The organism is Pseudomonas sp. PNPG3 (genome assembly GCF_023093815.1).
Taxonomy (GTDB): domain Bacteria; phylum Pseudomonadota; class Gammaproteobacteria; order Pseudomonadales; family Pseudomonadaceae; genus Aquipseudomonas; species Aquipseudomonas asiatica.
Genome location: NZ_JALLKV010000032.1, coordinates 1 through 57,671, shown reverse-complemented (window position 1 = coordinate 57,671; position 57,671 = coordinate 1). Strand labels below are relative to the sequence as shown.

Below are 57,671 nucleotides of genomic sequence, written 5' to 3'. Positions count from 1 at the left end.
GCCTTGCGGACCACGCCATTACCAGGGTCGGCAACCACAGGAACAGCACCAGCCCTTGCTGATAGACCTTGTTGCTCGGTGCCAGGGCAATCGCAGCCAGGAACCAGAGCAGACCAAATCCCAACCAGGCTCGCGCCCAGCTTTTTTGATACAACATCCTTTCCCCCGATGAATCAAAGCACCATCCAATGGTGCTACAACATTATTTTCGGCATTATTGCCGGTCATTCTGTTCGCCCGACGACAAGGCTCTATTCATGCAATGCTCCCGGCTCCCCCAGGTCGACTTCGATCAGCTGACACAAGGCGCACAGGTGCTTGAGGCAGATAGCCATGGCGCCAAAGTCTACCTGCTCGCGGATGGTAATTTCCTCAAGGTTTTTCGTAGGAAGCGGCTGATTTCATCTGCACTGCTGCGCCCGTACTCGCAGCGCTTTGTCGACAACGCCGCGCGCCTTGCACAACTGGGCATCCCCACTCTGGAGGTGATCAGCCAGCATAAGCTCGAGCTACCGGGACGAACTGCCGTACTGTACCGCCCGCTGCCTGGGCGTACCTTGCTGCAGATGTCGCGCGATGAGGGTTTCAGCTGGGATACCTATCTGCCACGCCTGATCGAACTGATCCGCCAGCTGCACCGCAGCGGCGTGTATTTCCGCTCGTTGCACCTGGGTAATGTAGTGGTCACACCCGACCAGCAGTTGGGCCTGATCGACGTGGCCGACATGCGCTTCTTGCGCCCACCACTGTCGGCGCGCATGATTCGGCGCAATGTGCAGCATATGGTGCGCTATATCGAGCGGGAGAACCTGGGCGACCGCTTCCCCCTTGCCGCCTTCGAGGCAGCTTTGCTCGCGCGCTGAGCGTCAGCTGCGCAAAAGGCTCTGCGAGCCGTTGCAGAACGCCTGCCAGGCCTGCTCCGGGGCCAGCGCCTGGCGCTGCCGGGCTGCTACCGCCGGGGCACCGATAACCGAGCAACGCTCGATCGCCTCGGCCCAGGCATTTTCATCGGCAACGGGCAGGTAGCCACCGGTGTCCTGCAACTGCTCGCGGAACACCTGCAGGTCGCTGCATACCACCGGCACGTCGGCCATGACCGCCTCCTGCACCACCAGCCCAAGGCCTTCAGAACGTGAAGGCACCAATAGCCAGTCGAATGCCCGATACAGTCGCTGCAGGTCATCGCGGTGACCACTCAGGTGAACGCGCCCGGCCAGGCCCAGCGCGTCGATACGGGCTTGCAGCACCTCACGTAGAGGGCCTTCGCCGATGATTGCCAACTGCAGGTCCGACTGCCGCACACAGGCCTTGGCGAACGCCTCGATCAGCATCTCGAAACCTTTGCTTTCCACCAGTCGCCCGACCGCGCCCAGCATCACCCCTGTTACCTGTGGCAGCTGCAGGGCTTGCCTGGCCGCATCCCTGCTCAACAACGGTTCGGCGAAAGCCAGCGGGTCCAGGGCCATGCGCAAGGTCTGCACCGGCCTGCCCAGATCGTGTTCGAGTGACGTGGCAAGTGTCTGTGAAACGGCGGCAATACTCAGCCGCTCGACCGGAAACATACGCAGCAGGCGAACATCGCTGGCACTCAGACGCGTCTTGCCATGGAACAGCACCTTGGCACGTACTTGCGGAACTTGATGCATCAATGGCAACACCAACCGCGCCACACCGACACCGTCGATCAGCACGACTTCAGCCTGTGCCTCTTTCAGAGCCTTGCGCAAACGCATTCGCAACCATGGGCGCAACAGGCGCCAGAAGTGCCGCCCTTTCAGCGCCCGTGACGGCATATGCCACTCCCGGGTCGAACCAAGCCCACAGCAGAGTCCGCTACCCAGCAGCAGCCAATTACTGATCCGGGCATCGGCACCCGCATGTGACAGAATCTGCCGATGCACCTTGTGGATGGACATGTACGGCGATCCACCCGCCCACATCATATTGACGATGTTCATGGGCCCTCTCCCGCTCACGTAAGGTGGGACAGCGACTTCATTGAACAAAAATGGTGATTCCCATGCCAATCACGGCACCCGCCACCAGCGTCAATGCCAACTTTATCCGATCACGCTTACGACGTTTGGCCTTGCGTTCCACTTCGATGGGCAAGGTCACGTGATTACCAAATCCAGTGTGCAATACTGCATCACCCTCCAAGGTGACCGCTGTCAGATTTAACTCAGCATAGCGTCGGGAAAGTGCCTTCTCTCCAGCATAGGCGGCAAATGGCGCGCAACGCTGGTAATCGCTCAAACGGCGCAACCCGGGGTTGAGCGAAAATGCCTGCCACTCGGCCTTATCGGACAGCAGCGGGTAGCAAGGCACACCGGCGATCAACCGGCGATCCCCCAGGTGGATGTACGGGCTGTGGATGGCCAGGTCATGGGCATGGCTGCGCAGCCACACCTGCAAAAGGTCGGGGCTGGCCTCCAGGATGGCCCGAGAGTCCTCGACGAAGCCCTGGCGATAGAAGTGCCAGTCGTCCTCGCAGTGAAAGATGTAGGGCGTCCTGACATGGCTGTAGGCCAGGTCGATAGACGGCAACTGCCCCAACTTGGGCCGGTTTACGAACACCTTGCAGTGCGGTTTCCAGTGCTCAGGCACAGCGGCATGCACGGCATCGTCACCGGAATCTTCGGTGATGAACACTTCGCGAATGGGCGCGGTATTGTAGCGATCGAAACTCTCAAGGGTGTCTTTGAGCAGATCGAACCGCCCACAACTGGTCACGACGAGCGTGACGTCACTCTCATTTGAAAAGCGCACCGGACTCCCTCCGCATTGCGACTATCGACTTTCAACGCCCGCTCCGTAGGCGCGAAAGTTCTAATGTTAGATGCCCAGCTTCAGGCGCAGCCGCTGCCATGCAGACAACGGCGGATGGGGCCTGAGCGCCGGGCGCATGTGGTCGACGATGCTACGTCCAACTGCCCCGAAACTGAAACGGGAAACCGCCAGGTGGCGGCCATTTTCTGCAATCTGCCGGGCCAGCTCAGGGTCCGCACGCAAACGGCGGAGCTTCTCCTGAAGGGTCGGGATGCTGTCATAGAACACTACGTTGTGCATGTCCTGCAGGCCCAGCGCGCGGTTCTCTTCCTCGCCTTGGTCATACGCCAGCAACACGCAGCCGCAGGCCATGGCTTCGAAGTTCTTGATCATGTATTCGCCCATGCCAACGTCGGCACTGACGAAGAAGCGGATCCGGTTGAGCGTGTTGCAGTAATCTTCCCCCGACTTGGTACGGGTCACCACCAGGTTCTCGACCCGACCCAACTCGTCCAGCAATGCCTTGCGGCCGCTGTAGGCCACGCTGTTGGTGCTGCCGACGAAGGCCAGTTCGATGTCGCGCTCACGCCCCTGGTCGGCCAGCAATTGCTCGTCGTAGCCCTTGGGCACGAACACGGCGTCGAAACCTTCCTGACGCAGGCGCTCGCTGACCATGTAGCCTGAGCTGATCACTCGCGCCCAGGGCAACTTGCGGTAATGGGCGCTGAACTTGCCTGTGTACTTGCAAGGGATGTAGTTCTGGTAGGCATCGTGCTCGAGTATGACCAGGTTCGGCACGGTACGGATGAATGCCGCCTGACGGATTTCCTGCTTGAAACGCAGGAAGAAGACAATGCGGTCATAGCGCTCGACCTGCACTTCGCGCTTGAAATAGCGGCGCAGATTGCGCTGGTCTTCGCTGGTCAGCCAGCGCAAGTCGCACTCGCAGTTGGCCGCGACGCCATCGTACAGGCGGTCGAGAATCGCCCGCTGTTCCTTCTGCACCAGAAATAGGACTTTCATTGGGTTCCTTGGGCGCTCTGCGCCATCGCAGTCAACCATGGGGCGCGGCTACAGCTCACGCCGCCAGAACAGTTCATGTCGGCGCACGGCCTTGCGAAAGAATTCGTTCTCGCCGTAAGGCGACGGGTGCCGCCCGGCCAACCAGCGCTGCAACAAGCGGCGCAGGCGGCGCTTGAACGGTGCTGGCGGCTGCAGGTCGTGCATCATGCCCAGGGCCATGGCCTTGTCGCGCTGGGTCGCAAGGTCCAGTACCAGGCTGCAAGGAGCCCAGGCCTGGACAGCGTCCAGCTGTGGCGGCAGGGCCACGCCATCACCACTGTCGCCCATCGGCCAGCGGTCGTTGTCATGCAAGTGGTTGGCGTAGCACAGCAGGGTTTGCGGCTGCCAGGCCAGGCCTTGCAAGGCTTCCAGCACCGCAGCCTGGGCACAGATGTGGTCGGGATGCGGGTCGAGCTGCGGGTGCGGCATCACCAGCACCTCTGGCCTGGCCATTTCCAGCAAGGCCCGCAGGTCGGCGAGCAGGTTGTGCCAGGTCGGCGCGCCATCGCCATCGGCCGGCAGCGGGAACGGGTTGAATCGGCGGAATACGCGAATGTCGGCGAGGTCGGCCTCGCGAGAAGCGGCCGGCTGGTCTGGCGCAGCCTGCATGGCAGGCAGTTGCAGACAGAAGTAGCCCAGCTGCACGCAACGCGATTCCGCCACACCGGCCCAGCGTGGCACGGCGACACTATCCCAGGCCCTCAGGCGGCCCTTCAGGCGCGCGGCCTCGGCCTTTGCCAAGCCCATCTGCTGATAGTGCTCGGCCTCGATTTCACCAGCGGTCAGGGTCACTACCCAGGTTTCGTCGGCCTGGCTGTAAAGGCCGTAAGCGGCCAGCTCGGCATCATCGGCATGCGGCGCGATCACCATCACCCGGCGCCGTTGCAGCTCGACCGCCGGGGTTATCCACAAGCGCGGCTGGCCCGCCAGCCGGCAATGCCGGCCACGCAGGCGCAACGCGCCAGCCTGCAGAGGTGCGGCGAGGCCGGTGAGGTTGAGGAAGCGCACGCCATCGACGCCACGCTCGAAGGTTTGCCGGTCGGCATGCTCGCCAGCCACCAGCTCGACCTGCGGGTCCAGGAAGCGCCCCAGCCAGCTGCTTTTTACCCGCAGCTCGAGGACCAGGGTTTCGTTGCCCTGCAGCACGCACTCAGCCTTGAGCAAGCCGCCGCTCAGGCTGGCAGGAGCCTCCCGGGTCTGCTCGCCGAAGTCGTAGGCGTAGTCCTCGCCTGGCGCGTAGAACAGGTGGTCGGCAAACCAGGCCTCGTGAGCCGCCCATAACAGCGGCAACAGCAGCAGTGGCAACCACCACCAGCTGAACGCACCTATGGCCACCAGCGCGACCAGGCCCGCCAACAGGCCCAGGCGCTTGTTGCGCCGGTGGCGCTTGAGCAACTGCTGCTTGCGACTCACGCCTGATACACCGGTACGGGGTTGCACCAGCGGTCCTTGTACTCGCGGTCGGCACGGCCGAACGAGAACCGCAGCGGCTTGTTGCGTGCACGGGCGTCTTCCCAGGCGGCCTGGGTATTGAGGAAGCTCAGCACACTGCCGGGGCTGAAGGCCTTGGTTTCAGGGTCGACACCACCATTGATGTACTCGACGCTGATCCATTCCGGCGCTTCGACACGGTAAACCAGCTGGATGGCAATCGGCTTGCCGTCCAGCAGCAGCACCGAGCCGATCAGCAACTCGCGCAGGCGTTCCAGCACTTCGGCCATGCGCTCGGCGCCGGTGGCAGGGAAGCCCCAGCGGCGCTGGAACAGGTCGCAGTACATGCTGGCGATTTCCTGCGCGCTGAAGTCGCCGATCGGGCGCACCACACCGCCCGCCTCTTCCAGCAGGCGCAGTTCGCGGCGCTGGTTGTAGCGGAACTTCTTCGACAGGTCTTCATGGGCGCGGGCCATGGCCAGCTGTTCCTTCTGCGCCTTGAGGCCGCTGAAGCGGCCCTGGTTCAGTTCGGACAGGTAGCGCGCGGCATGGCGCAACGGTGCAGCGGCGTCGGCCGCCGCCGGCAGGATGATCTCGGCGTTGCCCAGATCGAACAGGGCCTTTTTGCCGGCACGCTTGAGCACGTCCTTGGACAGCGCAAGGTGGCGCCCCCAGGTAGGAATGGCGGCTTTCAGCTCGCCGGCCTGGTGCCAGCCCAGGTAACGCACAGGGATCTGCGCCAGGTCCGCCAGCTGCTCGACCACCAGAGGATGGGTGGCGACACTGCCACCAAACCGGGCCCATGCCTCGGCATAGGCCTTGGCGTCGATAACTTGCCAACCGCGTTCGCGGAAGGCCTGGATACGGTTGAGCATCAGGCCTGCCCCACCAACGCGCGGACTTGCGGAAGCTGCCAGAATGCTTCGCGCACCGCCTGGTCGGAAAAGCGTTCACGCAGGCGCTGCAGCATGTGCTCGGCACAGGCCTGGCGTTGCTGCCCATCGAGCACAGCCATGTGTTTCAGACCCTGGGCCAATTGCCCCGCATCGCCCAGCGGGAACAGCATGCCAACACCCTCGACCACTTCGCGGGCACCACCACAGGCCGTGGCCAGTACCGGTACACCGGCGACCATGGCTTCGAGCAGGACCATGCCGAACGGCTCATGGTCGGAGCTCAGGGCGAATACATCGAACGCCTGGAAGTAACGGCGCGCATCCGGCACCTGGCCAAGGAAGTCCACTTGCCCGGCAATGCCCAGCTCGGCGGCCAGTGCCTTGAGCCTGGCTTCCAGGCGGCCCTTGCCCAGGATTGCCAGGCGGGCGCCAGCCGGCAGCCCCGGTAGCGCTTCGGCAAAGCCACGCAGCAGGGTGGCCTGGTCCTTGTCCGGGTGCAGGCGCCCGACGTTACCGACAATCCACGCCTGTGCGTCCAGCCCCAAGGCCTGACGAGCCTCGGCGCGTGGAACCAGGGCTGCTTGCAGGGCGTCGATGTCGATGCGGTTATACAAGGTCTGGATACGTTCTGCCGGCCACTGCGGCAGACAGCGGCGCATGTCGTCACGCACTGCGTCCGACACGCCCAGCAAGCTCAGACGCTTGCTGAACAGGTTGGCGAAGATGCGTCGCCCCTTGCGCTCGTAGTCACCGAAAGCATGGTGCACGCCGATCACCGGCAAGCCGGTGCCCAGCAACGCCACGTAGATCGGTTTGAAGCGATGGGCAATGCAAAAGGCAAAATTGCGCTCGGCCGCGATCCGCCGGAATGCACGGATGGCGCCGAGTTTCAAGCCGCGCACGGCCTTGGAGCTGAACTCCAGGAACAGCACCTCGTCCGAGGCGCAGCCTGCCGCTACCAGCGCGTCGGCGGCGCCGGTGAGGAACACCGTGGTGACTTGGTAGCCACGCCCCTGGAACAGGCTGGCGTACTGACGGGCGCAGTCCAGGAACGGCCCGTCATAGCCATGGCAGAACTGCAGGATGCGCGGTTCAGAGCGGCTGGTCATACGGGGCCGCGCCGTCCTTCACAACCAGGATGTCTTCCATGATCAGGTACTGCAGGTCTGAGCCGAAGAACATGTTCAGGGCATCGGTCGGCGAGCAGATCATCGGTTCACCACGACGGTTCAGCGAAGTGTTCAGCGACACGCCGTTGCCTGTCAGGTCTTCCAGCGCCTTCATCATGTCGTAGTAGCGCGGGTTGTACTCGCGCTTGAGCACCTGGGCACGCGAAGTGCCGTCTTCGTGGACCACTTCCGGTACGCGGGTCTTCCACTCTTCAGCCACTTCGAAGGTGAAGGTCATGAACGGCGCCGGGTGGTCGACCTTGATCATTTGCGGGGCGACGGTGTCGAGCATCGACGGGCAGAAAGGTCTCCAGCGTTCGCGGAACTTGATCTGCTCGTTGATGCGGTCGGCTACGCCCGGCACGCTCGGGCAACCGATGATCGAACGGCCGCCCAGGGCACGAGGGCCGAATTCCATGCGGCCCTGGAACCAGGCCACCGGGTTGCCGTCGACCATGATTTTGGCGATGCGCTGCGGCATGTCGTCGAGCTTACGCCACTTCGGCGCGTTCGGGTGACGGGCACAGGCAGCGATCACATCTTCGTTGGAGTACGAAGGGCCGAGGTAGACGTGTTCCATCTTCTCGACCGGTACGCCACGGGCGTGGGAAACGTAGGCGGCAGCACCCACGGCGGTACCGGCGTCACCGGAAGCCGGCTGGACGAACAGCTCTTTCAGGTCTGGGCGGGCAATGATCTTCTGGTTGAGCTTGACGTTCAGCGCGCAACCGCCTGCAAAGGCCAGCTTGCCGGTTTCACGCAGCACGTCGCCCAGGTAGTGGTCGATCATCTGCAGGGCGATCTTTTCGAACAGCGCCTGCATGCTGGCCGCGTAATGGATGTACGGCTCGTCGGCGATGTCGCCTTCGCGCTTGGGGCCCAGCCACTCGATCAGCTTCGGCGAGAAGTAGAAGCCCTTGCCCTTCTCTTTATAGCGGCGCAGGCCAATGACGTTGGCGTATTCGGTGTTGATCACCAGTTCGCCGTTTTCGAAGCTGGCCAGACGCGAGAAGTCGTACTTGCTGGCGTCACCATACGGCGCCATGCCCATGACCTTGAACTCGCCATCGAGCATCTCGAAGCCGAGGAACTCGGTGATTGCGCCGTACAGGCCGCCCAGCGAGTCCGGGTCGAAGAATTCCTTGATCTTGTGGATCTTGCCGTTTTCGCCGTAGCCAAAGAAGGTGGTGGCGTATTCGCCCTTACCGTCGATGCCGAGGATTGCGGTTTTTTCCTTGAAGCCCGAGCAGTGGTAGGCACTGGAGGCATGGGCCAGGTGGTGCTCGACCGGCTCGATCTTGACCTTTTTCGGGTCGAAGCCCAGTTGTTCCAGGCACCAGACGATCTTCTTGCGGTAGCGCTTGTAGCGTCGGTTGCCCATCAGAATAGCGTCGAGGGCGCGATCCGGGGCGTACCAGTAGCGCTTGGCATAGTGCCAGCGCGCCTTGCCGAACAGGCTGATCGGGGCGAACGGGATGGCTACCACGTCGACGTCGGATGGCTTGATGCCAGCCTGTTCCAGGCAGAACTTCGCCGACTCGTAGGGCATGCGGTTCTTCGCATGCTTGTCACGCACGAAGCGCTCTTCTTCGGCGGCGGCAATCAGTTTGCCGTCAATGTACAAGGCCGCGGAAGGGTCATGGCTAAGGGCGCCGGACAGGCCAAGAATCGTCAATGCCAAGGGATTAGCCTCTTCATTCGGTAGAAATGCGCCAGCGGCCTCTTGGGCGGGTGGCGGCTAAAGGGCGGGATTATAACGCAAACATCAGGATAGGCACTGCATTAACCTGTGGGAGCGGGCGCGCCCGCGAACACCGGCAAAGCCGGTGCCATGCACCGCAGCGCCTGCTTCGCGGGCACGCCCGCCCCCACAGATACCCCAAGGCAAATGCTTATTCGGCGATCAGCCAGTCCATGCGGAAGCTGCCGGCGGTTTGTGCCAGCTCTTTGGCCAGCCATGGCAGCAGCTCCTTGAGCTCTTCTTCCAACCCCCACGGCGGGTTGGCGATGGCCAGACCGGAGCCGTTGAGCCCCTGCGGGCTGTCCTGGTGGTGCACATACAACTCGACCCGCAGCAGTTTCGGTGCGCCGGTGCTGGTCAGGTCCTGGTAGAAGCGGGTCAGCGAGCGCTGGTCCTTGATCGGGTACCAGATGGCGGCGACAGTCTGGCGCATGCGGCCGATCGCCTCTTTCATGGCGGTAGTGCAGCGCTTTAGCTCGTCAGCCTGTTCGAACGGCGGATCGATCAACATGATCGCGCGCTTTTCCTGCACCGGCAGCAAGGCCCGCGGCACATGCCAGCCTTCACCCAGGTGCACGAACACGCGCGGGTCTTTCTTCATGTTCTCTTTGAGCAGCGGCCCGTCTTCGGGATGCTTCTCGTTGAGCAGGGCGCGGTCCTGCTGGCGCATCAGACGGCGAGCCAGCTCGGGCGAACCGGGGTAGTAGCGCAGCTCGCCATCGGCATTCAGACGCTTGATGATTCGCAAATAGTCGTCAGCCATGGCCGGCAGGTCATCGCGATTCCACAGGCGGGCGACACCTTCCAGGTACTCGCCGGTGCGGGTTGCCTGGTCGCCCTGCAGGTCGTAAAGGCCGAGCCCTGCATGGGTATCGATATAGGCGAACGGCTGCTCCTTGCGCGACATCAGGGCGATGAGGCGGGTCAGCACGATATGTTTGAGGACGTCGGCGTGGTTGCCGGCGTGGAAGGCGTGACGATAGTTCATGGCAACTCCTGCGGGGGTGGCAAGTTTACCTTGCCTTGCAGGCGGAGTCAGGCCTGGCTGCTGATCGGCGGTGACCTCTTCGCGGGTAAACCCGCTCCCACAGGCACCTCACAGAATTTGAGTTCTGTGCAATCCCTGTAGGAGCGGGTTCACCCGCGAAGCAGGCGCCGCCGACTCAACGGGTATTACTTGTCAGCGTGATACGCCGCATCAGCAGTCTCGAAGCGCTTGACCATTGCCTGCGACGGGCTGCCCAGCTTGCTCACCACGACGATGGCGATACTGGCGAACAGGAAGCCCGGAATGATTTCGTACAGCCCGAGGGTGTCGAAGTTCTTCCACAGGATCACGGTCAGTGCGCCCACCACGATACCGGCCAGTGCGCCGTTACGGGTCATGCCTTTCCACAGTACCGAAATCAGCACCACCGGACCAAAGGCAGCACCGAAGCCGGCCCACGCATAAGCTACCAGGCCCAGCACGCGGTTTTCCGGATTGGCGGCCATGGCGATGGCGATCAGGGCGACGGCCAGCACCATCAGGCGGCCGACCCACACCAGTTCGACCTGCGAAGCGTTCTTGCGCAGGAACGCCTTGTAGAAGTCTTCGGTCAGGGCGCTGGAGCACACCAGCAGCTGGCAGCTCAGGGTACTCATCACCGCCGCCAGGATGGCCGACAGCAGCACACCGGCGACCCATGGGTTGAACAGGATCTTGGCCAGCTCGATGAATACACGCTCGTGGTTCTCGGTGACCGGGCCTGCCAGCTCAGGATGTGCCGAGAAGTAGGCGATGCCGAAGAAGCCTACGGCGCAGGTACCGACCAGGCACAGGATCATCCAGGTCATGGAGATGCGGCGGGCTTGGGCGATCGACTTCACCGAGTCGGCAGCCATGAAACGCGCCAGGATGTGCGGCTGACCGAAGTAGCCCAGCCCCCAGCCCATCAGCGAGATGATGCCGATGAAGGTGGCGCCCTTGAACATGTCGAAGTGGGCCGGGTTGACCGCATCGATGGCAGCGAAGGTGTTATCGAAGCCGCCAGTGGAGATCAGCACGATCACCGGAGTGAGGATCAGCGCAAAGATCATCAGCGAAGCCTGCACGGTATCGGTCCAGCTCACCGCCAGGAAACCACCGATGAAGGTGTAGGCGATGGTCGCAGCAGCACCGGCCCACAGGGCGGTTTCGTACGACATGCCGAAGGTGCTCTCGAACAGACGGGCACCGGCAACGATGCCGGAGGCGCAGTAGATGGTGAAGAACACCAGGATCACGATGGCCGAGATGATCCGCAGCAGGCCGCTGTTGTCTTCGAAGCGGCTGGAGAAGTAGTCCGGCAGGGTCAGTGCATCGCCGTTGTGCTCGGTCTGCACGCGCAGGCGGCCAGCAACGAACAACCAGTTCAGGTAGGCGCCGACGGTCAGGCCGATGGCAATCCAGGCTTCGGACAACCCGGAGAAGTAGATGGCGCCCGGCAGGCCCATCAGCAGCCAGCCACTCATGTCGGAAGCGCCGGCGGAAAGCGCGGTGACCACGCTACCCAGGCTGCGACCGCCGAGGATGTAGTCGGAAAGGTTATTGGTGGAGCGATAGGCGGCGAAGCCGATCAGCACCATTGCGGCGATATAGACCACGAAAGTGATCGTTAGTGGATTGCCCATGCGTGTGCCCTGGCGTTTGTTTTTATGTCATGCACAACCGCGGCAATGGCGGTTGCACCCAGGCGGCGAATCGTATGCAACAACGCAAAGCGGGTGCAACCATTTTTCCTTTGCAAGTTGCACCTCCCCGTGCATTTTCCGAAAAATCTGATTTTTTGCTCCCTTTTGGAGCAAAAAACCCGTTTTTCAGAATAAAACACACCGAAAACCACCCTTTTCAGGACATGGAAATGGCTGTCGGACGAGTTGCACCTTTTCCGCAAAAAATTAGGGTTGCACCTGGTTGCACCTGAATTGTCCTACAGCTACTCTTGGCGTCAGCTTAGGCCACAACCGTGGCAATAACGAGGATAAGAAATGGCGACGACCACCCTTGGGGTCAAACTCGATGACCCGACCCGTGAGCGACTCAAGGCAGCTGCGCAGTCGATTGACCGCACCCCGCACTGGTTGATCAAGCAAGCGATCTTCAACTACCTGGAGAAGCTCGAGGGTGGTGCCACCCTGACCGAACTCAACGGCCATGCCAGCAACCTGGCCGACGACGCCGGTGAGGTCCAACCTGACCACAGCCATCAGTGCTTCCTTGAGTTCGCCGAGAGTATCCTGCCGCAGTCGGTATTGCGCTCGGCGATCACCGCCGCCTACCGCCGCCCCGAACAGGAAGTGGTACCGATGCTGCTGGAGCAGGCGCGCCTGAGCGCCCCGCTGGCCGAAGCGACCAACAAGATGGCCGCCGGCATCGCCGAAAAACTGCGTAACCAGAAGAGCGCTGGCGGCCGTGCCGGCATCGTTCAGGGCCTGCTGCAGGAATTCTCGCTGTCGTCCCAGGAAGGCGTGGCACTGATGTGCCTGGCCGAAGCCCTGCTGCGCATCCCCGACAAGGGCACCCGTGATGCGCTGATCCGCGACAAGATCAGCACCGGCAACTGGCAACCGCACCTGGGCAACAGCCCGTCGCTGTTCGTCAACGCCGCCACCTGGGGCCTGCTGCTGACCGGCAAGCTGGTATCTACCCACAATGAATCCGGCCTCACCTCCTCGCTCACCCGCATCATCGGCAAGAGCGGCGAGCCGATGATTCGCAAGGGCGTCGACATGGCCATGCGCCTGATGGGCGAGCAGTTCGTCACCGGCGAAACCATCGCCGAAGCCCTGGCCAATGCCAGCCGCTTCGAGTCCAAGGGCTTCCGCTATTCCTACGACATGCTCGGCGAAGCCGCACTGACCGAGCACGACGCACAGAAGTACCTGGCGTCCTACGAGCAGGCCATCCACTCGATCGGCAAGGCCTCTCATGGCCGTGGCATCTATGAAGGCCCGGGCATCTCGATCAAGCTGTCGGCACTGCACCCGCGCTACAGCCGCGCCCAGTACGAGCGCGTGATGGAAGAGCTGTACCCGCGCCTGCTGTCGCTGACCCTGCTGGCCAAGCAGTACGACATCGGCCTGAACATCGACGCCGAAGAAGCCGACCGCCTGGAGCTGTCGCTCGACCTGCTCGAGCGCCTGTGCTTCGAGCCTTCGCTGGCCGGCTGGAACGGTATCGGCTTCGTTATCCAGGCCTACCAGAAGCGCTGCCCGTATGTGATCGACTATGTCATCGACCTGGCCAAGCGCAGCCGCCACCGCCTGATGATCCGCCTGGTGAAAGGCGCCTACTGGGACAGCGAAATCAAGCGCGCCCAGGTCGAAGGCCTGGAAGGCTACCCGGTCTACACCCGCAAGGTGTACACCGACGTGTCCTACGTCGCCTGCGCCCGCAAGCTGCTGGCCGTGCCAGAAGCCATCTACCCGCAGTTCGCCACCCACAACGCCCACACCCTGTCGGCCATCTACCACATTGCCGGTCAGAACTACTACCCGGGCCAGTACGAGTTCCAGTGCCTGCACGGCATGGGCGAGCCACTGTACGAGCAGGTGGTCGGCAAGATTTCCGAAGGCAAGCTGAACCGTCCGTGCCGCGTCTATGCACCGGTCGGCACCCACGAAACGCTGCTGGCCTACCTGGTGCGTCGCCTGCTGGAAAACGGCGCCAACACCTCGTTCGTCAACCGCATCGCCGACCACTCGATCTCCATCCAGGAACTGGTCGCCGACCCGGTCGCCAGCATCGAGCGCATGGGCACCCAGGAAGGCAGCATCGGCCTGCCGCACCCACGCATCCCGCTGCCGCGTGAGCTGTATGGCAGCGAGCGGGCCAACTCGGCCGGCATCGACATGGCCAACGAACACCGCCTGGCATCGCTGTCCTGCGCCATGCTGGCCACCGCCCACAACGACTGGAAAGCCACGCCACTGCTGGCCTGCGCTGCCAGCGAAGGCACCGCCGCACCGGTCCTGAACCCGGCGGACCACCGCGACGTGGTCGGCCATGTTCAGGAAGCCACGGTCGCCGACGTCGACAACGCCATCCAGTGCGCACTGAATGCCGCTCCGATCTGGCAGGCCACCCCGCCGGCCGAACGCGCCGCCATTCTGGAGCGCACCGCCGACCTGATGGAGGCCGAAATCCAGCCGCTGATGGGCCTGCTCATCCGCGAAGCCGGCAAGACCTTCGCCAACGCCATCGCCGAAGTGCGTGAAGCCGTGGACTTCCTGCGCTACTACGCGGTGCAGGCACGCAACGACTTCAGCAACGACGCCCACCGCCCGCTGGGCCCGGTGGTGTGCATCAGCCCGTGGAACTTCCCGCTGGCGATCTTCACCGGCCAGGTAGCTGCAGCGCTCGCCGCCGGCAACCCCGTACTGGCCAAGCCGGCCGAGCAAACCCCGCTGATCGCTGCCCAGGCCGTGCGCCTGCTGCTGGAAGCCGGCATTCCTGAAGGCGTGCTGCAGCTGCTGCCTGGCCGCGGTGAAACCGTCGGTGCCGGCCTAGTGGGTGACGAGCGCGTCAAGGGCGTGATGTTCACCGGTTCCACTGAAGTGGCCCGCCTGCTGCAGCGCAACGTCGCCGGCCGCCTGGACAACCAGGGCCGCCCGATCCCGCTGATCGCCGAAACCGGCGGCCAGAACGCGATGATCGTCGACTCCTCGGCACTGACCGAGCAGGTGGTGATCGATGTGGTGTCCTCGGCCTTCGACAGCGCCGGCCAGCGTTGCTCGGCACTGCGCGTGCTGTGCCTGCAGGAAGACTCCGCCGACCGCGTGATCGAAATGCTCAAGGGTGCCATGGCCGAAAGTCGCCTGGGCTGCCCGGACCGCCTGGCCGTGGACATTGGCCCGGTGATCGACGCCGAAGCCAAAGCCGGCATCGAGAAGCACATCCAGGGCATGCGCGAGAAAGGTCGCTCGGTCTACCAGGTGGCCATTGCCGATGCTGCCGAGCTCAAGCGCGGCACCTTCGTGATGCCGACCCTGATCGAGCTGGAAAGCTTTGACGAGCTCAAGCGTGAAATCTTCGGTCCGGTGCTGCACGTGGTGCGCTACAACCGTCGCAACCTGGACCAGCTGATCGAGCAGATCAACAATTCCGGCTACGGCCTGACCCTCGGCGTGCACACCCGCATCGACGAGACCATCGCCAAGGTGGTGGAAACCGCCAACGCCGGCAACATGTACGTCAACCGCAACATCGTCGGTGCAGTGGTGGGTGTGCAGCCGTTCGGTGGTGAAGGCCTGTCTGGCACCGGCCCGAAAGCCGGCGGCCCGCTGTACCTGTACCGCCTGCTGTCGACCCGCCCGGCCGACGCGATTGGCCGCCACTTCCAGCAGCAGGACGGCGAAGGCAAGCCTGACCGCGCCCTGCACGAACAGCTGATCAAGCCGCTGCACGGCCTGAAGGCATGGGCCGAGAGCAACCAGCTGGCCGACCTGGCCGCGCTGTGCAGCCAGTTCGCCAGCCAGTCGCAGAGCGGCATCGCCCGCCTGTTGCCAGGCCCGACCGGCGAGCGCAACAGCTACACCATCCTGCCGCGTGAGCACGTGCTGTGCCTGGCCGACAACGAAGCTGACCTGCTGGCGCAGTTTGCCGCAGTGCTGGCCGTTGGCAGCTCGGCGGTATGGGCGGACGGCGAGCCGGGCAAGGCCCTGCGTGCCCGCCTGCCGCGAGAGTTGCAGGCCAAGGTCAAATTGGTGGCGGACTGGAACAAGGATGAAGTGGCGTTCGATGCCGTGATCCACCATGGCGACTCGGATCAACTGCGCGGCGTATGCCAGCAGGTGGCCAAGCGTGCCGGGGCGATCGTGGGTGTGCACGGGCTGTCCAGCGGCGACCACCAGATTGCGCTGGAGCGCCTGGTGATCGAACGGGCGGTGAGTGTGAACACTGCTGCTGCCGGTGGTAATGCCAGCTTGATGACCATTGGCTGAGGCTGAGGGTTGTTAACGAAAAAAGGAGAGCTTCGGCTCTCCTTTTTTATTTCCAAGAATAAATTCCTGGCAGACGAATATACCGCGCACAGTGCAACCTCGTCTCTATCACCTAAGGTTTCTCAACCTAGCACAAGTGCTAGTTTTACCGCCTCGCTCAAAGAGACATCATTTGCCTCGCACCACTTCAAATAACTTGTAGCGAGAAAAGAATGAAAAAAGAAATAGAAGTTACCGGCATCACGATCTTCGCCAAAGAACAATATGCAGGTGAAATCTGGACCAACCTTTACTCACCTGACGAGCCGCTGCAAAGCTGTGTAGTTCGGGATACAAACGTGATGGACGCCGTTCACACCGCAAAGTCTGTGCTGCAGCCCGGCAAGCCACTGAAGGTTTTTGCCACGATCACGACCAGTGGCCATCCACAACTGTTGGAAAAAATCAGGATAGGTGATTTTTCGAACTGAACTCTAAGTCAGCCGAGACTCAAAGTTGCTCGCCATACGTTGCGCAGAGCAAATCTTATCTAAAAGACCTTGAACCATTTCAGGAAGGAATGCCGCCATGGCCGAATTCAATGTTAAAAAAATAAGCCTCTTTGCCGAGCAAGATCAGGTTAGCACCAATCTTTATAACGCCGCAGGTAATGTTCGATCCTGCGTCGTCAGGGACAAAACCGTCATGAAGGCATTACACACAGCTCTCGTGACCACCGCATACAACGACGCTTATCAAATCATCGCCACCACCGATGAAACCGTTTCGCCCTACGTACTCACTGAGATCAAAATCGATAACACGCCCTGACAGCTCCACCAAATTAAACAAACTCACTACCCAGAGCAGGATGTTTTTTACGCTCGGTTCCTAGGTAGGCACATAGTGCGATATTTGCGGTAACTCATATTGATCATCACCTCGATCAATCGTCCTTGTCGCCAGTACCGATACAGTATCAAGCTGAATTACCGTATCCCAGGACTGCCGACATGGACGAGACTTTACTCAGCTCTCGCAACCTCGCCTTTGAACTCTACGAAGTCCTCATGGCCGAGGCCCTGACCCAGCGCCCGCGCTTCGCCGAGCACAACCGCGAAACCTTTGACGCGGCACTATCGACTGCCCGCACCATCGCAGAGAAATTTTTCGCCCCGCACAACCGCAAGGCCGACGAAAACGAGCCGCGCTACGTGGATGGCCGCGCCGAACTGATCCCCGAAGTGAAACCCGCCGTCGACGCCTTTCTCGAAGCCGGCTTCCTCAACGCCAACCGCGACTTCGAAGCCGGCGGCATGCAGCTGCCGAGCCTGGTCTCGCAGGCCTGCTTCGCCCACTTCCAGGCGGCCAACGCCGGCACCACGGCCTACCCGTTCCTGACCATGGGCGCGGCCAACCTGATCGAGAGCTTCGGCAGCGATGAACAGAAACGCCTGTTTCTACAGCCGATGATCGAAGGCCGCTACTTCGGCACCATGGCCCTGACCGAACCCCACGCTGGCTCGTCACTGGCCGATATCCGCACCCGCGCCGAACCTGCCGGTGACGGCAGCTACCGGTTAAAGGGCAACAAGATCTTCATCTCCGGCGGTGATCACGAGCTGTCGGAAAACATCGTGCATATGGTTCTGGCCAAGCTTCCGGATGCTCCGCCCGGCGTGAAGGGCATCTCGCTGTTCATCGTACCCAAGTACCTGGTCAACGAAGATGGCAGCCGTGGCCCGCGCAACGATGTGCTGCTGGCAGGGCTGTTCCACAAGATGGGCTGGCGCGGTACTACCTCCACCGCGCTGAACTTCGGCGACAACGGCCAGTGCGTCGGCTACCTGGTCGGCCAGCCGCACCAGGGCCTGGCCTGCATGTTCCAGATGATGAACGAGGCACGCATCGGTGTCGGCATGGGCGCAGTGATGCTCGGTTACGCCGGCTACCTGTATTCGCTGGAATACGCCCGTCAGCGCCCGCAGGGTCGGTTGCCGGACAACAAAGACCCGCACAGCCCCGCAGTGCCGATCATCGAGCACAGCGATGTGAAACGCATGCTGCTGGCACAGAAGGCCTACGTGGAGGGCGCCTTCGACCTGGGCCTGTATGCCGCGCGCCTGTTCGACGACACCCAGACTGCCAGCGACGACAACGCCCGCAAGCAGGCGCAGGAGCTGCTCGACCTGCTGACCCCGATCGTCAAATCCTGGCCCTCGACGTTCTGCCTCAAGGCCAATGAACTGGCGATCCAGATCCTCGGGGGCCACGGCTACACCCGCGAGTACCCGGTAGAACAGTATTACCGCGACAACCGCCTGAACCCGATCCATGAAGGCACCGAGGGCATCCAGTCGCTCGACCTGCTGGGCCGCAAGCTGGCGCAGAACAATGGTGCCGGCCTCAAGCAGTTGATCCGGTCGATCGCTGCCACCGGCGAGCGCGCCAGCCACCATGCGAACCTCGACCCACTGCGCCAGCCGCTGGAGCAACTGGTCAACCGCCTGCAAGGTGTGACCCTGGGCTTGCTGGGTGACCTGGCCCAGGGCAAAGTCGCCGGAGCCCTGGCCAACTCGGCCCTCTACCTCAAGGCCTTCGGCCATTGCGTGATCGGTTGGCGCTGGCTGGAACAGGCGATCCATGCCGAACTCGGCCTGCTCAAGGGCAAACCCGCCGACCGCGACTTCTACCTCGGCAAGCTGCAGGCCGCGCGTTATTTCCTGACCTGGGAGGTACCTGGCTGCCATAATGAGCTGGCATTGCTCGAGGCGCGCGACGACACTTGCCTCGCCATGCAGGACGAGTGGTTCTAAGGGGGAGCCACCGTGTACACGGAGGCTTCCACATGTTCGATACCAGCGCCCTGCTGCGCCAGCGCTTTGCCGCGCTGCGCAGTAAGGCCGAGCTGTTTTCCCTGCGCCATGTGAAACAATCGCACCAGGCGCTGTCGGTTCGCCGCAACGTCGCGGAACCACCCTTCTTCAGCCAGGACGAGGGCGCCATGCTCACCGTGCGGGTGAATGGCGTGGAAGCCTATGCCGCCACCGCCGACCTGTCCCAGGCCGGCCTGCAGCGCGCCCTGGAGCAGGCCGAGGCGCTGGCCCGGCAGATCGCCCGATACAACCTGCTGGACCTGCGCGAGCAACCGGTGACCAGCGCACGCCACGACCACATTTCGCCCAACTTCGACCAACCCGTGCCCAACCTTGCCGACTGCCTTGGCCTGCTCGCTGCCGAATCGGCCAGCGTGCCCAAGGACAGCCGCCTGGTGGACTGGCAGGCCGGCCTGGGCCTGAGCCTGGTCGAGCAGACCTACCTGAACTCGGCCGGCGCCGAGCTGCGCCACGCCCAGCGCTTCCTGTTCCCGGGCCTGGGCGTGACCGCCAGCGATGGCCAGGACAGCCAGAGCCGCAGCCTGGGCCGCGACAACTTCGGCCAGCAGGGCGGCTTCGAGGTCATCGAGCGCTGCGGCCTGATCGGCGCTGCCCGCCGGGTGGCCGACGAGGCGCTGCAGCTGCTGCAGGCACCGAATACCCCCAGCGGCCCGCGCGACCTGCTGTTGATGCCGGACCAGATGATGCTGCAGATTCACGAATCCATCGGCCACCCGCTGGAGATGGACCGCATTCTCGGCGACGAACGCAACTACGCAGGCACCAGCTTCGTCAAAGCCGATGACTTCGGCCACCTGCAGTACGGCTCCGCGCTGCTCAACGTGACCTTCGACCCAACCATCGGCGAAGAGCTGGCCAGCTACAGTTTCGATGATGACGGCACCCAGGCCAACAAGCAGTTCCTGATCCGCGATGGCCTGCTGCTGCGCCCGCTGGGTGGTGCGCTGTCGCAGTTCCGCTCCGGCCTCGACGGCGTGGCCAACAGCCGCGCCTGCGGCTGGAACCGTGCGCCGATCGACCGCATGGCCAACCTCAACATCGAGCCGGGCGACCAGAGCCTGGATCAGCTGGTGAAGGGCATCGAGCACGGCATCCTGATGCGCACCAACCGTTCCTGGTCCATTGATGATGCTCGCAACAAGTTCCAGTTCGGCTGTGAATGGGGCCAACTGATCGAAAACGGCGAGCTCAAGGGCATCGTCAAGAACCCCAACTACCGTGGCATCTCCGCGCAGTTCTGGCGCAACCTGGCGGCGGTCGGCGACAGCAGTACCTTCCAGGTGCTGGGCACGCCCAACTGCGGCAAGGGCGAACCCAACCAGGTGGTACGGGTGGGGCATGCCTCGCCGGCCTGCGTGTTCCGCCAGATCGACGTATTCGGAGGAGACGCCTGATGAAACAAGCTTTCGAAACCCTGGTCGGGGATGTGCGCAAAGCCCTGCAGACGGGCGAACAGTTCACCCTCGGCTACAGCGCCGAACAGTCGCAATTCGTGCGTTTCAACCATGCCAAGGTGCGCCAGGCCGGCACCGTGAACCAGGCCGGCGCGCAACTGCGGTTGATCCGCGATGGCCGCCAGGCAGAGCAACAGGTGACCTTGAGTGGTGACACGCAACTGGATAGCCAGCGTCTGTTCACGGCCCTGGAGCAACTGCGCCAGACCTTGCCATTGCTGGCGGTCGATCCGTACTTGCGCCTGGACGAAAGCGCCTGGCACAGCCACAGCCAGCAGGAGCAGCCGCTGCCCGAACTGAGCGATGTGCTGACCTTGCTCGAGCGTGAAGCCGGCGACCTGGACCTTGTCGGCATCTACGCCGCCGGCCCCATCTGCCGGGGCTTCGCCAGCTCGTTCGGGGCCTTCGGCTGGCACCAGGCCAACAGCTTCAACTTCGACTGGAGCCTGTTCCACGAAAACGGCGAGGCGGTAAAGGCCAATTATGCCGGGCAAGTGTGGAGCGCCGACGACTTCACCGCACGCCTGCGCCAGGCGCGGGAACAGCTGGGTTTCCTTGGCCGCCCTGCCGTCACGCTGAAGCCTGGCAGCTACCGCGCCTACCTGGCCCCGGCGGCCATGGACGAAATAGCCGGCATGCTGTGCTGGGGCGGTTTTTCCGCACAGGCCCTGGCCACTGGCAACAGTGCCCTGCAGCGCCTGTACAACGGCGATACGCGGCTGAGCCCGCTGGTGAGTTTCACCGAGCAGGTCAGCGGTTCGCTGAGCCCTGCGTTTTCCGATGAAGGCTCGCCGCGCCTGGATGTGCCGTTGATCCAGCAAGGCGAGGCCCGGCAGCGATTGATCAGTGCGCGCAGTGCGGCCGAGTTCGAGCTGCTGGCCAATGGCGCCGATAGTTACGAGTCGCCGTGTGCGCTGAGCCTGGCAGCAGGTAGCCTGCCGAGCGAGCAAATCCTGGAGCGGCTCGGTACCGGGCTGTACATCAGCAACCTGTGGTACCTGAACTATTCCGACCTGCCGGCGGCACGCATGACCGGACTAACCCGCTTCGCCACCTTCTGGGTGGAGAACGGGCAGATCCAGGGCCCGGTGAGCACCATGCGCTTCGATGACAGCCTGTACAGCTTGCTCGGCAGCCAGCTGGAGGACCTGACAAGCGAGCGCGAGATGATCCTGTCGACCAGTACCTATGGACAGCGCAGTACCGGGTCGAGTCATTTGCCGGGGGCACTGGTCAAAGGCCTGACCCTGACATTGTGACTGGACTTACCGGCCCTTTCGCGGCTAAAGCCGGCCCCACAGGATCTCCACGGCCCTTAATGTGGTGATATCCCTGTGGGAGCGGGTTCACCCGCGAAGAGGCCGGCACTGACAAACGAGGAAGTCATGCCCGAACGCACCCCGCTGGACCCCGTCACCGCCCGCTGGATCCCTTGGGTGGTGGCCATCGCCTTTTTCATGCAGTCCCTGGACGGCACCATCCTCAACACCGCACTGCCAGCCATGGCCCGGTCGCTGGCAGAAGACCCGCTGCGCATGCAGGGCGTGATCATCGCCTACATGCTCACCGTGGCCCTGCTGATCCCCGCCTCAGGCTGGATCGCCGACCGCTTCGGCACCAAGCGCATCTTCTTCAGCGCAATCCTGCTGTTCAGCTTCGGCTCGCTGCTGTGCGCCGCCGCCAACAGCCTCGGTTTCCTGATCTTTGCCCGTGTCGTGCAAGGGCTGGGCGGTGCGCTGATGCTGCCGGTCGGGCGCTTGGTAGTCCTACGTGCCTACCCGCGCACCGAGCTGGTGCGCATCATGAGCTTCATCACCATCCCCGGCCTGCTCGGGCCGCTACTGGGCCCTACGGTTGGCGGCTGGTTGGTGGAAATACTGAGCTGGCACTGGATCTTCCTGCTCAACCTGCCGGTCGGCCTGATCGGCTGCTACGCCGTTTGGAAGTTCATCCCCGACCTGCGCGGCGCCGAGCGCACCACGTTCGACGGCCCCGGGTTCCTGCTGTTTGGCGCAGCGATGGTATTGATCACCATCGCCATGGAAGGCCTGGGCGAACTGCACCTGCCGCACCTGCGGGTGATGTTGCTGCTGTTCGCCGGCATGGCCTGCCTGGCGGCCTACTGGCTGCGCGCCGGGCGCGACCCGGAGCCGTTGTTCTCACCCAGCCTGTTCCGCGTGCGCACCTTTGCCATCGGTATTCTCGGTAACCTGTTCGCCCGCCTGGGCAGCGGCGCGCTGCCGTTCCTTGTGCCGTTGCTGCTGCAAGTGGCGCTGGGCTACTCGCCGGCCCAGGCCGGCATGAGCATGATCCCGCTGGCGGCTGCGGCGATGCTGGCCAAGTCCATTGCCCGACCACTGATCGAACGCTTTGGCTACCGCATCATCCTCACCGGCAACACCCTGCTGCTGGGCCTGCTGCTGGCCAGCCTCGGGCTGGTCGACGAGCAGACGCCCTATGCCGTGCTGCTGATTCAGCTGGGCCTGCTCGGGGCAGTCAACTCGATGCAGTTCACCGCGATGAACACGGTGACCCTGATCGACCTCGACGACGCCAGCGCCAGCAGCGGCAACAGCCTGCTGTCGGTGGTCGCGCAGCTGGCCCTGAGCCTGGGCGTGGCATGTGCGGGGGCATTGCTCGGCGGCTTTACCGCAGCCGGAAACGCCGACGGTGTGGAAACCACCTTGGGTGCATTCCAGCTGACCTTCGTCACCATCGGCGTGATGGCCATGCTGGCGGCGGCGATATTCCTGCAGCTGTCGCCGACGGACGGAAGGCGTGCCCGTCGTCCGGAACAACACATGGAGTCGTAGGGCGAATGGCCATGAGGCTGGTAGACTATGCGGCATTTTTCGCTTCGCACCGCAGGCCCGCCTCGTGACCACCGAATCCACCGCCTTTGCCACCTTGCCGCTGTCCACTGCCATGCTGGCCAACCTGGACGCCCTCGGCTATGCCTCGATGACACCGATCCAGGCCCAGAGCCTGCCGGTCATCCTCAAGGGGCAGGACCTGATCGCCCAGGCCAAGACCGGCAGCGGCAAGACCGCCGCCTTCGGCATCGGCCTGCTCAACCCGATCAACCCGCGCTACTTCGGTTGCCAGGCGCTGGTGCTGTGCCCTACCCGCGAGCTCGCCGACCAAGTGGCCAAGGAGCTGCGCCGCCTGGCCCGCGCCGAGGACAACATCAAGATCCTGACCCTGTGCGGCGGCGTTTCGCTGGGCCCGCAGATCGCTTCGCTGGAGCACGGCGCACACATCATCGTCGGCACCCCAGGGCGCATCCAGCAGCACCTGGACAAGGGCACCCTGGTGCTCGACGGGCTGAACACCCTGGTGCTGGACGAGGCCGACCGCATGCTCGACATGGGCTTCTTCGATGCCATCGCCAGCATCATCGGCAAGACCCCGTCGCGCCGCCAGACCCTGCTGTTCTCGGCCACCTACCCGGCCGGCATCAAGCAACTGGCCGCCGACTTCATGCGCAACCCGCAACAGGTCAAGGTCGAGAGCCTGCATGCCGACAATCAGATCGAGCAGCGCTTCATCGAGATCGACCCGCAACAGCGCCTCGAGGCGGTCACCCGCGTGCTCGGCCACTACCGCCCGCAGTCCTGCGTGGCGTTCTGCTTCACCAAGCAGCAGTGCGAGGATGTGGTCGCCCACCTGACCGCCAAGGGCATCGTTGCCCAGGCCCTGCATGGCGACCTGGAGCAGCGCGACCGCGACCAGGTGCTGACCATGTTCGCCAACCGCAGCAGCTCGGTGCTGGTGGCTACCGATGTGGCCGCCCGCGGCCTGGACATCGATGGCCTGGATATGGTCATCAACGTCGAGCTGGCACGTGATGCGGAAATCCATGTGCACCGTGTCGGCCGCACCGGCCGTGCTGGCGAGAAAGGCATTGCGGTCAGCCTGGTGGCACCGGCCGAAGGCCACCGCGCCCAGGCCATCGAAGACCTGCAGAAGAGCCCGCTGCGCTGGGACCAGCTGGACAGCCTGAAGCACAAGGGTGGCGAACCGCTGCTGCCGCTGATGAGCACCCTGTGCATCGCCGCCGGGCGCAAGGACAAGCTGCGCCCGGGTGACATCCTCGGGGCGCTGACCGGTGACGCCGGCATCCCCGGCAAACAGGTGGGCAAGATTGCGATCTTCGATTTCCAGGCGTTCGTGGCCGTTGAGCGGCCGCTCGCCAAGCAGGCCATGCAGCGCTTGAACAGCGGCAAGATCAAGGGGCGTTCCCTGAAAGTCCGCATCGTCTGACCTAATTTTGGGGCCGCTTTGCGGCCCTTTCGCGACACAAGGCCGCTCCTACAGGGGATCGCAAACTCCTGTAGGAGCGGCCTTGTGTCGCGAGAGGGCTGCAAAGCAGCCCCCAGCAATCCTGAAGAGGTAACACCGTGCACTCCACCGACGTGATCATCCTCGGCGCCGGCGCCGCCGGCCTGATGTGCGCACAGCTCAGCGCCCGCCGTGGCCGCCGGGTACTGGTGCTCGACCACGCCAACAAACCGGGCAAGAAAATCCTCATGTCCGGCGGCGGCCGCTGCAACTTCACCAACATGTATACCGAGCCGGGCAACTTCCTCTCGCAGAATGCGCATTTCTGCAAGTCGGCCCTGGCTCGCTACACCCAGTGGGACTTCATCGAGCTGGTGTGCAAGCACGGCGTGGCCTACCACGAGAAGAAACTCGGCCAGCTGTTTTGCGACAACAAGGCCAGTGACATCCTCGACATGCTGCTGGCCGAATGCGATGAGGCCGGCGCCGAGATCCGCATGCACACCAGCATCGAGCAGATCGAGAAGACCGAAGGGGGCTACCTGCTGCAGACCAGCGGCGGCCAGTTCGCCTGCCAGGCGCTGGTGATCGCCACCGGCGGCCTGTCGATCCCGACCCTGGGTGCCACCGGCTTCGGCTACCAGGTGGCCCGCCAGTTCGGCCATACCCTGCTGCCAACCCGCGCCGGGCTGGTGCCGTTCACCATCACCGAGCCCCAACTGAAGGCACTGTGCACCGAGTTGTCCGGTACATCGCTGGATTGCACCGCCAGCTGCAACGGCACCAGCTTCCGCGAGAACCTGCTGTTTACCCACCGCGGCCTCAGCGGCCCGGCGATTTTGCAGATTTCCTCGTTCTGGGAAGCAGGCGACACGGTCGAGATCAACCTGCTGCCCGACCGTGATGCACTGACCTGGCTGCAACAGATGCAGGCCGAACGCGCCAACACCGAGCTGAAAACCGTGCTGGGCGAGGTATTTACCCGCAAGCTGGCCAACCTGCTGGCCGAGCAGTGGTTCGAGTCCCGGCCCATGAAGCAGTACACACCGGCGGAACTGGCACAGATCGCCGAGAAGCTGGCGAACTGGCAGGTGGTACCGGCCGGCACCGAGGGCTATCGCACTGCCGAAGTGACCCTGGGCGGCGTGGATACCCGAGAGGTGTCGTCCAAGACCATGGAATCGCTGAAAAGCCCTGGGTTGTATTTCATTGGTGAAGTGCTGGATGTGACTGGCCATTTGGGCGGTTTCAATTTCCAGTGGGCCTGGGCCTCCGCCAACGCCGCGGCGCAGTTCGTGTAGAGTAGAATCCATTCAGCAGCACGGAATGCTTCTTGCTGGCCCGTGCTCAGTGTCGGAATCCGGGCCGCTTCGCGCCCCGGTAACCGTCTCTGAAAGGTATTTCTCTGATCACTGCCTAGCAGGCCATCATGTCATCGAGCTCGTTCCGTCAGTCACTGCGTCGCCTGTGGGGTCAAGACAAGTTCAGCTACAGCATCCGGGTCACCATCGCCCTCACCGGCAGCCTGGCCCTGTGCTGGTACCAGAACGAAATGGCCCTGCTGATTCCGCTGTTCCTCGGCATCATCGCCAGCGCCCTGGCCGAAACCGATGACAGCTGGCAGGGCCGCCTCAGCGCCCTGGCCGTCACCCTTGTGTGTTTTGCCATCGCCGCACTGGCAGTCGAACTGCTGTTCCCCTACCCGTGGGTATTCGTCATTGCCCTGGCCTTGGCGGCCTTTGGCCTGACGATGCTCGGTGCCTTGGGCGAACGCTATGGCGCCATCGCTTCAGCGACCCTGATCACTGCGGTGTACACCATGATCGGCGTGGACCAGCGCGGCGGCCAAGTCACCGATTTCTGGCACGAACCGCTGCTGCTGGTGGCGGGCGCAGCCTGGTACGGGCTGCTGTCGGTGCTGTGGCAGGCGCTGTTTTCCAACCAGCCGGTGCAGCAGAGCCTGGCCAAGCTGTTCTTCGAGCTGGGCAGCTACCTCAAGCTCAAGGCCAGCCTGTTCGAACCCGTCCGCACCCTTGACGTCGAAGCCCGGCGCCTGGAGCTGGCCCAGCAGAACGGCAAGGTGGTGGCGGCGCTCAACGCGGCCAAGGAAATCATCCTGCACCGGGTGGGCAACAGCCAGCCGAATTCCAAGGTCAGCCGCTACCTCAAGCTGTACTTCCTGGCCCAGGACATCCATGAACGGGTCAGTGCTTCGCACTATCCCTACAACGCCCTGACCGAGGCTTTTTTCCACAGCGACGTGATGTTCCGCTGCCAGCGCCTGCTGCGCAAGCAGGGCTCGTCCTGCCAGGAACTGGCCCGCTCGATCCGCCTGCGCCAGCCGTTCGTGCTGGCCAGCGGTTATCCCGAGGCCCTCGAAGACCTAAACGCCTCGCTGGAACACCTGCGTATGCAGAACAACCCGGCCTGGCGTAGCCTGCTTCGCTCGCTGCGGGCGCTGGCGGCCAACCTGGCGACGCTCGACCGCCTGCTCAGCGCCGCCAGCAACCCGGACAGCCTGGCCGACACCAGCGATAGCAGCCTGCTCGACCGCTCTCCACGCTCGCTGAAGGACGTGTGGACCCGCCTGCGCACCCAATTGACGCCGACCTCGCTGCTGTTCCGCCATGCCCTGCGCCTACCCCTGGCGTTGTCGATCGGCTATGGCATGGTGCACCTGATCCACCCCACCCAGGGCTACTGGATCATCCTCACCACGCTGTTCGTGTGCCAGCCCAACTACGGTGCGACCCGGCGCAAGCTGGTGCAGCGGATAGCCGGCACCGCCGTCGGCCTGACGGTGGGCTGGGCATTGTTCGACCTGTTCCCCAACCCGGTCATCCAGTCATTGTTCGCCGTGGTCGCCGGGGTGGTGTTCTTCGTCAACCGCACCACCCGCTACACCTTGGCCACGGCCGCGATCACCCTGATGGTGCTGTTCTGCTTCAACCAGATCGGCGATGGCTATGGCCTGTTCCTGCCGCGCCTGTTCGATACCCTGGTCGGTAGCCTGATCGCCATCCTTGCGGTGTTCCTGTTCCTCCCCGACTGGCAGGGGCGGCGGCTGAACAAGGCGCTGGCCAATACCCTGGCCTGCGCCAGCGTGTACCTGCGGCAGATCATGCAGCAGTATGCCCACGGCAAGCGCGATGACCTGGCCTACCGCCTGGCCCGGCGCAACGCCCACAACGCCGACGCGGCGCTGTCCACCACCTTGGCCAACATGCTGATGGAGCCGGGGCATTTCCGGAAGGAGGCCGACGTCGGCTTCCGCTTCCTGGTGCTGTCGCATACCTTGCTTAGCTACCTGTCGGGGCTGGGTGCGCACCGCGACACCGCCTTGCCGGCGGAGGTGCAGGAACAGTTGATCGAAGGTGCCGGGCAAAGCCTGGCCAGCAGCCTGGACGAGATTGCCAACGGCCTGGCCGCGCGGCTGCCGGTGGCGATTCACAGTGATGCCGAAGAAGCGCTGGCCAATGCCCTGGAGCAGATGCCGGAAGAGCTGGACGAGCACCAGCGGCTGGTACAGACGCAGTTGGCGTTGATCTGCCGGCAGTTGGGGCCGCTGCGGACCTTGGCAGCGCATTTGATCAAGGAAGGTGCACCGGCCTGAGTTTCATATCGCCTGTGCGGGCCTCTTCGCGGGTAAACCCGCTCCCACAGGAACATCACAAATATCGAGTCCTGTGAGATACCTGTGGGAGCGGGTTTACCCGCGAAGAGGCCGGCACAGGCGATATAGATCAAAAGCCATGCTGGCGCATGAGCCGTGCATAGCTGCCATCCGCCTTCATCGCCGCAATCGCCTGCTCGAACCGCTCGACGATCCGCGCATGCTCCGGGTGCTTCAGGCTGACCAGGATATGCAGGGTGTTCTCTCCCAACGGCGGCTCCACCAGCATCACCCCATCGCGTACCTCTGGCAGCTCGCGCTGCAAGTTGTAACGGGCCACGTACTCGTCTTCCACCGCCAGGTCCACCCGCCCCGCCGCCAGCATGCGTACCGCAGAGGGAAAGTTGCGCACCGCCACCTTGTGCAGGCGGGTGTCGCGGTCGAACTCGGGGGAATAGGCATAATCACGCACCACAGCGATGCTGTAGGGATACAAATCTGACTGGCGCTTGTAGCGAAACGCCTCGCCCTTGCGTTGCAACAGGCGAATGCGGTTGACCAGGTAGGCTTCGGAAAACTGCCCGATGCTGGCGCGCGAGTCGTTGTACCAGGCGTTGATCAGCACGTCGTAACGCCCCTCGCTCACCCCCAGCAGAGCCCGCGCCCAAGGTGCCTCTTCGACCCCACTGGTGTAGCCGGCCCGGGCCAGCGCCGTGGTGACGATGCTGGTCGCCAGGCCACCGCCCGGCATGCTGGCATCGGTGAACGGCGGCCAATTGTCGGCCACCAGACGCAGCTTTTCGCGCCCCAGGGCGGGTGTTGCAAGCATCATTGCCAGCAATCCCAACACACAAAACAGTGGCCGCATGCTCACGTCCTTTCGCAATGGAGGGCACACACTGCCGATGAGATTACACAAAGGCGTCGTCGAGGGCAGCGGCCAATAGTGTCATTTAGCCTCTATTTTGGCCGTGGCACGTGCATCATGCGATGATCGACGGTCCACTCAAGGAGTTCGCACCAATGTCCATCGACTGGCTTTGCAAGCACCACACCGACCTCAGCAAGGACCAGCTCTACGCCATTCTGCAGTTACGCACGGAAGTGTTCGTGGTCGAGCAACGCTGCGCCTACCAGGAAGTCGATGGCCAAGACCTGACCGGCGATACCCTGCACCTGATGGGCTGGCGGGATGACAAGCTGGTGGCCTACCTGCGCCTGCTCGACCCGCAATCCCAAGGAGGGGATGTGGTGATCGGGCGGGTAGTGACTGCACCTGCGGCGCGCGAGCTGAAGCTTGGGCATACCTTGCTGCTCAAGGGGTTGGAGGCAGCGGAGCATTGCTGGCCGGGGGTGCCGGTTTATCTGTCGGCGCAGGCGCATTTGCAGGCATTCTATGCCCGGCATGGGTTCGCTGTGGTGGGCGAGGAATATCTTGAGGACGACATTCCGCATATCGGGATGCGCAAGGGATGAGATCGCCGGGCTGCAAAGCAGCCCGCAGTGGATCAGGGATACCCCAGCACTTCGCGAACCTGCCGCAGGTGCTGGATGATCCACTGTTTGTCAATCGCCCCCCAGTCATGAATGCGGTAATGCCCGGCGTGGTTGCGCGCGCCTTCCTGCTGTTCGAACTCGCAGACGATATCCAGGTCGGCTAGTGCCGCAATGGTGTCCTGGGCGGTGCGCCGGGGCATGCCGGTGGCTTCCATCAGGGCCGGAACGCTGGTCGCGGTCTGGCTGTCGATCAGCCAGGCCACGTACAGACGGCGGTAGAAGCTGCTCTTGGTCTTGCTCACTTCCATGCTGCGTGGTCCTTAACAGTTGCCCGGCAGCTCCCGATAGGTCAGGTAGACGCGCAGGTCGAATTCCAGTTGGTGGTAGTCCGGCTCCATGTGCTGGCAGAGCTGGTAGAACGCCTTGTTGTGGTCGCGCTCGCGCAGGTGTGCCAGTTCGTGCACCACGATCATGCGCAAGAACTGCGGCGCGGCCTCCTTGAACAGCGAGGCAATGCGGATTTCCTTCTTCGCCTTGAGATTGCCGCCCTGCACCCTTGATATCGCCGTATTCAGGCCCAGGGCCCGATGGGTCAGGTCGAGACGATTGTCGAACAGCACCTTGTCCAGGTTGGGCGCGCTGCGCAGGTATTGCTGGCGCAAATCCTGGGCATAGCCGTACAACGCCTTGTCGTTCTGCACGTCATGGCGGTCGGGGTAGCGGCGCTGCAGGTACTCGCCCAGGCGGTCGCTGTCGATCATCTGCCGCACTTGCTGCTGCAGGTGCGGCGGATAGGCTTGCAAATATCGTAATACGGTCATGGCGCTGCATTCGGTGTAACGAATGCCGATTCTAGCCAATCATGGCCCCGGCCAGGAGAAAATCGCCGGGAAGCTGCTGGCATCCGTGGCGGTCATCGGGTAAGCCACCAGGAACCCCTGCACGTACTCACAGCCATTGGCTTTGAGCCAGGCTGCCTGAGCCGGGGTTTCCACCCCCTCGGCGATCACCGTGATGCTGTAGTCGAGGCACAGGCCGATGACGCTGCGCACCAGCGCGGCATCCACCACCGAGTCGGGCAAGCGCGCCACCAGGTGGCGGTCGAGCTTGAGGGTATCGATCGGCAGGTCGCGCAACATGCGCAACGAACAGTCGCCGGCACCAAAGTCATCCAGCGCCACCCGCACACCCAGCTCGCGCAAGCGGTGTATCTGTTTCACTGCCGCATCGATGTTGTACATCAGCGAGGTTTCCGCCACTTCCACTTCCAGCTGCGCCGGGTCCAACTGGTAAAGCTGGATGACCCGGTGCAGTTCGTCGACCAGGCTGGGCATGGCGAACTGCGCGCGGCTCAGGCTGATACCCAGCACCAGGTCCGCCGAGAAACGCTGGCACCAGGCCTGGCGCTGTGCCGCGCCCTGGCGGTAGATCCAGCTGGCCAGGCGGTTGATCAAGCGCGCCTCTTCCAGCAACGGGATGAACAGCCCCGGCGGTACGTCGCCGACACTGGGATGCTGCCAGCGCAACAAGGCCTCGAAGCCACGCAGGCGGCCATCGATGAAGCCGACCTGCGGTTGATAAACCAGAGTGAAGTCTTGCTGCTCCACGGCCATGCGTACGCTGTCCTCGAGCATCAGCCGCGAACGTGCCCTGCCATTGAGTTCCTGATCGTAGAAGCGATATTGCTGGCGCCCGGCCTGCTTCGCTGCGTACATCGCCGCATCGGCCGCGCGCAGCAGGCCTTCGACATTGGCCCCGCAATCCGGATAAGTGGCGATGCCAATGCTCACCCCAAGGCTCACATCCAGCCCTTCCACCTGGTGGCTGATGGAAATGCGTTCCAGCAACCGCTCGGCATAGCGCCCGGCCTGCTCCGGGTAAGGCAGGCTGTCGAACAGTGCAGTGAACTCGTCCCCGCCCATGCGCGCCAGCAGCGCTTCACTGCCCAGGCAATCCTTGAGCTGTTCGGCCACCCAGTGCAGCACCCGGTCGCCCGCGTCGTGGCCGAGCGAGTCGTTGATACGTTTGAAGCCGTCCAGATCCATGTACATCAGCGCCTGCGCCTTGTCCGAGCGCTCGTTGCGCAGCAGCGCACCTTCGGCGGCCTGGTAGAACCCGCGGCGGTTGAGCAGGCCGGTAAGCGGGTCGGTGACGGCCTGGTACTCCAGCTGCTGGTGCAGGTTGCGCACCACCGACATGTCCAGCACGGTGACCACCATGGCCTGTTGCTCGGACGGCAGTGGAGCACAGGACAACGCCACCGGCACCAGCTCCCCGCCAAGCGTACGCAGTTGGGCATCGTGAACGCGGAAGATGCGCCCCCCCAGGTAAGCCTGGTAGAACTCCGACTCGTTCCACAAGCAGGCACTGGCCAGTTGCACCAAATCGAGCAGATGGGCGCCCTGCAACTGCTGGACTGGCGCTGACAACAAACGGGAAATGGCCGGGTTGGCAAAGCTGATGATGCCTTGGGCATCCACCACCAGAATGCCTTCGGCAGCATTCTCCAGGATCGACGCGTTGAACGCCCTGGCCGTTTCCAGCTCACGGGTCAGGCGCTGCAGCATGCGCCGATTGCGCTGCTGGTCGAGCAGGGCCTGGACCTTGGGTTTGAGAATTTGCGGGTCGAACGGTTTGAACATGTAGTCCACGGCGCCACTGGCGTAGCCCTTGAGCACGGCCGCTTCGGACTGTTCATTGGCAGTGAGGAAAATGATCGGAGTCAGCCGGGTGCGCTGGCTGCCGCGCATCAGTCGGGCGACTTCGAAGCCGTCCATCTCCGGCATCTGTACATCCAGCAGCACCAGGTCGACATCGTGCTCGAGCAAAGCACCCAGGGCTTCCATCCCCGAGTTTGCCGTCAACACCTGCCAATCCTGACGGGCCAGCAATGCCCGCATGCTGATGAGGTTTTCGGGGTAATCGTCTACCACCAGAAGAACCGAGTTGCCATCCAGTGGCTGAGGGTGAGGTTGAGCGCCATCCATGCTGCTTCTCTATTATGTGACCGACTTCAAAATACGGTTGGATCCACTAGTACTCTAGACCTGAGCGGATAACACGCAATGCAATCAGAACGCTATCAGTGCCTCAATTCTACGGTAGCCGACTAACGGTCGCTCTGCCGGGAATATGTACCGCCCTCTTCGCAAGCATGCCGGCAAAGAGGCCTACACCGAGGCAAAGTTCTAACACCCAAAAATGAAAAAACCCGCATCGCTGCGGGCTTTTTCATTAATACCAGAAGATCAGTTGACCTTGGCGGCCAGTTCACCTTTCAGGTAGCGCTGGTACATGCCTTCCAGGGAGATCGGCTTGATCTTCGAGGCATTGCCAGCGGTGCCGAAGGCTTCGTAACGAGCGATACACACGTCACGCATGGCCTTGATGGTTTCACCGAAGAACTTGCGCGGGTCGAACTCGCTCGGGTTCTGCGCCATCAGGCGGCGCATGGCACCAGTGGAAGCCAGACGCAGGTCGGTGTCGATGTTGACCTTGCGCACGCCGTACTTGATACCTTCGACGATTTCCTCGACCGGTACACCGTAGGTTTCCTTGATGTCGCCGCCGTACTGGTTGATGATCGCCAGCCACTCTTGCGGCACCGAGGACGAACCGTGCATCACCAGGTGGGTGTTGGGGATGCGCTTGTGGATTTCCTTGATGCGGTCGATGGCCAGCACGTCACCGGTTGGTGGCTTGGTGAACTTGTAGGCACCGTGGCTGGTACCGATGGCGATGGCCAGGGCGTCGACCTGGGTCTTCTTGACGAAGTCGGCAGCCTCTTCCGGGTCGGTCAGCATCTGGCTGTGGTCCAGCACGCCTTCGGCGCCGATGCCGTCTTCTTCACCGGCCATGCCGGTTTCCAGCGAACCCAGGCAGCCCAGCTCGCCTTCTACCGAAACACCGCAGGCGTGCGCCATGGCAACGGTCTGCTGGGTAACGCGAACGTTGTATTCGTAGTCGGTCGGGGTCTTGCCATCTTCACCCAGCGAGCCGTCCATCATCACCGAGCTGAAGCCCAGCTGGATCGAGCGCTGGCAGACGTCAGGGCTGGTGCCGTGGTCCTGGTGCATGCACACCGGGATATGCGGGAATTCTTCGATGGCCGCCAGGATCAGGTGACGCAGGAACGGGGCACCGGCGTATTTGCGGGCACCGGCCGAAGCCTGGACGATCACCGGGGAGTCGGTCTTGTCGGCCGCTTCCATGATGGCGCGCATCTGCTCGAGGTTGTTGACGTTGAAAGCTGGTACGCCGTAACCGAACTCGGCGGCGTGGTCCAGCATCTGGCGCATGCTAATGAGTGCCATTGTGTATCTCTCTCCCGACAAGCGTCGTTTGTTTCGTGCAAGCCTGCCGCAGGGGCGGTTGCTGTTCAAGTAGTGTGGGCCACCCTCGCGGCCCGGCCAGTCACGGTGCCTTGCAGCCCCGCCCAATCAGATCGTTGGTTGCCACCCAGTACACCAGGCCTTCTTCGCCCTTGGTATGGAAGGCCAGCATGCCATCGCTGTACAGCACACCCGAGGCACCCGGCTCGGCCTTGAGCCGGTAGACCTGGTCGCCGCCACCAAGGCGCACATCGACCTGATCGCGCTGCGCATCGGCGAAGCGCCACAGCACTTCAGCCTGAGTGTCGCAGACCCAGCGGGTCCAGTCGTCTGCCGGAGCGGGTTGCGCCGGCTTCAGCAGCGAGCATCCTGCCAGTGTCGCCAGGGCCGTCACGGCCAAAAGCGCTTTCATTCAGTTTCCTCGATTTGGGGCTGCACAGCGGCCCCTACCTCAAGACCACAAATCAGCCTTCGGGTTGCCTGTTACCCGATCAAGGGCAACCAGGCGCCTTGCGCTGGTGGTCTTCGTCGTACTTTTCCAGGCCTTCCGGGCCCACGCGCTTGCTGATGACCGGCACGGTCTCGGCCTGCCACTCGGACTGGTAGCAACCGCCCTTTGGCGGCTGCGCCGGGTCGGTATCCGAGGCCGGGCTGCCGGCGCATGCGCTCAGCAGGCCAGCCAGCATCATCACAGGCAATTGCTTGACCATCAGGCCGCTCCCTTTGCCAAGCGCCGACGTCATCAGGCCTTGGCCCGCTCTTCCAGGATCGCCACGGCCGGCAGTACCTTGCCCTCGACGAACTCGAGGAAGGCGCCACCGCCGGTAGAAATGTAGGAGATATCGGCGCCAACGCCATATTTGTCGATGGCAGCCAGGGTGTCACCGCCACCTGCGATGGAGAACGCGGCGCTGTCGGCGATGGCCTTGGCCAGCACCTTGGTGCCGTTACCGAATTGGTCGAACTCGAACACGCCGACCGGGCCATTCCACAGGATGGTCTTCGACGACTTCAGCAGCTCGGCGAAATTGGCTGCGGTTTGCGGGCCGATGTCCAGGATCATGTCGTCAGCGGCAACGTCGGCAATGGCCTTGACGGTGGCTTCGGCGCTCTCGGCGAACTCCTTGGCAACCACCACGTCGACCGGCAGAGGCACGCTGACCTTGGCAGCGATGGCCTTGGCGGTATCGACCAGGTCAGGCTCGTACAGCGACTTGCCTACCGGGTGGCCGGCTGCGGCCAGGAAGGTGTTGGCGATGCCGCCACCAACGATCAGCTGGTCGCAGACCGAGCTCAGGCTGTTCAGCACGTCCAGCTTGGTGGAGACCTTGGAGCCGGCAACGATGGCTGCCATCGGCTTGGCCGGGGCCTTCAGGGCCTTGCCCAGGGCATCCAGTTCGGCTGCCAGCAGCGGGCCGGCAGCAGCGACTTTGGCGAACTTGGCAACACCATGGGTCGAACCTTCGGCACGGTGGGCAGTACCGAAAGCGTCCATGACGAACACGTCGCACAGGGCGGCGTACTTCTGCGCCAGCTCGTCGGCGTTCTTCTTCTCGCCCTTGTTGAAACGCACGTTCTCGAACAGCACCAGGTCACCAGCCTTGACCTCGACACCGTCCAGGTAGTCGGCTACCAGCGGCACGTCGCGGCCCAGGGCCTTGCTCAGGTAGTCGGCGACCGGCTTGAGGCTGTTCTCGGCAGAGAACTCACCCTCGGTCGGGCGGCCCAGGTGCGAGCAGACCATTACCGCTGCACCCTTCTCCAGGGCCAGCTTGATGGTCGGCAGCGCTGCCAGGATACGCGCGTCGCTGGCTACCACACCGTCCTTCACAGGCACGTTGAGGTCTTCGCGGATCAGTACGCGCTTACCTTGCAGGTCGAGGTCGGTCATCTTCAACACGGTCATGAATGCAGTCCTTCAGGGCTGTTTGTTGCGGGTTGGGTGGACGACGTGCAGATAGTGTTCGGCAACGTCGAGCATACGGTTGGCGAACCCCCATTCGTTGTCGAACCAGGCCAGCAGGTTCACCAGGCGGGGGCCGGAAACACGGGTCTGGCTGGCATCGACGATCGCCGAATGCGGGTCATGGTTGAAATCACAGCTGGCGTGGGGCAACTCGGTGTAGGCCAGCAAGCCTTTGAGCGGGCCTTCCAGCGCCGCCTCGCGCAGCACCCGGTTGACTTCGGCCGCACTGGTATCGCGGGCGGTCTGCAGGGTGATATCCAGGCACGAGACGTTGACGGTCGGTACGCGTACCGCTTTGGCCTGGATTCGCCCGGCAAGTTCCGGAAGCAGGCGCTCGATGCCACGCGCCAGACCAGTGGATACCGGGATCACCGACTGGAAGGCCGAACGCGTGCGGCGCAGGTCTTCGTGGTGGTAGGCGTCGATCACCGGCTGGTCGTTCATCGCCGAGTGGATGGTGGTGATCTGCACATACTCGATGCCGAATGCCTGGTCCAGCACACGCAGCAGCGGCACGCCGCAGTTGGTAGTGCAAGAGGCGTTGGACACCAGGCGCTCGTTGCCGGTCAGGCAGGCCTGGTTGACGCCGTAGACCACCGTGGCATCGACATCGGCCTCGCTGGCCATCGGCTGCGAGAACAGCACCCGAGGCGCGCCGGCGTCGAGGAAGCGCTGGCCATCGGCGCGGGTGTGGTAGGCGCCGGAGCACTCCAGCACCAGGTCGATATCCAGGGCGGCCCAGTCGATGCCTTCGGGGGTGGCACTGCGCATCACCTTCACGCAGTCGCCATTGATATGCAGACAGTCGCCATCGACCTTCACCTCACCGGGGAAACGCCCGTGGGTGGAGTCGAAGCGTGTCAGGTATTCCAGGCTGGCCTGGTCGGCCAGGTCGTTCAGCGCGACGATCTCGAAACCGGCCTTTGCCCCCCGCTCGAACAGCGCGCGCAGGACACAGCGGCCGATACGGCCATAACCGTTGAGTGCAACTTTGTAGGGACGCAGGTGGGGCATAGGTAGCTCTTGAACTCCGGCAGTTGAACGGGGCCGCTGCGCAGCCCATTCGCGGCACAAGGCCGCTCCTACAGGGGACGGCGTACGCAATACCCTGTAGGAGCGGCCTTGTGCCGCGAACGAGGGCCAGAGGCCCTCGCCTTCCTTGTATCAGTCTTCCAGCAGCTCTTCGGCAGTACCGAGGATGTTCTCCAGGGTGAAACCGAACTCTTCGAACAGTGCCGAGGCCGGCGCCGACTCACCGTAGGTGGTCATGCCGATAATACGACCTTCCAGGCCGACGTACTTGTACCAGAAGTCGGCGTGAGCGGCTTCGATGGCGATACGCGCACCTACTTCCAGCGGCAGCACGGACTGCTTGTAGGCAGCGTCCTGGGCATCGAACACGCTGGTGCACGGCATGGAAACCACGCGCACCTTGCGGCCTTGTTCGGTCAGCTTGGCGTGCGCCTGAACAGCCAGGCCCACTTCGGAACCGGTGGCGATCAGGATCAGCTCAGGCTCGCCGGCGCAGTCCTTGAGCACGTAGCCGCCGCGGCTGATGTCGGCGATCTGCTGGGCGTCGCGGTCCTGGTGCTGCAGGTTCTGGCGCGAGAAGATCAGCGCCGAAGGGCCGTCCTTGCGCTCCAGGGCGTTTTTCCAGGACACGGCGGATTCCACCGCGTCGGCTGGGCGCCAGGTGTCCAGGTTCGGCGTGCTGCGCAGGCTGGTCAGCTGCTCGATCGGCTGGTGAGTCGGGCCGTCTTCGCCCAGGCCGATGGAGTCGTGGGTATAGACGTGGATCACGCGCTGCTTCATCAGTGCCGACATGCGCACGGCGTTGCGGGCGTATTCCATGAACATCAGGAAGGTCGCGCCGTAAGGCACCAGGCCACCGTGCAGGGCAACACCGTTCATGATGGCGGTCATGCCGAACTCGCGAACGCCGTAGAACACGTAGTTGCCGCTGGCGTCGTTGGCTTCGACACCCTTGCAACCCTTCCACAGGGTCAGGTTGGAACCGGCCAGGTCTGCCGAACCGCCGAGGAACTCCGGCAGCAGCGGGCCGAAGGCATTCAGGGCGTTCTGGCTGGCCTTGCGGCTGGCGATGGTCTCGCCCTTGGCGGCCACTTCGTTGATGTAGGCCTGGGCTTTCTCGCTGAAATCGGCAGGCAGGTCACCGGCGGCTCGGCGCTTGAACTCGGCAGCCAGCTCCGGGTAGGCCTTGGCGTAGGCGTCGAAGCGCTGGTTCCATTCGGCTTCGGCCTTGGCACCGGCAGCCTTGGCGTCCCACTCGGCGTAGATCTCGGCCGGGATTTCGAACGGGCCGTGGTTCCAGTTCAGTTCCTTGCGAGCCAGGGCAATTTCGTCGTTGCCCAGCGGTGCGCCGTGGCAGTCTTCCTTGCCCTGCTTGTTTGGCGAGCCGAAACCAATGATGGTCTTGCAGCAGATCAGGGTCGGGCGATCGCTCTTGCGGGCGGTCTCGATGGCGGTCTTGATCTCGTCGGCGTCATGGCCGTCGACGTTGCGGATCACCTGCCAGTTATACGCTTCGAAGCGCGCCGGGGTGTTGTCGGTGAACCAGCCGTGCACTTCGCCGTCGATGGAAATGCCGTTGTCGTCATAGAAGGCGATCAGCTTGTTCAGGCCCAGGGTGCCGGCCAGCGAGGCGACTTCATGGGAAATGCCTTCCATCATGCAGCCGTCGCCGAGGAACACGTAGGTGTGGTGGTCGACGATGTTATGGCCATCACGGTTGAACTGGGCGGCGAGCACCTTTTCGGCCAGGGCGAAGCCCACGGCGTTGGCGATACCCTGGCCGAGCGGGCCGGTGGTGGTCTCGACGCCTGGGGTGTAGCCGTATTCCGGGTGGCCCGGGGTGCGGCTGTGCAGCTGGCGGAAGCCTTTGATGTCATCGATGGTGACGTCGTAGCCGGTCAGGTGCAGCAGCGAGTAGATCAGCATCGAACCGTGGCCGTTGGACAGCACGAAGCGGTCACGGTCGGCGAAACTCGGGTTGCTCGGGTTGTGCTTCAGATAGTCGCGCCAAAGCACTTCGGCGATATCCGCCATGCCCATGGGGGCACCTGGGTGGCCGCTGTTGGCCTTTTGCACGGCATCCATGCTGAGGGCACGAATGGCGTTGGCACGTTCACGACGGCTGGGCATCGCTGATCTCCTAGGGGGCTTGAATAGGTGGTGTCACAAAAAAGGCGGCCATTTTCGCCCACTGGGGGGGCTTGGGGCAATGACGTATGGTCACAGTCGGGGGATTTTCCTGCGATTGGCATTCAATTCGGGAGTAAAACCGGGCGAACCATCCCGCTCATCACTCAATATCAAAACTTTTTGATATTGCCCTTGCTAGGGCAACGATGCCTGTCTAGACTGCCGCACCATGAACCTCCGCGCGCAATCGATCCCCGAGCAACGCGAAGCATTGGCTGCCCTGTGCAAAGCCAGTGGCGACGAGTTGCGCCTGAACGTATTGCGCGCCCTGGCCAACGACTCGTTCGGCGTGCTGGAGCTGGCGCAGATCTTCGATGTGGGCCAATCGGGCATGAGCCACCACCTGAAGGTGCTGGCCCAGGCCGAGCTGGTGGCGACCCGCCGCGAGGGCAATGCCATCTTCTACCGCCGCGCCTTGCCCGACAGCCTGCGCCTGGGCGGTCGGCTGCACGCGGCGCTGCTCGAAGAGGTGGACGACCTGACTCTTCCGCCTGACGTGCAGGCGCGCATCGCCCAGGTGCAGCAACGCCGCGCAGCCACCAGCCAGGACTTCTTCCTGCGCGTGGAAGAGAAGTTCCGCGCCCAGCAAGACCTGATCGCCGGCCTGCCGCAGTACCGCGAAAGCCTGCTGGCGCTGCTCGACAAACTGAATTTCGACCCGGCCGCCAGCGCCCTGGAGGTCGGCCCCGGCGACGGTGGCTTCCTGCCCGACCTGGCCCGGCGCTTCGCCCAAGTCACCGCCCTGGACAACAGCCCGACCATGCTTGAACTGGCGCGCCAGGTGTGCAAGCGCGAAGGGCTCGACAATGTGAACCTGCAGTTGGCCGATGCACTGGGTGCAACGGATGTGGCCGCCGACTGCGTTGTGCTGAACATGGTGCTGCACCATTTCAGCGACCCGGCCCTGGCCTTGCGCCAGCTGGCCAAACGGGTGAAGGCAGGCGGCAGCCTGCTGGTAACCGAACTGTGCAGCCATGACCAGGGGTGGGCGCGCGAAGCCTGCGGCGACCTGTGGCTTGGCTTCGAACAGGACGACCTGGCCCGTTGGGCCAACGCCGCCGGGCTGGCCCCCGGGGACAGCCTGTACGTGGGCTTGCGTAACGGTTTCCAGATCCAGGTCCGCCATTTCCAGCGGACGGCTGGCGACATACAACATCGGTAAATTTCAGGAACCTTCGAGATGAGCGAATACTCCCTTTTCACCTCCGAGTCCGTGTCCGAAGGGCATCCGGACAAGATCGCCGACCAGATTTCGGACGCCGTCCTTGATGCCATCATCGCCCAGGACAAATACGCTCGCGTAGCCTGCGAAACCCTGGTCAAGACCGGTGTCGCCATCATCGCCGGCGAAGTCACCACCTCCGCCTGGGTCGACCTGGAAGAGCTGGTGCGCAAGGTCATCATCGACATCGGCTACAACAGCTCCGACGTCGGTTTCGACGGCGCCACCTGCGCCGTGATGAACATCATCGGCAAACAGTCGGTGGACATCGCCCAGGGCGTCGACCGTTCCCGCCCGGAAGACCAGGGCGCCGGTGACCAGGGCCTGATGTTCGGCTACGCCAGCAACGAAACCGATGTGCTGATGCCAGCGCCGATCTGCTTCTCGCACCGTCTGGTCGAGCGCCAGGCCGAGGCGCGCAAATCGAAACTGCTGCCATGGCTGCGTCCGGACGCCAAGTCGCAGGTCACCTGCCGTTACGAAAATGGCAAGGTGGTCGGTATCGACGCCGTGGTGCTGTCGACCCAGCACAACCCTGAGGTTTCGCAGAAAGACCTGCAGGAAGCCGTGATGGAGCTGATCGTCAAGCACACCCTGCCTGCCGAACTGCTGCACAAGGGTACCCAGTACCACATCAACCCGACCGGCAACTTCATCATCGGTGGCCCAGTGGGTGACTGCGGCCTGACCGGGCGCAAGATCATCGTCGACTCCTACGGCGGCATGGCCCGCCATGGTGGTGGCGCGTTCTCCGGCAAGGACCCATCCAAGGTCGACCGTTCCGCCGCCTACGCCGGCCGCTACGTGGCCAAGAACATCGTCGCCGCCGGCCTGGCCGAGCGTTGCGAGATCCAGGTGTCGTACGCCATCGGCGTGGCCCAGCCGACCTCCATCTCGATCAACACCTTCGGTACCGGCAAGGTCTCCGACGACAAGATCATCCAGCTGGTGCGCGAGTGCTTCGACCTGCGTCCTTACGCCATCACCACCATGCTCGACCTGCTGCACCCGATGTACCAGGAAACCGCTGCCTACGGCCACTTCGGCCGTACCCCGCAGCAGAAGACGGTCGGCGACGACACCTTCACCACCTTCACCTGGGAGCGTACCGACCGCGCCCAGTCGCTGCGTGACGCTGCCGGCCTGTAAGCTTCCTACAGCGCCAGGCGAAAGCCCCTGCCGAGCAATCGGCAGGGGCTTTTTTGTGACATATGGGCTGACAAACGCTGCATGGCGACCCGCACGCTACCTGCCTAGGCTGAGGGCTCCCACCCGCCATGCAAGGATGCTGGCCATGCCGCTCATGCTGCTTTTCGCCCTACTGTTGACGTTGAATGCTCCCCTGGCCCGTGCCGCCACATGTCCCACCTGGAACCCGCAACAAGTCGAGGCTGAAGTGAGCCGACTGCGCGCCACGCTTGCCCGCTGGGACGACCATTATCATCGTCAGGGCATCGCATTGGTGGCTGATGAACTATACGACCAGAGCCGCCAGCACCTGGCGCACCTGCAGCAATGCTTTGGCATCACGACTACCCCGTCCCCGCTGGCCAGCGCTGGCGGGCCAATTCCGCATCCGGTGCCGCACACCGGCGTCGACAAGCTGGCCGACCGTCAGGCTGTAGAACGCTGGCTGGCCGGCAAGGCAGATGTATGGGTGCAACCAAAGGTCGATGGCGTAGCGGTCTCCCTCATCTACCGTCAGGGCCGGCTGGTGCAGTTGATCAGCCGGGGGGACGGCGTGCAGGGGCACGACTGGAGCCGCCACATCCCCCTGCTCGTCGAAATCAATCGGCAGCTGCCCCAGGCCATTGACCTGCAACTGCAGGGCGAACTGTACCTGCGCCTGGACGCGCATGTGCAAGCCCGGGCAGGCAGCGCCAACGCCCGAGGGACAGTAGCCGGGCTGCTGGCTCGCAAGCAGCTGGGTCGTGAGCAAGGTGAGCGCATCGGCCTGTTCGTGTGGGACTGGCCGCAGGGCCCCGAGCAGCAGGCCGAACGCCTCGCGAAGCTGGCGGAACTGGGTTTTGCGCACAGCCAGGATTACAGCGTCGCCATAGAAACAGCAGACGATGCAGCGCACTGGCGCGAGTACTGGTACCGCTCACCCCTGCCCTTCGCCACCGATGGCGTTGTGTTGCGCCAAGGCGTCCGGACTCCGTCCGAGCGCTGGCAGGCCAAGGCGCCCTACTGGATCGCGGCGTGGAAGCACCCGTACACGCAAGCCTTGGCCGAAGTGCGCGAAGTACGCTTCCGCGTCGGCCGTACCGGCAGGGTTACGCCAGTCTTGCATGTACTGCCGGTTACCCTGGATGACCGGCGAATCACCCAGGTGAGCCTGGGATCGCTGGCACGTTGGCGCAAGCTCGACATCCGCCCCGGTGACCAGGTGGCCGTCAGCCTTGCCGGGCTGACCATCCCACGCCTGGAGCAAGTGGTGCACCGCGCCGCCGAGCGCCAACCGGTGATCGCACCAGCGCCCGGCCAGCATCATGCCCACAGTTGCTGGCAGATCAGCGAAGGCTGCGAGGACCAGTTCATTGCCCGCCTCACCTGGCTCAGCGGCAAGCAGGGGCTGGCCCTGCCGCGCACCGGCCCTGGTACCTGGCGCCGACTGGTGGCTGCCGGGCTGGTGACCTCGATGACCGACTGGCTGCATCTGGATGCCGAGCGCCTGGCCCAGGTAGCGGGTATCAGTGACACAACGGCTGCGCAGTTGCTGGGCAGTTTCGACCAAGCTCGCTCACGGCCCTTTGCCCAATGGCTGCGCGGGCTTGGCGCGCCTACACCCACCAGGATGCAGGTAACAGGCGACTGGCTGGAGCTGGCTGCCCGCACGAGTCTTGAATGGCAAGCCATGCCCGGTATCGGCGAAAAGCGCGGAGAACAGCTTGCTGGTTTTTTTGCAACCACCGAGGTTCAAGCCATTGCAACGCAACTGGCGACGGCAGGGATCGACGGATTCCGGATCGACAGGCAAAGCATCGAGCAATGATTATTTACCAATTTACCTGTAGGAAAATCCCGAGATTAAGCCGGAAAACCCCAACAAGGGTTTCTAAATGGGCAAAACCAAGGCAGGATTTCCCCCAACTTTTGCTGCCCCGCCCCCTCAAGGAGGCTTTTCATGAAACGTATTTCGACCCTTTTCCTGATCGCGACACTGGGCCTGGCCGCTGGTGCCGTACAAGCCGCCCAGCCGGATGCCGGCCTGACCGGTTGCGCCGCCAAGCGTAGCGCCATCGAGAACCAGTTGAAGATTGCCCGTGACCACGGCAACAACGAACAGGCCGCAGGGCTTGAAGAGGCACTGCGAGGGGTAGACAACTGCACCGATGCCAGCCTGCGCAAGGAACGTGAGCAGAAGGTGCTCGACGCACGTCACGAAGTGGCGCAGCGGGAAAAGGACTTGAAGAAAGCCGAGAAGAAAGGCGATTCGGAGAAGATCAACAAGCGCAAGGACAAGCTGGCCGAGTCGCGCAAGGAACTGCAGGAAGCGGTGGAGGATCTGGATCGCTGACAGAGATTCGAATACTGCGTTGCCTTTACTGACCTCATCGCCGGCTTGCCGGCGATGAGGTCGCAACAGGCCATCAATGATTACGAAACTCGGAATGACAGGCCTTGCAAGCCGCTTCGACCTTGTCCATCGGCGCCTTCAACTGCGCAGCGTCCAGCGGCTGGCCCCGGGTGACATCGACCAGTTCGCCAGTGACGCCTTCCAGCTGGCGGGCCAGGTCATGAAAGCGCGTCTGCCGCTCCCATACCTCGGCACGCGCACTACTGTCGCCACCATCACGCGCCTGTGGGAAGTGCTGCCAGGGCTGGTGCGAAAGGTTGTCCAGCTTCAGCGCACCGTCGGCAAACTTCACCCCGTCGAACGGCAACCGCCCACGCAACATGCCGCCCAGGTCTTCGCTGGTCTTGAGCATGTCCTTGAAGATCACCTTGCGCTTGCCCAGCGGGGAGTTCGGGTCAACCCGGTCACAACCACCCAGGGCCAGTGCTGCCAGCAGAACAACGGTCAATCGCTTCAACATCACGGTCACTTCGGCCTACGCAAATGGGCGGCCAGTATCGCTGCCCAGCGGCGAAAGACCAATAGCCACATAAAAAACAGGGGCGAATATCCGTGTTCACCCATGACAGGAACATACTCATGAAATCTGCCCTGCGCCATCTGGCCTGGACACTCCCGGCGCTGGCCCTGCTGGCCGGCTGCAACGGTGGCGAAAGCGCCAAACCCGAGCCCCATGCCATCGCCACCTACGCCAATGCCACATGGCAGGACCTGCCTGCCGTCAGCGACAGCGACCTGGTGGCGGGCTTCCAGGCCTGGCGCAACGGCTGTGAAAAGCTCAAGCGCGACACCGTCTGGGCCAGCACCTGCGAAGCAGCCGCCAGCGTGCCCGACAATGCCTTGCAGGTGCGTACCTTCCTGCAACAGAACCTGCAGGTATACGGCCTGCGCTCGGCCGAAAATAACGCCAACGGCCTGATCACCGGTTACTACGAACCGGTCTACCCTGGCAGCCTGAGCCAGTCGGCAACCAATCACGTGGCGGTCTACGGCATCCCCGACGACATGATCGTGGTCGACCTGGCCAGCGTGTACCCCGAACTCAAGGGCAAGCGCCTGCGCGGTCGCCTTGATGGCCGGGTGCTCAAGCCATACGACACCGCCGAGGTGATCAACCGTGACGGCGTCAAGGCACCGGTGCTGGCCTGGCTGACCGACCCGATGGACCTGCAGTTCCTGCAGATCCAAGGTTCCGGCCGGGTACAACTGGAAGACGGGCGCCAGCTGCGCCTGGGTTACGCCGACCAGAACGGCCACCCCTACCGGCCAATCGGGCGCTGGCTGGTGGAACAGGGCCAGTTGAAGAAGGAAGAAGTGAGCATGGGCGCCATTCATGCCTGGGCCCAGGCCAACCCACAACGGGTGCCGGAACTGCTCGCCAGCAACCCCAGCTACGTGTTCTTCAGCACCCGCCCGGACAGCAACGAAGGGCCACGCGGTTCGCTGAACGTACCGCTGACCGCTGGCTACAGCGTGGCCATCGACCGCAAGGTGATTCCGCTGGGCAGCTTGCTGTGGTTGTCCACCACTCGCCCGGACGGTACGCCGGTGGTACGCCCGGTGGGGGCCCAGGATACCGGCGGGGCAATTACTGGCGAGGTGCGCGCCGACCTGTTCTGGGGCACTGGGCCGGAAGCTGGGGAACTGGCCGGGAACATGAAGCAGCAGGGGCAGATCTGGATGCTGTGGCCCAAGGGCAAGCCGCTGCCCGAGGTGCCGAAAGTACCTTGATCGGCGGTGGATTCTTCGCGGGCAAGCCCGCGAAGAAGGCGACGCGGTATCAGATGGAAACCACGAAGAAAGCCACAATGATCGCCAACCCGGCAAACCACACCAGCGATCGCAGCATGGCCCAGTCAGCCAGGTAACAGATGATGTAGAGCAGCCGGCTGGTGATGTACATCACCCCCAGCACATCCTGGGTCACCTGCTCGGCATTGCCGACGATATCCGCCACCAGCACCGCCGCGGCAAATGCCGGGAAGGCCTCGAAACTGTTCTGCTGGGCAGCATGCGCGCGCCGCGGCAGCCCGGACAGGGTATCCAGGAAGGCACGCGGGTCGTGGTTGTCGCGCAGTCGGAAGCGGCCACTACCGGCCTTGGCTATCAACGCGCACAGTGGCGGCAAGAGCAGCGCGATCAGGATGCACCACAGGGCAACAGTCATGGACAGGACTCCTTGTTCAGTCTTCGGGTCAAAGCTTCATTACCAGCATGCCGGCCAACACCAGCCCGCAAGCTAGGAGTCTCGGCCCGCCAAAAGGTTCTTTCAGGTAGCGCATGCCCAGCAGCACCACCAGAATCACACTCAACTCCCGCAACGCCGCCGCTTCGGCCACCGACCCCAAGTGCATGGCCCACAGCACCAGCGCGTAACTGAGCAATACACACAACCCCACCGCCAGCCCCAGGCGCCACTGCAGGCGCCAGAACAACACAAACGGCGCACGCCGCGCCACGCTGGCCAGCAACGGGAAGGGCCAGGCACTGAGCAAGGTCAGCCATACCAGGTAATCCCAAGGCTTGCCCCACAAACGCACGGCCTGGCCGTCGAACCAGGTGTAGCAACCAATGCACAGGCCGATCAGGGCAACCACCGGCAGCATCGACCAGGGCAGCCGGTCACCGCCACCGCCCTGCCACAATAGGCAGGCCATGCCACAGGGGATCAGCAGGATGCCAATGATCTGCTGCTGGCTCAGCGATTCGCCGGCAAAGGCCAAGGTCAGCCCCAGCACCACCAGCGGCGACAGCCCGCGCATCAGAGGATAGACCAGCCCCAGGTCGCCCACGCGGTAGGCCTGGATCAACAGGAAGCGGTACAGCTGCTCGGCCAGCGCCGAAGCCAGCAGCCAGGGCCAGATGTTAGTCGGCGGTACCTCGACGAAGGGCACCGCCAGCACCGCGAAAGCCAACGCCACCGTATCCATGCTGGCGATCACCAGCAGGCGCTCGCCGCTGAATTTGATCAGGGTATTCCAGGTCGCATGCAGCAGTGCAGCGACCAACACCAGGGAAGTTGCCAGCACGCCTTCTTATCCTTGTGGCTTTTTATATTTGTGAATATACAGCGCTCGAGGGGACCGTTGTGGGAGCGGGCATGCCCGCGAAGAAAGCAACTCGGTGCATGGCACCGGCTTTGCCGGTGTTCGCGGGCATGCCCGCTCCCACAGAGACCGCGCCAGCCTTCGGGTTTTGCACAAGTCCGGGTATGCGATACAACCTTCTGGATGGGAACGTTTCAAACGAATCCGGTCAAACCCTGTGTCCCGAACCCCGCGCCAGGTCATCAAAGAACTGCCCGAGCCATTCGGGTTACGACTTGGAAGCCACTGTTACAGGATTCGGGATGCTTGAACTAGTTGCCGCGTTTATCTGCCTCACCACCCTCCTCACCTATGTAAATTACCGTTTCATCGGCCTGCCCCCTGCCATCGGCGTGATGGTCACGGCGCTGCTGTTTTCCCTGATGCTGCAGGGCCTGAGCCTGATCGGCTTCCCTGGCCTGGAAGCGCGCGTCGAAGGGCTGATGAACCAGATCGACTTCAACGACCTGCTGATGCACTGGATGCTGGCGTTCCTGCTGTTCGCCGGCGCCTTGCACGTCAACCTCTCCGACCTGCGCAGCTACCGCTGGCCCATCGGTCTGCTGGCCACCGTCGGCGTACTGATTGCCACCGTCGTCATCGGCTACCTGTCGCACTGGGTGTTCGCCCTGTTCGGCTGGCAAGTGCCGCTGATCTACTGCCTGCTGTTCGGTGCGCTGATCTCGCCCACCGACCCGATCGCCGTGCTTGGCGCGCTACGTACCGCCAACGCCTCCAAACCGCTGAAAACCACTATCGTCGGCGAGTCGCTGTTCAACGACGGCACTGCGGTGGTGGTGTTCACCGTGTTGCTGGGCATCATCCAGCTGGGCGAGACGCCGAGCATGACCGACACGGCGATCCTGTTCGCCCGCGAGGCCATCGGCGGGGTGCTGTTCGGCGGCCTGATCGGCTATGCCACCTACCGCATGATCAAGAGCGTCGAGCAATACCAGGTGGAAGTGATGCTGACCCTGGCGCTGGTCATCGGCGGCTCGGCAATGTGCTACGAACTGCACGTTTCGGCGCCGATCGCCATGGTGGTGGCCGGCCTGATAATCGGCAACCTGGGGCGCAACCTGGCGATGAACGACATGACCCGTCGCTACATGGACGGCTTCTGGGAGCTGATCGATGACATGCTCAACGCCTTGCTGTTCGCGTTGATCGGCCTGGAGCTGTTGCTGCTGCCTTTCAACTGGATGCACATGGTAGCCGGCGGCGTGCTGGCGCTGGCGGTGCTACTGTCGAGGTTGCTGACCGTGGCCCCGGCGATCGTGCTGCTGCGGCGCTGGCGCCCGGTGCCCAAGGGCACGGTACGGGTGCTGACCTGGGGTGGCTTGCGCGGTGGGGTGTCGGTTGCCCTGGCACTGTCGCTGCCACTGGGCGAAGAACGTGACCTGCTGCTGTCGATCACCTACATCGTGGTGCTGTCGTCAATCCTGGTGCAGGGGTTGAGCATCGGGCGGGTGGTGCGCAAGGTCAGCGCTCAGCCGTGAGAAATTGTGCCGGCCTCTTCGCGGGTAAACCCGCTCCCACAGGATCTGCGCTACCTTTCGGACGGTGAAAAACCTGTGGGAGCGGGTTTACCCGCGAAGAGGCCGGCACCGACAACCGAGATCTATTCGACTGCACTGTCCGGGAACTGGTCCTGGATGTACTTGATCTCGGTCCGCCCATGCGCCGCCGGCAATCCATCCTCGCCAAGGTTGACGAAGACCATCTTGTCGACCGTGAGGATGGCCTTGCGGGTGATCTTGTTGCGCACTTCGCACTTGAGGGTGATCGAGGTACGGCCGAACTCGGTGGCAGTGATGCCCAGCTCGATGATGTCGCCCTGACGCGAGGCACTGACGAAGTTGATTTCCGATATGTACTTGGTCACCACACGCTGGTTGCCCAACTGGACGATGGCGTAGATCGCAGCCTCTTCGTCGATCCAGCGCAACAGGCTGCCACCGAACAAAGTGCCATTTGGGTTGAGGTCTTCGGGTTTAACCCACTTGCGGGTATGAAAGTTCATCTGTACTCCTGACCTGCTTGGCTAACGTGCAGCAATGATGGCAGAGCGGCCGCTGTCGCTCCATTGAACATCGACTATCGTCGCGATTAATCGACAGAAAACCTTGGGCAAGCCGACGGGCGCGGCTATAATCTCCGCCGTTTCACATGGCCGCCCACAGCGGCGCCATGCCCGCCACCCGTCCGAGGGGCGCTGCAGCAGGCTAGGCCTGTCAGGCTCGGATGGGGCGTTGCTCGCTCTCGCGGGCGCTTAACGCACAACGGCGCCCATTCGCACACTACGAATGGAGGCTCTCATGAGCGCTGCAAACATGCCTGCTGGTTTTACCGATTACAAAGTCGCCGACATCTCCCTGGCCGCCTGGGGTCGTCGCGAAACCATCATCGCCGAATCGGAAATGCCTGCACTGATGGGCCTGCGTCGCAAGTACCTGGCCGAGCAACCGCTCAAGGGTGCGAAGATCCTGGGCTGCATCCACATGACCATCCAGACCGCCGTGCTGATCGAAACCCTGGTTGCCTTGGGTGCCGAAGTGCGCTGGTCGTCCTGCAACATCTTCTCCACCCAGGACCAGGCCGCCGCGTCCATCGCCGCCGCCGGTATCCCTGTGTTCGCCTGGAAAGGTGAAACCGAGCAAGAGTACGAGTGGTGCCTGGAGCAGACCATCCTCAAGGATGGCCAGCCATGGGACGCCAACATGGTCCTCGACGACGGTGGCGACCTGACCGAGCTGCTGCACAAGAAATACCCGCAAGTGCTGGAGCGCGTGCATGGTGTGACCGAAGAGACCACCACCGGCGTGCACCGCCTGCTGGACATGCTGGCCAAGGGCGAGCTGAAAGTCCCGGCGATCAACGTCAACGACTCGGTTACCAAGAGCAAGAACGACAACAAATACGGCTGCCGTCACAGCCTGAACGACGCCATCAAGCGTGGTACCGACCACCTGCTGTCGGGCAAGCAGGCCCTGGTGATCGGCTACGGTGACGTGGGCAAGGGCTCGGCCCAGTCCCTGCGCCAGGAAGGCATGATCGTCAAGGTCACCGAAGTCGACCCGATCTGCGCCATGCAGGCCTGCATGGACGGTTTCGAAGTGGTTTCGCCGTTCATCGACGGTATCAACAACGGTACCGAAGCCAGCATCGACAAGGCCCTGCTGGGCAAGATCGACCTGATCGTGACCACCACCGGTAACGTCAACGTCTGCGACGCCAACATGCTCAAGGCGCTGAAGAAGCGTGCCGTGGTGTGCAACATCGGCCACTTCGACAACGAGATCGACACCGCCTTCATGCGCAAGAACTGGGCCTGGGAAGAGGTCAAGCCGCAGGTGCACAAGATCCACCGCACCGGCGCTGGCAGCTTCGACCCGCAGAACGACGACTACCTGATCCTGCTGGCCGAAGGCCGCCTGGTAAACCTGGGTAACGCCACTGGCCACCCAAGCCGCATCATGGACGGTTCGTTCGCCAACCAGGTACTGGCGCAGATCTTCCTGTTCGAGCAGAAGTTCGCCGACCTGTCGCCCGAAAAGAAAGCCGAGCGCCTGACTGTCGAAGTACTGCCGAAGAAGCTCGACGAAGAAGTGGCCCTGGAAATGGTCCGCGGCTTCGGTGGCGTGGTCACCCAGCTGACCAAGCAGCAGGCCGACTACATTGGTGTGACCGTCGAAGGCCCGTTCAAGCCACACGCATACCGCTACTAAGCGGCCAGCTTGAAGCTTCAAGCGGCAATCAAAGGCAGACCATGCCGTTGCCGCTTGCAGCTCAAGCATCACGGATCTTGAACGATGCCCAAGCCAGGCCGGCCATAACCGATCTGGCTTTTACTTGCAGCCTGCCGCTTGAAGCTTGCTGCCAGAGGAACGCCTGATGTCCCAGGAACGCCGTTACAGTTTCGAGTTCTTCCCGACCAAGACCGATGCCGGTCACGAAAAGCTGATGGGCGTCGCCCGCCAGCTGGCCGCCTACAACCCGGACTTCTTCTCCTGCACCTACGGTGCCGGTGGCTCGACCCGCGACCGCACGCTGAACACCGTGCTGCAGCTGGAAAGCGAAGTGAAGATACCTGCCGCGCCGCACCTGTCGTGCGTAGGCGACACCAAGGCCGAACTGCGTGCCCTGCTGGCCGAATACAAGGCTGCAGGCATCAAGCGCATCGTCGCCCTGCGTGGCGACCTGCCATCGGGTATGGGCATGGCCAGTGGCGAACTGCGCTACGCCAGCGACCTGGTCGAATTCATTCGCCAGGAAACTGCCGATCACTTCCACCTGGAAGTGGCCGCCTACCCGGAGATGCACCCCCAGGCCCGCAACTTCGAGGCTGACCTGGCCAACTTCGTGCACAAGGTCAAGGCCGGTGCCGACAGCGCCATCACCCAGTACTTCTTCAACGCCGACAGCTACTTCTACTTCGTCGAGCGCGCGCAGAAGCTGGGCGTGGACATCCCGGTGGTACCCGGCATCATGCCGATCACCAACTACAGCAAGCTGGCGCGTTTCTCCGACGCCTGTGGCGCCGAGATCCCGCGCTGGATCCGCAAGCAGCTGGAAGCCTATGCCGACGACACCGCCAGCATCCAGGCATTCGGTGAAGAAGTGATCACCCGCATGTGCGAACAGCTGCTGCAAGGCGGAGCACCGGGGCTGCACTTCTACACCTTGAACCAGGCCGAGCCGAGCCTGGCGATCTGGAACAATCTGAAGCTGCCGCGCTGAAATTTTTTGCAAAATCTGTTTAAGATTTGATTAAGGCTTTGGTCATAGACTAAAGCCTTAATCATTTTCCGGTTACACAGGTCTTGCCTGCCATGCAGCCCCTCCAGCCATTGCGTCCACAGCTCGTCTACCTGGCTTTTGGCCCGGCAACCTACCATCAGGAGGCCTGCTTCAGCATCGTCAGCGCCCTCGCCCATCTGGGCACGGCAGCGAGCGAAGCCATGGACATCCAGGTCTATACCGATAACCCGCAGCCCTATGCCGGCCTGCCGGTCACCTTACACCTGCTGGACGAAGCCACGCGCCAGGCATGGAACGCGCCTCACGGCTATCACTTTCGCAGCAAGCATGTGCTGTTGCGCCAGGTGCTGCAGCAACACCCGCTGGCAGTGCTGATCGACACCGACACCTTCTTCCGCAAGTCGCCGCTGGAGCTGTTCGCCCGGGTAGCCCCTGGCCGCCTGCTGTGCAATGCCATCGGCGCACGCTACGGCAGCAACCAGAAGTGCCTGCTGTACAAGAACCTGCTGGCCATCCTCGAGTCCAGGGGCTTGGCTGATTGCCAGATGCCACTAGTCAATTCGGGGGTGATCGGCCTCACCGCCGAAGACGCCGGCACTCTGGACCGCTCCATCGCCATGATGGACGAGTTCCACCCCCTGGCTCGCGAGGCGTATACCCTCGAGGAGTTCTGCCTGGCGGTGGCGGCCTACCGCACGCTGGAATTGGCCGAATGCACAGATGTCATCCACCACTACTGGAGCCGCAAGGCGCAGTTCCGCGCCAAGATTCAGGCCTGGCTGCGCAAGCACGGCCACGACCCGCTGAGCCAGGCGGCGCTGGCCGACGTATCCCTGGTCAATGACCAGCTGCCACGGCCGCCGGCCCTGCAACGCCTGGGTTACAAGGCGCTGAGCATGACCCTGCCAAGCCACGAGCGCCAGTTCGCCCGAGAACTGCTGTATGGCTGCTACCCCTACCCCAATGAGTTCGACCGCGCCTGCGCGCCGGCCTGGTGGGACAAAGCCCTGGAAAACCTCAACGCCCGCCATGGCCACATGGAACCCGAGCAACTGCGCCAGTGCCTGCGCCACCCGGGGTTGCGCCTGTCGCTGGGCGAGCGGCGCAAGGATATCGAGGCGCATCTGCTGAGGTCATCCCACACTTGAGCGAACCTGTGCCGGCCTCTTCGCGGGTAAACCCGCTCCCACAGGATCTCTGCTGGCTTGCAGGCTCGCGCTGTACTTGAGGGAGCGGGTTTACCCGCGAAGAGGCCGGCACAGGAGAACATCATCCTCACTGGCCTTGAACAGGCCGAGCGCGTAATCTCCGGCCATGCCACACATCGCCCGACTGTTCTGGATCCTGTTGCTCGCCTGCCTGAGCCCGCTGGCCTTGGGCGAGCGCCTGCGCCTGGTAACCGACGACTGGGCACCCTATGCATACCAGCACGACGGCCAGCCTCGCGGCATCGACTACGAAGTCACCACCCGGGTGTTCGAGCGCCTTGGCGTCGAGGTGGAGTGGGAGTTCCTGCCGTGGAAGCGCTGCCTGGCAATGATCGAGCAGGGCTTGGCCGACGGCATCATGGATATCTTCCAGAACGAGTCGCGCCAGCACTACCTGGTGTACGCCCCCGAGCCCATGTCGGAGGTAGAGTTCGTCCTGTTCCAGGCCCGCACTCGACGCCATGCCGTCAAGACTCTCGATGACCTTGCCGGCCTAACCGTCGGCACCTCACCCGGCTACGCCTATGGTGCCGCTTTCAACGAAGCCGTACATTTCCGGCGCGAAGCTGCACCTACCCATGAAGCCAACTTCGGCAAGCTGATGCTGGGCCGCATCGATCTGGCAATCACCGACCGCAAGGTCGGCCATTACCTGCTGCGGCATCTGGGCCTCCAAAAGCAGGTCGAGGAGCTGCCCTTGGTGATCAGCCGCCAGCCCCAGTACCTGGCGCTGGCGCGCAAGCCAGGGCGGGAGGCACTGGCCCAGGCCTTCGCCGTGGAACTCCGGCGCTTCAAGCTGGAACCGGCCTATACAGCAATCAACAACCGCTACACAGGCGACATCGGAAACATTCTCAACGCCGTTGAGCAGCAGGAAAGCAGCACAGCGCGATAGCTCTGTTATACTCGGGCCTTCCCGCCCGGCTCACGCCCGGACGCTCGGCCTCGCAACAGGCATCCCGATCGGCATCGACGCACCTTCGCGTCCACCCTCTGCTACCCGGATGTGCAGTGAAAGCCCAGCTGGACCGGACGCGATCGCATCCCACCGATGCCCGTCGCGCCAGGCAGAACATCCCAAACGGGCCCAGCCCACACGAGAACAGGATTGCCCATGTCCTTTGCTTCCCTCGGTCTCTCCGAGGCTCTTGTCCGCGCTATCGAGGCTGCGGGCTACACCCAGCCGACCCCCGTGCAACAGCGGGCGATTCCCGCCGTGTTGCAAGGCCGCGACCTGATGGTCGCCGCACAGACAGGTACTGGTAAAACCGGCGGTTTCGCCCTGCCGATCCTCGAGCGCCTGTTCCCGGCCGGCCACCCCGACAAGTCGCAGCGCCATGGCCCGCGCCAACCTCGCGTGCTGGTCCTGACCCCGACCCGCGAACTGGCAGCCCAGGTGCATGACAGCTTCAAGGTCTATGCCCGTGACCTGCCACTGGTCAGCGCCTGCATTTTCGGCGGCGTCGGCATGAACCCGCAGATCCAGGCCATTGCCAAGGGTGTGGACGTGCTGGTCGCCTGCCCGGGCCGCCTGCTCGACCTGGCCGGCCAAGGCAAGGTTGACCTGGCCCACGTGGAAATCCTGGTGCTGGACGAAGCCGACCGCATGCTCGACATGGGCTTCATCCATGACGTCAAGAAGGTCCTCGCTCGCCTGCCGGCCAAGCGCCAGAACCTGTTGTTCTCGGCCACGTTCTCCAAGGACATCACCGACCTCGCCGACAAGCTCCTGCACAACCCGGAGCGTATCGAGGTCACCCCGCCGAACACTACCGTCGAGCGTATCGAGCAGCGCGTCTACCGCCTGCCCGCCAGCCACAAGCGCGCGCTGCTGGCGCACCTGATCACCCAAGGTGCCTGGGAACAGGTACTGGTGTTCACCCGCACCAAGCACGGCGCCAACCGCCTGGCCGAGTACCTGGAAAAGCACGGCCTGACCGCCGCCGCAATTCATGGCAACAAGAGCCAGAACGCCCGCACCAAGGCCCTGGCCGACTTCAAGGCCAACAGCGTGCGCGTACTGGTCGCCACCGACATCGCCGCCCGTGGCCTGGACATCGACCAGCTGCCGCACGTGGTCAATTTCGAGCTGCCGAACGTAGAGGAAGACTACGTCCACCGTATCGGCCGTACCGGCCGTGCCGGGCGTTCAGGCGAGGCCATTTCCATGGTCGCGCCGGATGAAGAGAAACTGCTCAAGAGCATCGAGCGGGTAACCAAGCAGAAGATTCCTGACGGCGACCTGATGGGTTTCGACGCCAGCCAGGTTGAAGCAGAAAAGCCTGAAGTACGCGAACGCCAGCAGAACAATGGCCGTGGTGGCCGTAACCAGCAAGCCCGCGGCGACGGCGGCAAAGACGCCAACGGCGGCCGCAAGGACAAGGGCAAGGATAAAGGCAAGGCCAAGCAACAGGCTGCGGACAAGCCGGCCGACAAGGAAAAGAGCGGCGACAAGCAACAGCAGCAACGCAAGCCGCGTGACAAGAAGCCACGCCAGCAGCAACAGCAGGCCAGCAACAGCAGTGCGCCGAAAGTGCCTGTCGACCGTGATCCGGAAGAGTTCCTGGACGACGATATCGACAACTTCGGCAACCGTGCCGACTATGTCAGCCCGTACCAGGGCAAGAACCAGGGCCGCAATCGCCGCCCGGGTGCCAATGCCGGCCAAGGTCAGGGCCAGGGTAATGGCCAGCGCAGCAACGCCGGTGGCCAGGGTCGCAATAGCGGCCAGCCGCGCAGCAGCGGTGGCGGCGAGAAACGTCCGGCCCGCGCCAATAATGGTGGCGGCGCCCGTCGTGATGGTGGCGGCCGTGGTCGCCCGGCCCGTGACGATGCTGCACGGCAAGAGCCGGCCGTGCGCAACCCGCGCCAGCCGGAAAAACAGCCAGTGATCATCCGCAAGGAGTCCAAGCTCGACCGTTACCCGACGCCAGAGCAGCTGGATGACCTGCCGAGCCGCCCGCGCGGTGAGCGCCCGGCGCTGTTGACCCGCAAGGGCTGACAAAAAGTATGAGGGGGCCGCTTTGCGGCCCTTTCGCGACACAAGGCCGCTCCCACAGGTATTGCGCTGCAAGTGAAATCTGCGCAATACCTGTGGGAGCGGCCTTGTGTCGCGAAAGGGCTGCGAAGCAGCCCCCTCGGTACTTCAGCTAAAGCAAATTACTTCTGCTTCACACCTTCAACACTGATATCCAGGTCCAGGGTCTGCGAGGTAGCGCCCGGGCCCTTGATGCCGAAGTCGTTCAGGTTCAGCGTGGTGGTAGCGTTGAAACCAGCGCGCTCGCCGCCCCATGGATCCTTGCCTTCACCGTTGAAAGTGGCCTTGAAGGTGACCGGCTTGGTCACACCGTGCATGGTCAGGTCGCCAGTCACGTCAGCAGTCTTGTCGCCAGTCGGCTTGACGCTGGTGGAGACGAACTTGGCTTCGGGATACTTCTTCACGTCGAGGAAGTCGGCGCTGGCAATGTGCTTGTCACGCTCGGCGTGGTTCGACCACAGGCTGGCGGTTTTCAGGTCGACGTTGATCTTGCTGGCTTCAGGCTTTGCACTGTCCCAGGTGAAGTTGCCGTCGAAGTCCTTGAAGGTACCGTGAATGAAGCTGTAGCCCAGGTGGCTGATCTTCCAGTCAACGAACGCGTGCTGGCCTTCCTTGTCGATCTTGTACTCGGCAGCCATGGCCTGGCCGGCGGAGAGCAGAGCGGTACCGAGCGCCAGAGCGGCAAAAGTCTTTTTCAACATCCTTACTTCCTTCCTTTGCAATTGAGGTTGAGAGTCAAGCTTTGCGGCCCAGCATGCGGGTCAGGGTCGCGTCACGGTCGATGAAATGGTGCTTGAGCGCTGCCAAGCCATGCAGCACGGCAAAAATCACCAAGCCCCAGGCCAGCCAGAGATGGATCACGCCTGCCAGGTCTGCCTGGTCGGGCAGGTCGCTGACCAGTGCCGGCACTTCGAACATGCCAAACACCGGAATGCCGACACCGTCGGCGGTGGAAATCAGGTAACCGGCGATCATTACCGCGAACAGCCCCAGGTACAGGGCCAGGTGGCCCAACTTGGCTGCCAGGCGGGTGAATGCGCCGTGGCTGGCTGGTGCCGGTGGTGGCGGGCTGATGAAGCGCCAGAGCACCCGCAGCAGCATCACCGCCAGCAGCACCAGGCCGATGCTCTTGTGCAGGTCCGGGCCGGCCTTGCGCCAAGGGCTGTAGTAGTCGAGGCCGACCATCCACAGGCCCAGCCCGAACAGGCCGAAGACTGCCAGAGCCACGCCCCAGTGCAGGACGATGCTGACCACGCCGTAGCGAGAAGATGAATTGCGCAGTTGCATGTTGACGTGTTTCCCCGTGAAAGCTGTGCACAGACTAACGCGTAACGCATCGAATAAAAGCGTAAAAAATTGCTTTGGTTTATCGAGAAATCCGATATGTATTCTGTAAGCTTCCCATTAAGGAAACATTAACGATAGTTGGGTAATCAGCGGTTGCCAGTGCCGGCCCTGTGGGAGATTCTATGGTTTTCAGCAAGCCAGTTTCGCGCCTTTAGTGAC

At 63.1% G+C, this 57,671-nt stretch carries 50 protein-coding genes and 1 riboswitch (1 of these 51 running past the window's edge); of the genes, 24 read left to right on the top strand and 26 right to left on the bottom strand.

Annotation, left to right across the window (positions count from 1 at the left end):
- Positions 1-157, bottom strand: the beginning of a protein-coding gene (locus MJ643_RS19680) for an O-antigen ligase family protein (protein ID WP_169774737.1). It extends 1,019 nt beyond the left edge of the window; 157 of the gene's 1,176 nt are visible here — the first part of the coding sequence; the start codon lies at positions 155-157; its stop codon lies beyond the left edge, outside the window.
- A gap of 100 nt (positions 158-257) precedes the next feature.
- Between MJ643_RS19680 and MJ643_RS19675 the strand changes: the two genes are divergently transcribed.
- Positions 258-863, top strand: coding sequence for a hypothetical protein (locus MJ643_RS19675; protein WP_031325784.1), 606 nt, complete (start codon positions 258-260; stop codon positions 861-863).
- Between the two features lie 3 nt (positions 864-866).
- Here the strand turns inward: MJ643_RS19675 and MJ643_RS19670 are convergent, their stop codons facing one another.
- The 9 genes from MJ643_RS19670 to putP form a co-directional block, all read right to left on the bottom strand.
- Positions 867-1,958, bottom strand: coding sequence for a glycosyltransferase (locus MJ643_RS19670; protein WP_013974476.1), 1,092 nt, complete (start codon positions 1,956-1,958; stop codon positions 867-869).
- 37 nt (positions 1,959-1,995) lie between these two features.
- Positions 1,996-2,769, bottom strand: coding sequence for a hypothetical protein (locus MJ643_RS19665; protein ID WP_024087823.1), 774 nt, complete (start codon positions 2,767-2,769; stop codon positions 1,996-1,998).
- Between the two features lie 66 nt (positions 2,770-2,835).
- The gene (locus tag MJ643_RS19660; protein ID WP_015272035.1) at positions 2,836-3,792 is read right to left on the bottom strand and encodes a glycosyltransferase; all 957 of its coding nucleotides are present in this window, start codon (positions 3,790-3,792) and stop codon (positions 2,836-2,838) included.
- Between the two features lie 48 nt (positions 3,793-3,840).
- Positions 3,841-5,244: a PIG-L family deacetylase gene (locus tag MJ643_RS19655; RefSeq protein WP_013974479.1), complete on the bottom strand. Its 1,404-nt coding sequence runs from the start codon at positions 5,242-5,244 to the stop codon at positions 3,841-3,843.
- Positions 5,241-6,137, bottom strand: coding sequence for an antimicrobial resistance protein Mig-14 (locus MJ643_RS19650; protein ID WP_013974480.1), 897 nt, complete (start codon positions 6,135-6,137; stop codon positions 5,241-5,243). Before MJ643_RS19650 ends, MJ643_RS19655 begins: the two co-directional genes overlap by 4 nt.
- Positions 6,137-7,267: a glycosyltransferase gene (locus MJ643_RS19645; RefSeq protein ID WP_013974481.1), complete on the bottom strand. Its 1,131-nt coding sequence runs from the start codon at positions 7,265-7,267 to the stop codon at positions 6,137-6,139. The genes MJ643_RS19650 and MJ643_RS19645 overlap by 1 nt, the downstream gene beginning before the upstream one ends.
- On the bottom strand, positions 7,251-9,008 hold the full coding sequence (locus MJ643_RS19640) for a carbamoyltransferase (RefSeq protein ID WP_013974482.1): 1,758 nt from the start codon (positions 9,006-9,008) through the stop codon (positions 7,251-7,253). The genes MJ643_RS19645 and MJ643_RS19640 overlap by 17 nt, the downstream gene beginning before the upstream one ends.
- 211 nt (positions 9,009-9,219) lie before the next feature.
- A complete protein-coding gene (gene rlmJ / locus MJ643_RS19635; RefSeq protein WP_013974483.1) occupies positions 9,220-10,056 on the bottom strand; it encodes a 23S rRNA (adenine(2030)-N(6))-methyltransferase RlmJ in 837 nt (278 codons plus the stop codon).
- A gap of 185 nt (positions 10,057-10,241) precedes the next feature.
- Positions 10,242-11,720, bottom strand: a complete 1,479-nt coding sequence (putP, locus tag MJ643_RS19630) for a sodium/proline symporter PutP (RefSeq protein WP_013974484.1) — start codon at positions 11,718-11,720, stop codon at positions 10,242-10,244.
- A gap of 74 nt (positions 11,721-11,794) precedes the next feature.
- On the opposite strand from putP, the gene MJ643_RS19625 reads away from it, so the two are divergent.
- From MJ643_RS19625 to yccS, 11 genes are all read left to right on the top strand, one after another.
- Positions 11,795-12,013 (top strand): hypothetical protein, encoded by a 219-nt coding sequence (locus MJ643_RS19625; RefSeq protein ID WP_128637173.1) that lies wholly within the window; start codon positions 11,795-11,797, stop codon positions 12,011-12,013.
- Positions 12,014-12,077: 64 nt separating this feature from the next.
- On the top strand, positions 12,078-16,031 hold the full coding sequence (putA, locus tag MJ643_RS19620) for a trifunctional transcriptional regulator/proline dehydrogenase/L-glutamate gamma-semialdehyde dehydrogenase (RefSeq protein WP_044047166.1): 3,954 nt from the start codon (positions 12,078-12,080) through the stop codon (positions 16,029-16,031).
- 212 nt (positions 16,032-16,243) lie between these two features.
- Positions 16,244-16,501, top strand: coding sequence for a hypothetical protein (locus tag MJ643_RS19615; RefSeq protein ID WP_023661765.1), 258 nt, complete (start codon positions 16,244-16,246; stop codon positions 16,499-16,501).
- 97 nt (positions 16,502-16,598) lie between these two features.
- Positions 16,599-16,841 carry a hypothetical protein gene (locus tag MJ643_RS19610; RefSeq protein ID WP_023661764.1) on the top strand — a complete coding sequence of 81 codons (243 nt, stop codon included), beginning with the start codon at positions 16,599-16,601 and terminating at the stop codon, positions 16,839-16,841.
- Positions 16,842-17,023: 182 nt separating this feature from the next.
- The gene (locus MJ643_RS19605; protein WP_038410180.1) at positions 17,024-18,826 is read left to right on the top strand and encodes an acyl-CoA dehydrogenase; all 1,803 of its coding nucleotides are present in this window, start codon (positions 17,024-17,026) and stop codon (positions 18,824-18,826) included.
- A 32-nt stretch (positions 18,827-18,858) separates the two neighbouring features.
- Positions 18,859-20,301 carry a TldD/PmbA family protein gene (locus MJ643_RS19600; protein ID WP_013974487.1) on the top strand — a complete coding sequence of 481 codons (1,443 nt, stop codon included), beginning with the start codon at positions 18,859-18,861 and terminating at the stop codon, positions 20,299-20,301.
- Positions 20,301-21,620 carry a TldD/PmbA family protein gene (locus MJ643_RS19595; RefSeq protein ID WP_169774738.1) on the top strand — a complete coding sequence of 440 codons (1,320 nt, stop codon included), beginning with the start codon at positions 20,301-20,303 and terminating at the stop codon, positions 21,618-21,620. Before MJ643_RS19600 ends, MJ643_RS19595 begins: the two co-directional genes overlap by 1 nt.
- A 126-nt stretch (positions 21,621-21,746) precedes the next feature.
- Positions 21,747-23,174 (top strand): multidrug transporter subunit MdtD, encoded by a 1,428-nt coding sequence (mdtD, locus tag MJ643_RS19590; RefSeq protein WP_015272048.1) that lies wholly within the window; start codon positions 21,747-21,749, stop codon positions 23,172-23,174.
- 112 nt (positions 23,175-23,286) lie between these two features.
- A complete protein-coding gene (dbpA, locus tag MJ643_RS19585) occupies positions 23,287-24,624 on the top strand; it encodes an ATP-dependent RNA helicase DbpA (RefSeq protein WP_230396947.1) in 1,338 nt (445 codons plus the stop codon).
- 137 nt (positions 24,625-24,761) lie between these two features.
- Positions 24,762-25,943, top strand: a complete 1,182-nt coding sequence (locus MJ643_RS19580) for an NAD(P)/FAD-dependent oxidoreductase (protein ID WP_169774739.1) — start codon at positions 24,762-24,764, stop codon at positions 25,941-25,943.
- Between the two features lie 128 nt (positions 25,944-26,071).
- Positions 26,072-28,255: a YccS family putative transporter gene (gene yccS, locus MJ643_RS19575; RefSeq protein WP_013974492.1), complete on the top strand. Its 2,184-nt coding sequence runs from the start codon at positions 26,072-26,074 to the stop codon at positions 28,253-28,255.
- 130 nt (positions 28,256-28,385) lie between these two features.
- Here the strand turns inward: yccS and MJ643_RS19570 are convergent, their stop codons facing one another.
- On the bottom strand, positions 28,386-29,123 hold the full coding sequence (locus tag MJ643_RS19570) for a transporter substrate-binding domain-containing protein (protein ID WP_023661311.1): 738 nt from the start codon (positions 29,121-29,123) through the stop codon (positions 28,386-28,388).
- A 155-nt stretch (positions 29,124-29,278) separates the two neighbouring features.
- Here MJ643_RS19570 and MJ643_RS19565 point away from each other — a divergent pair, with 155 nt between their 5' ends.
- Positions 29,279-29,731, top strand: a complete 453-nt coding sequence (locus MJ643_RS19565; RefSeq protein ID WP_024087828.1) for a GNAT family N-acetyltransferase — start codon at positions 29,279-29,281, stop codon at positions 29,729-29,731.
- Positions 29,732-29,763: 32 nt separating this feature from the next.
- Here the strand turns inward: MJ643_RS19565 and MJ643_RS19560 are convergent, their stop codons facing one another.
- The 9 genes from MJ643_RS19560 to tkt form a co-directional block, all read right to left on the bottom strand.
- On the bottom strand, positions 29,764-30,060 hold the full coding sequence (locus MJ643_RS19560) for a winged helix-turn-helix domain-containing protein (protein WP_013974495.1): 297 nt from the start codon (positions 30,058-30,060) through the stop codon (positions 29,764-29,766).
- A gap of 12 nt (positions 30,061-30,072) precedes the next feature.
- Positions 30,073-30,573, bottom strand: a complete 501-nt coding sequence (locus MJ643_RS19555; RefSeq protein ID WP_169774740.1) for a M48 family metallopeptidase — start codon at positions 30,571-30,573, stop codon at positions 30,073-30,075.
- A 39-nt stretch (positions 30,574-30,612) separates the two neighbouring features.
- Positions 30,613-32,739, bottom strand: coding sequence for an EAL domain-containing protein (locus MJ643_RS19550; RefSeq protein WP_023661310.1), 2,127 nt, complete (start codon positions 32,737-32,739; stop codon positions 30,613-30,615).
- A gap of 261 nt (positions 32,740-33,000) precedes the next feature.
- Positions 33,001-34,065 carry a class II fructose-bisphosphate aldolase gene (gene fba, locus MJ643_RS19545; RefSeq protein ID WP_015272054.1) on the bottom strand — a complete coding sequence of 355 codons (1,065 nt, stop codon included), beginning with the start codon at positions 34,063-34,065 and terminating at the stop codon, positions 33,001-33,003.
- A 100-nt stretch (positions 34,066-34,165) separates the two neighbouring features.
- A complete protein-coding gene (locus MJ643_RS19540) occupies positions 34,166-34,495 on the bottom strand; it encodes an MliC family protein (protein WP_023661309.1) in 330 nt (109 codons plus the stop codon).
- A 79-nt stretch (positions 34,496-34,574) separates the two neighbouring features.
- On the bottom strand, positions 34,575-34,826 hold the full coding sequence (locus MJ643_RS19535; protein ID WP_003257743.1) for a hypothetical protein: 252 nt from the start codon (positions 34,824-34,826) through the stop codon (positions 34,575-34,577).
- Positions 34,826-35,989: a phosphoglycerate kinase gene (locus tag MJ643_RS19530; protein ID WP_024087831.1), complete on the bottom strand. Its 1,164-nt coding sequence runs from the start codon at positions 35,987-35,989 to the stop codon at positions 34,826-34,828. Before MJ643_RS19530 ends, MJ643_RS19535 begins: the two co-directional genes overlap by 1 nt.
- 12 nt (positions 35,990-36,001) lie before the next feature.
- Positions 36,002-37,063: an erythrose-4-phosphate dehydrogenase gene (gene epd / locus MJ643_RS19525; RefSeq protein WP_013974502.1), complete on the bottom strand. Its 1,062-nt coding sequence runs from the start codon at positions 37,061-37,063 to the stop codon at positions 36,002-36,004.
- Positions 37,064-37,213: 150 nt separating this feature from the next.
- Positions 37,214-39,211, bottom strand: coding sequence for a transketolase (gene tkt / locus MJ643_RS19520; RefSeq protein ID WP_013974503.1), 1,998 nt, complete (start codon positions 39,209-39,211; stop codon positions 37,214-37,216).
- Between the two features lie 229 nt (positions 39,212-39,440).
- Here tkt and MJ643_RS19515 point away from each other — a divergent pair, with 229 nt between their 5' ends.
- The 4 genes from MJ643_RS19515 (at position 39,441) to MJ643_RS19500 (ending at position 44,013) form a co-directional block, all read left to right on the top strand.
- A complete protein-coding gene (locus MJ643_RS19515) occupies positions 39,441-40,433 on the top strand; it encodes a metalloregulator ArsR/SmtB family transcription factor (RefSeq protein ID WP_023661307.1) in 993 nt (330 codons plus the stop codon).
- 18 nt (positions 40,434-40,451) lie between these two features.
- Complete coding sequence (gene metK / locus MJ643_RS19510; RefSeq protein ID WP_015272060.1) at positions 40,452-41,642, top strand: methionine adenosyltransferase; 1,191 nt, start codon at positions 40,452-40,454, stop codon at positions 41,640-41,642.
- Positions 41,643-41,787: 145 nt separating this feature from the next.
- On the top strand, positions 41,788-43,488 hold the full coding sequence (gene ligB / locus MJ643_RS19505; RefSeq protein ID WP_169774741.1) for an NAD-dependent DNA ligase LigB: 1,701 nt from the start codon (positions 41,788-41,790) through the stop codon (positions 43,486-43,488).
- Between the two features lie 132 nt (positions 43,489-43,620).
- Complete coding sequence (locus tag MJ643_RS19500; RefSeq protein WP_003257749.1) at positions 43,621-44,013, top strand: DUF1090 domain-containing protein; 393 nt, start codon at positions 43,621-43,623, stop codon at positions 44,011-44,013.
- A 73-nt stretch (positions 44,014-44,086) separates the two neighbouring features.
- Here MJ643_RS19500 and MJ643_RS19495 read toward each other — a convergent pair whose 3' ends face one another.
- Positions 44,087-44,533, bottom strand: coding sequence for a cytochrome c (locus MJ643_RS19495; protein ID WP_038410184.1), 447 nt, complete (start codon positions 44,531-44,533; stop codon positions 44,087-44,089).
- Between the two features lie 119 nt (positions 44,534-44,652).
- Between MJ643_RS19495 and MJ643_RS19490 the strand changes: the two genes are divergently transcribed.
- On the top strand, positions 44,653-45,804 hold the full coding sequence (locus MJ643_RS19490; protein ID WP_013974508.1) for a murein transglycosylase A: 1,152 nt from the start codon (positions 44,653-44,655) through the stop codon (positions 45,802-45,804).
- 49 nt (positions 45,805-45,853) lie between these two features.
- On the opposite strand, the gene MJ643_RS19485 is transcribed toward MJ643_RS19490, so the two are convergent.
- Together MJ643_RS19485 and MJ643_RS19480 are read right to left on the bottom strand one after the other, a co-directional pair.
- Complete coding sequence (locus tag MJ643_RS19485) at positions 45,854-46,240, bottom strand: MAPEG family protein (protein WP_024087834.1); 387 nt, start codon at positions 46,238-46,240, stop codon at positions 45,854-45,856.
- Positions 46,241-46,268: 28 nt separating this feature from the next.
- Complete coding sequence (locus MJ643_RS19480) at positions 46,269-47,102, bottom strand: EamA family transporter (RefSeq protein WP_013974510.1); 834 nt, start codon at positions 47,100-47,102, stop codon at positions 46,269-46,271.
- Positions 47,103-47,422: 320 nt separating this feature from the next.
- Here MJ643_RS19480 and MJ643_RS19475 point away from each other — a divergent pair, with 320 nt between their 5' ends.
- Positions 47,423-48,658, top strand: a complete 1,236-nt coding sequence (locus MJ643_RS19475) for a sodium:proton antiporter (RefSeq protein WP_013974511.1) — start codon at positions 47,423-47,425, stop codon at positions 48,656-48,658.
- 122 nt (positions 48,659-48,780) lie between these two features.
- Here MJ643_RS19475 and MJ643_RS19470 read toward each other — a convergent pair whose 3' ends face one another.
- Positions 48,781-49,182: a hotdog domain-containing protein gene (locus MJ643_RS19470; protein WP_003257757.1), complete on the bottom strand. Its 402-nt coding sequence runs from the start codon at positions 49,180-49,182 to the stop codon at positions 48,781-48,783.
- Positions 49,183-49,360: 178 nt separating this feature from the next.
- Positions 49,361-49,457, top strand: a riboswitch (S-adenosyl-L-homocysteine riboswitch).
- Between the two features lie 20 nt (positions 49,458-49,477).
- Here MJ643_RS19470 and ahcY point away from each other — a divergent pair.
- The 5 genes from ahcY (at position 49,478) to MJ643_RS19445 (ending at position 56,129) form a co-directional block, all read left to right on the top strand.
- Positions 49,478-50,887, top strand: a complete 1,410-nt coding sequence (gene ahcY / locus MJ643_RS19465) for an adenosylhomocysteinase (RefSeq protein WP_013974512.1) — start codon at positions 49,478-49,480, stop codon at positions 50,885-50,887.
- A 166-nt stretch (positions 50,888-51,053) separates the two neighbouring features.
- Positions 51,054-51,899: a methylenetetrahydrofolate reductase [NAD(P)H] gene (metF, locus tag MJ643_RS19460; protein ID WP_024087835.1), complete on the top strand. Its 846-nt coding sequence runs from the start codon at positions 51,054-51,056 to the stop codon at positions 51,897-51,899.
- Between the two features lie 92 nt (positions 51,900-51,991).
- Positions 51,992-53,068 (top strand): hypothetical protein, encoded by a 1,077-nt coding sequence (locus MJ643_RS19455; RefSeq protein WP_023661386.1) that lies wholly within the window; start codon positions 51,992-51,994, stop codon positions 53,066-53,068.
- Positions 53,069-53,234: 166 nt separating this feature from the next.
- The gene (locus MJ643_RS19450) at positions 53,235-54,023 is read left to right on the top strand and encodes a transporter substrate-binding domain-containing protein (protein WP_013974515.1); all 789 of its coding nucleotides are present in this window, start codon (positions 53,235-53,237) and stop codon (positions 54,021-54,023) included.
- 219 nt (positions 54,024-54,242) lie between these two features.
- Entirely contained in the window at positions 54,243-56,129 is a 1,887-nt protein-coding gene (locus MJ643_RS19445) for a DEAD/DEAH box helicase (protein WP_024087836.1), read from the top strand.
- A gap of 158 nt (positions 56,130-56,287) precedes the next feature.
- On the opposite strand, the gene MJ643_RS19440 is transcribed toward MJ643_RS19445, so the two are convergent.
- Together MJ643_RS19440 and MJ643_RS19435 are read right to left on the bottom strand one after the other, a co-directional pair.
- Complete coding sequence (locus MJ643_RS19440; protein WP_013974517.1) at positions 56,288-56,866, bottom strand: YceI family protein; 579 nt, start codon at positions 56,864-56,866, stop codon at positions 56,288-56,290.
- Between the two features lie 34 nt (positions 56,867-56,900).
- Positions 56,901-57,452 carry a cytochrome b gene (locus tag MJ643_RS19435; RefSeq protein ID WP_169774742.1) on the bottom strand — a complete coding sequence of 184 codons (552 nt, stop codon included), beginning with the start codon at positions 57,450-57,452 and terminating at the stop codon, positions 56,901-56,903.
- Positions 57,453-57,671: the final 219 nt, after the last annotated feature.

Bases quoted from the DNA above. Each gene is read 5' to 3' on its own strand.
- putP (WP_013974484.1), bottom strand. From the start codon at position 11,720: ATGGGCAATCCACTAACGATCACTTTCGTGGTCTATATCGCCGCAATG.
- metF (WP_024087835.1), top strand. From the start codon at position 51,054: ATGTCCCAGGAACGCCGTTACAGTTTCGAGTTCTTCCCGACCAAGACC.
- MJ643_RS19455 (WP_023661386.1), top strand. From the start codon at position 51,992: ATGCAGCCCCTCCAGCCATTGCGTCCACAGCTCGTCTACCTGGCTTTT.
- MJ643_RS19495 (WP_038410184.1), bottom strand. From the start codon at position 44,533: ATGTTGAAGCGATTGACCGTTGTTCTGCTGGCAGCACTGGCCCTGGGT.
- MJ643_RS19440 (WP_013974517.1), bottom strand. From the start codon at position 56,866: ATGTTGAAAAAGACTTTTGCCGCTCTGGCGCTCGGTACCGCTCTGCTC.
- MJ643_RS19625 (WP_128637173.1), top strand. From the start codon at position 11,795: ATGCAACAACGCAAAGCGGGTGCAACCATTTTTCCTTTGCAAGTTGCA.
- MJ643_RS19600 (WP_013974487.1), top strand. From the start codon at position 18,859: ATGTTCGATACCAGCGCCCTGCTGCGCCAGCGCTTTGCCGCGCTGCGC.
- MJ643_RS19550 (WP_023661310.1), bottom strand. From the start codon at position 32,739: ATGGATGGCGCTCAACCTCACCCTCAGCCACTGGATGGCAACTCGGTT.
- mdtD (WP_015272048.1), top strand. From the start codon at position 21,747: ATGCCCGAACGCACCCCGCTGGACCCCGTCACCGCCCGCTGGATCCCT.
- MJ643_RS19650 (WP_013974480.1), bottom strand. From the start codon at position 6,137: ATGCTCAACCGTATCCAGGCCTTCCGCGAACGCGGTTGGCAAGTTATC.
- MJ643_RS19515 (WP_023661307.1), top strand. From the start codon at position 39,441: ATGAACCTCCGCGCGCAATCGATCCCCGAGCAACGCGAAGCATTGGCT.
- MJ643_RS19675 (WP_031325784.1), top strand. From the start codon at position 258: ATGCAATGCTCCCGGCTCCCCCAGGTCGACTTCGATCAGCTGACACAA.
- putA (WP_044047166.1), top strand. From the start codon at position 12,078: ATGGCGACGACCACCCTTGGGGTCAAACTCGATGACCCGACCCGTGAG.
- MJ643_RS19435 (WP_169774742.1), bottom strand. From the start codon at position 57,452: ATGCAACTGCGCAATTCATCTTCTCGCTACGGCGTGGTCAGCATCGTC.
- MJ643_RS19530 (WP_024087831.1), bottom strand. From the start codon at position 35,989: ATGACCGTGTTGAAGATGACCGACCTCGACCTGCAAGGTAAGCGCGTA.
- MJ643_RS19540 (WP_023661309.1), bottom strand. From the start codon at position 34,495: ATGAAAGCGCTTTTGGCCGTGACGGCCCTGGCGACACTGGCAGGATGC.
- MJ643_RS19645 (WP_013974481.1), bottom strand. From the start codon at position 7,267: ATGACCAGCCGCTCTGAACCGCGCATCCTGCAGTTCTGCCATGGCTAT.
- MJ643_RS19490 (WP_013974508.1), top strand. From the start codon at position 44,653: ATGAAATCTGCCCTGCGCCATCTGGCCTGGACACTCCCGGCGCTGGCC.
- MJ643_RS19610 (WP_023661764.1), top strand. From the start codon at position 16,599: ATGGCCGAATTCAATGTTAAAAAAATAAGCCTCTTTGCCGAGCAAGAT.
- ahcY (WP_013974512.1), top strand. From the start codon at position 49,478: ATGAGCGCTGCAAACATGCCTGCTGGTTTTACCGATTACAAAGTCGCC.
- MJ643_RS19450 (WP_013974515.1), top strand. From the start codon at position 53,235: ATGCCACACATCGCCCGACTGTTCTGGATCCTGTTGCTCGCCTGCCTG.
- rlmJ (WP_013974483.1), bottom strand. From the start codon at position 10,056: ATGAACTATCGTCACGCCTTCCACGCCGGCAACCACGCCGACGTCCTC.
- MJ643_RS19615 (WP_023661765.1), top strand. From the start codon at position 16,244: ATGAAAAAAGAAATAGAAGTTACCGGCATCACGATCTTCGCCAAAGAA.
- MJ643_RS19570 (WP_023661311.1), bottom strand. From the start codon at position 29,123: ATGCGGCCACTGTTTTGTGTGTTGGGATTGCTGGCAATGATGCTTGCA.
- MJ643_RS19555 (WP_169774740.1), bottom strand. From the start codon at position 30,573: ATGACCGTATTACGATATTTGCAAGCCTATCCGCCGCACCTGCAGCAG.
- MJ643_RS19485 (WP_024087834.1), bottom strand. From the start codon at position 46,240: ATGACTGTTGCCCTGTGGTGCATCCTGATCGCGCTGCTCTTGCCGCCA.
- yccS (WP_013974492.1), top strand. From the start codon at position 26,072: ATGTCATCGAGCTCGTTCCGTCAGTCACTGCGTCGCCTGTGGGGTCAA.
- MJ643_RS19595 (WP_169774738.1), top strand. From the start codon at position 20,301: ATGAAACAAGCTTTCGAAACCCTGGTCGGGGATGTGCGCAAAGCCCTG.
- metK (WP_015272060.1), top strand. From the start codon at position 40,452: ATGAGCGAATACTCCCTTTTCACCTCCGAGTCCGTGTCCGAAGGGCAT.
- MJ643_RS19445 (WP_024087836.1), top strand. From the start codon at position 54,243: ATGTCCTTTGCTTCCCTCGGTCTCTCCGAGGCTCTTGTCCGCGCTATC.
- MJ643_RS19535 (WP_003257743.1), bottom strand. From the start codon at position 34,826: ATGACGTCGGCGCTTGGCAAAGGGAGCGGCCTGATGGTCAAGCAATTG.
- MJ643_RS19565 (WP_024087828.1), top strand. From the start codon at position 29,279: ATGTCCATCGACTGGCTTTGCAAGCACCACACCGACCTCAGCAAGGAC.
- MJ643_RS19605 (WP_038410180.1), top strand. From the start codon at position 17,024: ATGGACGAGACTTTACTCAGCTCTCGCAACCTCGCCTTTGAACTCTAC.
- MJ643_RS19470 (WP_003257757.1), bottom strand. From the start codon at position 49,182: ATGAACTTTCATACCCGCAAGTGGGTTAAACCCGAAGACCTCAACCCA.
- tkt (WP_013974503.1), bottom strand. From the start codon at position 39,211: ATGCCCAGCCGTCGTGAACGTGCCAACGCCATTCGTGCCCTCAGCATG.
- MJ643_RS19560 (WP_013974495.1), bottom strand. From the start codon at position 30,060: ATGGAAGTGAGCAAGACCAAGAGCAGCTTCTACCGCCGTCTGTACGTG.
- MJ643_RS19670 (WP_013974476.1), bottom strand. From the start codon at position 1,958: ATGAACATCGTCAATATGATGTGGGCGGGTGGATCGCCGTACATGTCC.
- epd (WP_013974502.1), bottom strand. From the start codon at position 37,063: ATGCCCCACCTGCGTCCCTACAAAGTTGCACTCAACGGTTATGGCCGT.
- MJ643_RS19475 (WP_013974511.1), top strand. From the start codon at position 47,423: ATGCTTGAACTAGTTGCCGCGTTTATCTGCCTCACCACCCTCCTCACC.
- dbpA (WP_230396947.1), top strand. From the start codon at position 23,287: ATGCTGGCCAACCTGGACGCCCTCGGCTATGCCTCGATGACACCGATC.
- ligB (WP_169774741.1), top strand. From the start codon at position 41,788: ATGCCGCTCATGCTGCTTTTCGCCCTACTGTTGACGTTGAATGCTCCC.
- fba (WP_015272054.1), bottom strand. From the start codon at position 34,065: ATGGCACTCATTAGCATGCGCCAGATGCTGGACCACGCCGCCGAGTTC.
- MJ643_RS19500 (WP_003257749.1), top strand. From the start codon at position 43,621: ATGAAACGTATTTCGACCCTTTTCCTGATCGCGACACTGGGCCTGGCC.
- MJ643_RS19660 (WP_015272035.1), bottom strand. From the start codon at position 3,792: ATGAAAGTCCTATTTCTGGTGCAGAAGGAACAGCGGGCGATTCTCGAC.